The sequence below is a fragment of the Aequorivita xiaoshiensis genome, from assembly GCF_022008395.1.
In the GTDB taxonomy this organism is placed as follows: Bacteria; Bacteroidota; Bacteroidia; order Flavobacteriales; family Flavobacteriaceae; genus Aequorivita; species Aequorivita xiaoshiensis.
This window is the reverse complement of record NZ_JAIRBB010000010.1, coordinates 1-57,671: the sequence shown is the minus strand read 5'-3', so window position 1 is coordinate 57,671 and position 57,671 is coordinate 1. Positions and strand designations below refer to the sequence as shown.

General features: G+C 36.4%; 45 protein-coding genes and 2 pseudogenes (1 of these 47 running past the window's edge). 10 read left to right on the top strand and 37 right to left on the bottom strand.

Annotated elements, in window-relative coordinates:
• The 3 genes from K8344_RS11025 to nagB form a co-directional block, all read left to right on the top strand.
• Nucleotides 1-239, top strand: partial view of a DUF4494 domain-containing protein gene (locus K8344_RS11025; RefSeq protein WP_237608741.1) — the final stretch only. Its footprint begins 259 nt before the window's first position; 239 of the gene's 498 nt are visible here — the last part of the coding sequence; the start codon falls outside the window, past its left edge; the stop codon is at nt 237-239.
• 662 nt (nt 240-901) lie between these two features.
• Nucleotides 902-2,110, top strand: a complete 1,209-nt coding sequence (locus K8344_RS11020) for a M24 family metallopeptidase (RefSeq protein ID WP_237608740.1) — start codon at nt 902-904, stop codon at nt 2,108-2,110.
• Nucleotides 2,111-2,269: 159 nt separating this feature from the next.
• Entirely contained in the window at nt 2,270-3,052 is a 783-nt protein-coding gene (gene nagB, locus K8344_RS11015; RefSeq protein ID WP_237608739.1) for a glucosamine-6-phosphate deaminase, read from the top strand.
• 25 nt (nt 3,053-3,077) lie between these two features.
• Here nagB and K8344_RS11010 read toward each other — a convergent pair whose 3' ends face one another.
• The 16 genes from K8344_RS11010 to K8344_RS10935 all read right to left on the bottom strand — a co-directional run bounded on the left by K8344_RS11010 (nt 3,078) and on the right by K8344_RS10935 (nt 23,213).
• Complete coding sequence (locus K8344_RS11010; protein WP_237608738.1) at nt 3,078-4,295, bottom strand: serine hydrolase domain-containing protein; 1,218 nt, start codon at nt 4,293-4,295, stop codon at nt 3,078-3,080.
• Between the two features lie 252 nt (nt 4,296-4,547).
• A complete protein-coding gene (locus K8344_RS11005) occupies nt 4,548-5,189 on the bottom strand; it encodes a DUF6266 family protein (protein WP_237608737.1) in 642 nt (213 codons plus the stop codon).
• Between the two features lie 177 nt (nt 5,190-5,366).
• Nucleotides 5,367-5,801 carry a DUF6943 family protein gene (locus K8344_RS11000; RefSeq protein ID WP_237608736.1) on the bottom strand — a complete coding sequence of 145 codons (435 nt, stop codon included), beginning with the start codon at nt 5,799-5,801 and terminating at the stop codon, nt 5,367-5,369.
• A gap of 2,343 nt (nt 5,802-8,144) precedes the next feature.
• Nucleotides 8,145-10,049, bottom strand: a complete 1,905-nt coding sequence (locus tag K8344_RS10995) for a heavy metal translocating P-type ATPase (RefSeq protein ID WP_237608735.1) — start codon at nt 10,047-10,049, stop codon at nt 8,145-8,147.
• A gap of 59 nt (nt 10,050-10,108) precedes the next feature.
• Nucleotides 10,109-10,318 (bottom strand): GDCCVxC domain-containing (seleno)protein, encoded by a 210-nt coding sequence (locus K8344_RS10990; protein WP_073217619.1) that lies wholly within the window; start codon nt 10,316-10,318, stop codon nt 10,109-10,111.
• A gap of 202 nt (nt 10,319-10,520) precedes the next feature.
• Nucleotides 10,521-10,718: a hypothetical protein gene (locus K8344_RS10985; RefSeq protein ID WP_237608734.1), complete on the bottom strand. Its 198-nt coding sequence runs from the start codon at nt 10,716-10,718 to the stop codon at nt 10,521-10,523.
• 89 nt (nt 10,719-10,807) lie between these two features.
• Nucleotides 10,808-11,173, bottom strand: coding sequence for a SpoIIAA family protein (locus K8344_RS10980; RefSeq protein ID WP_237608733.1), 366 nt, complete (start codon nt 11,171-11,173; stop codon nt 10,808-10,810).
• 209 nt (nt 11,174-11,382) lie between these two features.
• Complete coding sequence (locus K8344_RS10975) at nt 11,383-12,699, bottom strand: APC family permease (protein ID WP_237608732.1); 1,317 nt, start codon at nt 12,697-12,699, stop codon at nt 11,383-11,385.
• An 80-nt stretch (nt 12,700-12,779) separates the two neighbouring features.
• On the bottom strand, nt 12,780-13,214 hold the full coding sequence (locus K8344_RS10970) for a Fur family transcriptional regulator (protein WP_237608731.1): 435 nt from the start codon (nt 13,212-13,214) through the stop codon (nt 12,780-12,782).
• Nucleotides 13,215-13,253: 39 nt separating this feature from the next.
• The gene (locus tag K8344_RS10965; protein ID WP_237608730.1) at nt 13,254-15,779 is read right to left on the bottom strand and encodes a heavy metal translocating P-type ATPase; all 2,526 of its coding nucleotides are present in this window, start codon (nt 15,777-15,779) and stop codon (nt 13,254-13,256) included.
• Between the two features lie 9 nt (nt 15,780-15,788).
• On the bottom strand, nt 15,789-16,136 hold the full coding sequence (locus K8344_RS10960) for a SpoIIAA family protein (RefSeq protein WP_154192127.1): 348 nt from the start codon (nt 16,134-16,136) through the stop codon (nt 15,789-15,791).
• A gap of 44 nt (nt 16,137-16,180) precedes the next feature.
• Nucleotides 16,181-16,603, bottom strand: a complete 423-nt coding sequence (locus K8344_RS10955) for a Fur family transcriptional regulator (protein WP_154192128.1) — start codon at nt 16,601-16,603, stop codon at nt 16,181-16,183.
• Between the two features lie 16 nt (nt 16,604-16,619).
• Entirely contained in the window at nt 16,620-16,958 is a 339-nt protein-coding gene (locus tag K8344_RS10950) for a P-II family nitrogen regulator (RefSeq protein WP_076547108.1), read from the bottom strand.
• A 115-nt stretch (nt 16,959-17,073) separates the two neighbouring features.
• On the bottom strand, nt 17,074-18,330 hold the full coding sequence (locus K8344_RS10945; protein WP_154192130.1) for an efflux RND transporter periplasmic adaptor subunit: 1,257 nt from the start codon (nt 18,328-18,330) through the stop codon (nt 17,074-17,076).
• Between the two features lie 16 nt (nt 18,331-18,346).
• A complete protein-coding gene (locus K8344_RS10940) occupies nt 18,347-22,762 on the bottom strand; it encodes a CusA/CzcA family heavy metal efflux RND transporter (RefSeq protein ID WP_237608729.1) in 4,416 nt (1,471 codons plus the stop codon).
• A gap of 118 nt (nt 22,763-22,880) precedes the next feature.
• Complete coding sequence (locus tag K8344_RS10935; RefSeq protein ID WP_237608728.1) at nt 22,881-23,213, bottom strand: hypothetical protein; 333 nt, start codon at nt 23,211-23,213, stop codon at nt 22,881-22,883.
• Nucleotides 23,214-24,082: 869 nt separating this feature from the next.
• Here K8344_RS10935 and K8344_RS10930 point away from each other — a divergent pair.
• From K8344_RS10930 to K8344_RS10920, 3 genes are all read left to right on the top strand, one after another.
• Nucleotides 24,083-25,762 (top strand): tetratricopeptide repeat protein, encoded by a 1,680-nt coding sequence (locus K8344_RS10930; protein ID WP_237608727.1) that lies wholly within the window; start codon nt 24,083-24,085, stop codon nt 25,760-25,762.
• Nucleotides 25,763-26,068: 306 nt separating this feature from the next.
• On the top strand, nt 26,069-28,159 hold the full coding sequence (locus K8344_RS10925; protein WP_237608726.1) for an FG-GAP-like repeat-containing protein: 2,091 nt from the start codon (nt 26,069-26,071) through the stop codon (nt 28,157-28,159).
• A gap of 35 nt (nt 28,160-28,194) precedes the next feature.
• Nucleotides 28,195-30,795 carry a T9SS type A sorting domain-containing protein gene (locus K8344_RS10920; protein WP_237608725.1) on the top strand — a complete coding sequence of 867 codons (2,601 nt, stop codon included), beginning with the start codon at nt 28,195-28,197 and terminating at the stop codon, nt 30,793-30,795.
• 80 nt (nt 30,796-30,875) lie between these two features.
• Here the strand turns inward: K8344_RS10920 and K8344_RS10915 are convergent.
• The 19 genes and pseudogenes from K8344_RS10915 to K8344_RS10825 all read right to left on the bottom strand — a co-directional run.
• A pseudogene (locus K8344_RS10915) lies at nt 30,876-31,326 on the bottom strand (transposase); the annotation flags it as partial.
• The gene (locus K8344_RS10910; RefSeq protein ID WP_237608788.1) at nt 31,248-31,502 is read right to left on the bottom strand and encodes a type II toxin-antitoxin system HigB family toxin; all 255 of its coding nucleotides are present in this window, start codon (nt 31,500-31,502) and stop codon (nt 31,248-31,250) included. The pseudogene K8344_RS10915 and the gene K8344_RS10910, both read right to left, overlap by 79 nt.
• A 260-nt stretch (nt 31,503-31,762) precedes the next feature.
• Nucleotides 31,763-32,008, bottom strand: a complete 246-nt coding sequence (locus tag K8344_RS10905; protein ID WP_237608724.1) for a hypothetical protein — start codon at nt 32,006-32,008, stop codon at nt 31,763-31,765.
• A 15-nt stretch (nt 32,009-32,023) separates the two neighbouring features.
• Nucleotides 32,024-34,984: a type I restriction endonuclease subunit R gene (locus tag K8344_RS10900; RefSeq protein ID WP_237608723.1), complete on the bottom strand. Its 2,961-nt coding sequence runs from the start codon at nt 34,982-34,984 to the stop codon at nt 32,024-32,026.
• 1 nt (nt 34,985) lies between these two features.
• Complete coding sequence (locus tag K8344_RS10895) at nt 34,986-35,855, bottom strand: type II toxin-antitoxin system YoeB family toxin (RefSeq protein ID WP_237608722.1); 870 nt, start codon at nt 35,853-35,855, stop codon at nt 34,986-34,988.
• A 2-nt stretch (nt 35,856-35,857) separates the two neighbouring features.
• Entirely contained in the window at nt 35,858-36,955 is a 1,098-nt protein-coding gene (locus K8344_RS10890) for an AAA family ATPase (RefSeq protein WP_237608721.1), read from the bottom strand.
• Nucleotides 36,956-36,958: 3 nt separating this feature from the next.
• Nucleotides 36,959-38,044 carry a DUF262 domain-containing protein gene (locus K8344_RS10885; RefSeq protein WP_237608720.1) on the bottom strand — a complete coding sequence of 362 codons (1,086 nt, stop codon included), beginning with the start codon at nt 38,042-38,044 and terminating at the stop codon, nt 36,959-36,961.
• Between the two features lie 2 nt (nt 38,045-38,046).
• A complete protein-coding gene (locus tag K8344_RS10880; RefSeq protein ID WP_237608719.1) occupies nt 38,047-39,291 on the bottom strand; it encodes a restriction endonuclease subunit S in 1,245 nt (414 codons plus the stop codon).
• Nucleotides 39,292-41,061 (bottom strand): type I restriction-modification system subunit M, encoded by a 1,770-nt coding sequence (locus K8344_RS10875; protein WP_237608718.1) that lies wholly within the window; start codon nt 41,059-41,061, stop codon nt 39,292-39,294.
• Entirely contained in the window at nt 41,058-41,363 is a 306-nt protein-coding gene (locus K8344_RS10870; protein WP_237608717.1) for a helix-turn-helix domain-containing protein, read from the bottom strand. Before K8344_RS10870 ends, K8344_RS10875 begins: the two co-directional genes overlap by 4 nt.
• Nucleotides 41,364-41,639: 276 nt before the next feature.
• The gene (locus tag K8344_RS10865) at nt 41,640-41,855 is read right to left on the bottom strand and encodes a hypothetical protein (RefSeq protein ID WP_237608716.1); all 216 of its coding nucleotides are present in this window, start codon (nt 41,853-41,855) and stop codon (nt 41,640-41,642) included.
• Nucleotides 41,856-41,940: 85 nt separating this feature from the next.
• Nucleotides 41,941-42,162, bottom strand: a pseudogene (locus K8344_RS10860) (DEAD/DEAH box helicase family protein); the annotation flags it as partial.
• 192 nt (nt 42,163-42,354) lie between these two features.
• Entirely contained in the window at nt 42,355-43,104 is a 750-nt protein-coding gene (locus K8344_RS10855; protein ID WP_237608714.1) for a hypothetical protein, read from the bottom strand.
• A gap of 483 nt (nt 43,105-43,587) precedes the next feature.
• Nucleotides 43,588-45,003: a tRNA uridine-5-carboxymethylaminomethyl(34) synthesis GTPase MnmE gene (mnmE, locus tag K8344_RS10850; RefSeq protein WP_237608713.1), complete on the bottom strand. Its 1,416-nt coding sequence runs from the start codon at nt 45,001-45,003 to the stop codon at nt 43,588-43,590.
• A gap of 195 nt (nt 45,004-45,198) precedes the next feature.
• Nucleotides 45,199-46,317: a DNA polymerase III subunit beta gene (dnaN, locus tag K8344_RS10845; protein WP_165149536.1), complete on the bottom strand. Its 1,119-nt coding sequence runs from the start codon at nt 46,315-46,317 to the stop codon at nt 45,199-45,201.
• Nucleotides 46,318-46,568: 251 nt separating this feature from the next.
• On the bottom strand, nt 46,569-48,260 hold the full coding sequence (gene gldG / locus K8344_RS10840) for a gliding motility-associated ABC transporter substrate-binding protein GldG (protein WP_237608712.1): 1,692 nt from the start codon (nt 48,258-48,260) through the stop codon (nt 46,569-46,571).
• Entirely contained in the window at nt 48,260-48,967 is a 708-nt protein-coding gene (gene gldF, locus K8344_RS10835; protein ID WP_139856731.1) for a gliding motility-associated ABC transporter permease subunit GldF, read from the bottom strand. The genes gldG and gldF overlap by 1 nt, the downstream gene beginning before the upstream one ends.
• Nucleotides 48,968-49,009: 42 nt before the next feature.
• Entirely contained in the window at nt 49,010-49,303 is a 294-nt protein-coding gene (locus K8344_RS10830; RefSeq protein ID WP_237608711.1) for a putative quinol monooxygenase, read from the bottom strand.
• Between the two features lie 82 nt (nt 49,304-49,385).
• Complete coding sequence (locus K8344_RS10825; protein WP_237608710.1) at nt 49,386-50,225, bottom strand: SAM hydrolase/SAM-dependent halogenase family protein; 840 nt, start codon at nt 50,223-50,225, stop codon at nt 49,386-49,388.
• Between the two features lie 198 nt (nt 50,226-50,423).
• Here K8344_RS10825 and K8344_RS10820 point away from each other — a divergent pair, with 198 nt between their 5' ends.
• On the top strand, nt 50,424-51,377 hold the full coding sequence (locus tag K8344_RS10820; RefSeq protein ID WP_185098028.1) for a PhoH family protein: 954 nt from the start codon (nt 50,424-50,426) through the stop codon (nt 51,375-51,377).
• Between the two features lie 60 nt (nt 51,378-51,437).
• Nucleotides 51,438-52,388 carry a phosphoribosylaminoimidazolesuccinocarboxamide synthase gene (locus K8344_RS10815; RefSeq protein ID WP_237608709.1) on the top strand — a complete coding sequence of 317 codons (951 nt, stop codon included), beginning with the start codon at nt 51,438-51,440 and terminating at the stop codon, nt 52,386-52,388.
• Between the two features lie 52 nt (nt 52,389-52,440).
• Here K8344_RS10815 and K8344_RS10810 read toward each other — a convergent pair whose 3' ends face one another.
• A complete protein-coding gene (locus K8344_RS10810) occupies nt 52,441-53,709 on the bottom strand; it encodes an acyloxyacyl hydrolase (protein ID WP_237608708.1) in 1,269 nt (422 codons plus the stop codon).
• Nucleotides 53,710-53,787: 78 nt separating this feature from the next.
• Here K8344_RS10810 and K8344_RS10805 point away from each other — a divergent pair, with 78 nt between their 5' ends.
• Nucleotides 53,788-55,170: an alanine/glycine:cation symporter family protein gene (locus K8344_RS10805; protein WP_237608707.1), complete on the top strand. Its 1,383-nt coding sequence runs from the start codon at nt 53,788-53,790 to the stop codon at nt 55,168-55,170.
• Nucleotides 55,171-55,270: 100 nt separating this feature from the next.
• On the opposite strand, the gene K8344_RS10800 is transcribed toward K8344_RS10805, so the two are convergent.
• Nucleotides 55,271-56,356 (bottom strand): M42 family metallopeptidase, encoded by a 1,086-nt coding sequence (locus K8344_RS10800; RefSeq protein WP_237608706.1) that lies wholly within the window; start codon nt 56,354-56,356, stop codon nt 55,271-55,273.
• A gap of 126 nt (nt 56,357-56,482) precedes the next feature.
• Here K8344_RS10800 and K8344_RS10795 point away from each other — a divergent pair, with 126 nt between their 5' ends.
• A complete protein-coding gene (locus tag K8344_RS10795) occupies nt 56,483-57,184 on the top strand; it encodes a DUF4294 domain-containing protein (protein WP_237608705.1) in 702 nt (233 codons plus the stop codon).
• The last annotated feature ends 487 nt before the right edge of the window (nt 57,185-57,671 follow it).

Genomic DNA, 57,671 nt, shown 5'->3' with positions numbered 1-57,671 from the left:
ACGAAGAAAGTGGGAAAGAGAAAAAGGCAAATATCTACTTGCTAGTTCAGGCAAACGATGTAAAGGAAGCTTTTGATAACACTACAAAAGCTATGGAACAAACCATGGGGGATTATAATATTCCTTCTATCACCGAATCACCAATTGTAGATGTTTTTCCTTATTTTACAGGAGAAGAAGAACAGTTAGAAAAATTTAAAGTACTTGATTCTCCAGAATTGGTTGAACAAGAAAACTAGGGTAGAAGGTTAGAAGAAAGAAAAGAGAACAAAGAACAGAGATTTTGAGTTTATAAATGATTGTATATTTAGAGTATAGTTGGTAGATGCTTTAGCAACAGGACCTAAGACGTAAGACGTAGGACCTAAGGCGTAACAGTCAAGTATAAAGAGACGGAAAATAAGCCTTTAAGTTTCGTAAATTTAAAACAGAGAAAGAGAGACTTGGATAACCATAAATGGAAATGGAGTCTAGTTTCTAGCATCTAGCATCTATCATCTAGCGTCTAGGTTCCAGCATCTAGATTCCAGTATCTGTATTCAAGAGTCAAGAATCAGTAGATTTAGGTTGAGAACAGAGAACAGAAAACAAAGAACAGAGATTTTGAGTTTATAAATGATTGTGTATTTAGAGTGTAGTTGATATATGCTTTAGCAACAGGACTTAAGACGTAAGACGTAGGACCTAAGGCGTAAAAGTCAAGTATAAAGAGACAGAAAATAAGCCTTCAAGTTTCTAAATTTAGAACAGAGAAAGAGAGACTTGGATAACGATAAATGGAAATGGAGTCTAGTTTCTAGCATCTAGCATCTAGATTCCAGCATCTAAACTCAAGAGGTCTTAGCTGTATAATAGCATATTAAAAATGTGTGTCGTATCTTTATTTTAAACTAAATGAATTATGAATAGTAATAGAAAATATGGAATTGGTGGGGGTACTGCGGAAGTGGAATTATCCAAATTAACCGAACCTACGGTAAAACCGTCTCCAATTAGTAAAGAGGAGTATCAAAATAGAATTGATAAAGCTTGTGCAGCATTAAAAAATAACGGATTAGACGCATTATATATCAATGCAGGTACTAACTTATATTACTTTACAAATACCAAATGGAATCCTTCCGAACGCTTAGTAGGGGCAGTTCTGTTTGCTGATGGGAGTTTAAAATACGTGGTTCCTGAGTTTGAGATAGGCACTTTTAACGATTACAAAGGAATCGATGGCGAAATAATTGCTTGGGCTGAACACGAGTGTCCTATACAAAAAATTGCTGATAATATTGAACAGGGGATAAGCCTTGCTTTAGACGATGTTACGCCATTTACCTTAGTTTCTCGTTTTCAAAACCACAAGGTGTTTCAAATTAGCAGCGCCGAAACCCTGATTCGGGATATTAGAATGCTTAAGAGTGATGCTGAAATTGCACAACTTCAATATGCAATGGACTTGACAATGCAAGTGCATAAGGCAACAGCCAAAATATTAAGACCTGGGATTACAACCGCTGAAGTAGAAGATTTTATAAATAAAGCACACAAAAAACTTGGGATTGCAAGTGGTTCGTACTTTTGTATTGTTCTATTTGGAAAGGATTCTAGTTTTCCTCACGGGGTGAAATCGCCAAAACCACTAGAAGAAAATGATATAGTGTTAGTAGATACTGGAGCGCGATTCAATGGATATCTTTCCGATATCACTAGAACTTATGTTTTCGGGGAAGCAACAGCAAAGCAAAAAAAAATCTGGACAAATGAAAAAGACGCACAGCTAGCTGCCTTTAGGGCGGCGGAATTAGGGAAACCTTGCGGACATATTGATGACGAAGTACGCGTACAGCTTGTAAAAGATGGTTTAGGCCCTGATTACGATCTCCCCGGTCTGCCACATAGAACAGGACACGGAATCGGATTAGATATTCACGAACATCCGTTTATTCTTAGAGGGAACGATAATGAGCTGCAAGCGGGAATGACCTTTAGTATAGAACCTATGATTGTTGTACCCAACGAATTTGGAATTCGTCTAGAAGATCATATTTATATGACCAATGCAGGGCCAAAATGGTTTACAGAGCCGGCGCATAGTATTGATAATCCTTTTGGAGTTTAGCGAAATAGCAAAGAACTTTTAAATAGTTGGTTTCAAATTATTAGTTTAGCATTCTTTTAAGTATTAAATTAGGGCCTAATCCTTTAAAGTTGTTATTTTTGCGCACTTTTTTAAATTGAACTTGAATAAATATAATCAGTTAAATCTGATTGAATTGTGATGATTAAAAGCTCTAATAAACAGCCTGATTTTGATAAGTTAACAGTCTATGATAGTGCTGTTCTTGCTTCTAAATACACTGCAAATAAAATCGCAGATCTTATTCTTCAGAAACAAAAAGAAGGTAACCGCGCAATTTTAGGTCTTGCTACGGGTAATACACCTAAAATGGTTTATCAGGAATTGATTCGTTTACATAAGTATGAAGGCTTGAGCTTTAGCAATGTTGTTAGTTTTAACCTGGACGAGTACTATCCAATAAGTGTAAATGACGAGCAGAGCTATACTTATTTTATGAATAACAACTTGTTTAATCATGTTGACATTACACAAGAAAATATTCACATTCCACATACAGACTGCTCTTCAAACCAAATAAGTGAATACTGCTTAGATTACGAAAATAAAATCAAGAGCTATGGTGGCTTAGATTTGCAGTTGTTAGGCATTGGTAGAAACGGCCATATTGGTTTTAATGAGCCAGGTTCTAAATTTGATTCCATTACGAGATTAATCGATTTACATCCGCTAACAAGGGAAGATGCTATCGAGAATTTTGGAGATTTAGATAATGTTCCTTATCAGGCTATTACGATGGGGATTAATACCATTGTTCAAGCTAAAAAAATATTATTGCTAGCATTAGGAGAAAGGAAATCTGAAATAATTAAGAAAGCACTTAACGGTACCATCGCTACTGATGTTCCGTCATCTATACTTCAATCGTTACCACAAGTGGAATACATACTCGATAGAGAAGCAGCAGCAATGATACAGAAATAGCTTGCTTTATTCTCTATTATAAGAATTATTCCAAAGCTCTTATTACTGCATTTACAAATTCTTTACGGCCTTCAACTAGTTCTTTTGAACTAGCTTTTGGCCAAGCTGCAGTTTGCGCGATTACAAGATCTTTACTGGGGTCGATATAAATCATCTGTCCGAATATACCTACAGCAGCATAGCTTCCGCTATTGGAACGCCACCACAAATATCCGTACCCGTCACCTTGCTCGTTTGTTTTATATAGAATAGAAGTGGCATCTTTTACCCATTCTTCAGCTAGAATTTTATTATCCTTTAATTTGCTTTCACTTAGCATAAGTGTTCCTAAGCGTGCAAAATCCCTAAGACTAGCTGAAAGACCGCTGCCGCCAATATTTTCATTGCTGCATTCGTCAGCAAGCCAGTACGCGCAGTGCTCCATTCCCCATGGTTTCCAGATTTTTTCAGAAAGGTATTCAGCCAAACTCTTTCCGGTAGCTTTTTGAACTAGTATCCCGACTAAATCGGTTTCACCAGTACTGTAATTCCAAGTAGTGCCAGGTTTATTTGAAAATTTTAATTGCTTCATATAAGTTAGTATATGCGACTCGGTACCTTCACAAGGCTGTAAGTACATTTGAGCCACATCCGAATTATGATCTTCATAGTCTTCATTCCAAGCAATTCCTGAAGTCATATTTAGTAATTGTCGTACACTTACTTCTCCATAATCGTATCCATCTAGTTCACTTATATATTTTTTTAAAGGATCGTCTAAACTTTCAATGTCACCTTCTTTTAGTGCAACTCCAACTAACATAGAAGAAACAGATTTGGCAACAGAAAAGGAAGTCCACAAGGTTTCTTTATCAATTCCATTTGAATACACTTCGAGTTTAATTTTATTGTTTTGAATTACAATTACTCCTTGAACGTGATTGTCGCTCATATATGAAGTTAAAGTTGTTTTATCATCCCAAATTGGTGTAATATTTTCAGTTTTTTCTAATGAAGAACTTTCACTAGCTCCTGAAACAAATATGCTAGGATAAAGTTCGTGCATTATAGGAAAGCGTCTCTCTTTTTCTTCTTGCGACCAAAAGAGCAAACTCTCAAGTTTCTGCCCCATGGTTTCTCCGGGAATGTTTGCGATTTCAGCCTTAGCTTGCTCTGTCGTTAGAGTTGTACAATCTTGAGCAGCTACTGTTAGCGAAGCCATCGCTAAACAAGTAGATAATATGAAGTTTTTGTAATGAATCATTATTAAAGTGAGTTTGTAAAGTTAACTATATGACTTTGATTAACATCTTGAGAATATGGCTGTCATTTACTTTCCGATGCAATATCTTTCTAGCCTTGTCTATAAAGGAGTTACGAGGTTTAGGCAACGTATAAGCAACAAAAACTATTTACTTTTGACTAATGAAGGAATAAAGATAGGCAAGATGAGGTGGTAAAAATAAAAAAACCGCCCTCAAATGAGAACGGTTTTCGAAGAAAACGTCAATCGCTTTTACGCAACTGTTACAGAACCTAAATGGGTACTATTGGAAACTTTTGTGCCATCTGCTGAAACAAATCCTAAATACACCTCTACAACGTCTCCGGTATATTCGGCCGGCAATGTTAGGGTTTCAGATCCGATTGGCCTTGCGGGACCACTTGTAGTGTAAATACTCTCTTTCTTGTCCGGATTCAAGATTAGGATTAGAGATTTGTCGGTCGCAAGTGCGTTTCCGCTACCAGAGTTATCATCCCAAGTAATGTCAATTTCTGCTGGAGTTGTTGAAGCCGCAGTTCCATTGGCTACACCTTTTAGATTTCCGCGGCTCACCAATGCGTTGGGATAATCTATCGTGTAGTTTGGATACGCTCCAAGTACAGCGTTAAACAGGTTGTAAGACATCGCAGCGTTGAATTCGGTCATTTTGATTGCGTATTGCTTAAAACCTACTCGTAGGAAATCTGTCATCGGCTGAAGGAAATGAAGCACTTTGGCAAACTTAGATCGCTGGTCTAATTGTCCTTCAGTTTTGGGGTTCGCTACACTGGAAGGTTTGATTCTTAGGTAATCGATGCCCTTCCAGGTCCCACCGATTACATTCCCGATTTTTCCAGATACACCACCGAGAATACCTTGATTGATAATTGCCATAATTTTTATGTATTAATGGGTTAAACAAATATTCGGACTTGGCACGGACTTTATACGGCGTCGTCCTTATACATCTAAATTACTTCAATTAATGTGCGGAGCTCTGGTAGCGGGGGGTGTTGCTTTTACTTGCTTTGTTTTGCCTTTCAGAAATGGATTTTCTTATAAATGAAGAGTTTAAAATGCATCTGATTTATACATCAGTTGTCGAAGGATGGCCTTTTTCGCGGTATCAATCAGTTTTAGAGTCAGCTTTAGTTTTTGTTCATTGAGTTCTAAAGATTTTAGGGCTTGGATGGATTGGTTGAATCTTTCAAAATTTCTGGATGCGATAGATTCACTTTTCTCAAGATGGGTTTTCACATCTCCAATGGTTATAGACGGAATCACGGATCCTTTCAAAAAGTAATGGAATGATTTTGATTTCCATAATCCGGAACATAACCAGTACATAAAATCTCTGTGGATTTCGCCGGTTGTAGTGCAGACAAAGCAATTCGGACAAGATTCCTTTAATGGTTTTCCACTGTTTAATCCTTTATTGAGTATAAAGAAATGTGGTTTGGAATAGGTGAGGGGTAGTCTGTGAGTTTTGATTCGGAACGTTTTCATATAAAAGCTTTTTAGAATTGGCTTCTTTTTGCTTCGCATTAATTTTTTTCAGAAGAGAAAATCAGAAGCGAAAAAAAAGAAAAGAGAAAGCTTTCGTTTAGGCGGGTTTGCTGGGGTTGTCAAGGTTTTTGAATGAAAATACTATCCAGCCAGAGGCGGATGGAGATTTTCATCAAAACCCGGAGGGCTTGACCTTGAAAACCCGTGGTGGCTGAAGAATGGGGCAACCCGCCTATCTTTGCTGACCTCTTTTATTAATTTTTAGGGGAACGACTAAAAAAAAGAGCCCCCTAAAAAGGGAGCTCTGTGAGGCAGCACTCTAGCCAAAGGATGCGCAACGTATACTCCTTGAAGCCTACGTAATGCACACCAATGAAGAACGGACTGCCCGAGGTGCGTATGCCCGCCAACAACCACCGGCTGCCTAAACGGACTCTAAATAAAAACTTGAACATAATGCCTTATGCCACAGGATCGGTGCGACTGATGCAAGGGCTGTTAAAAAAAATACTACCCGTGTGTTAAGAGCGTAACAATCAGGTGGAAACCATAGTATCATTAACAGTGAAAATTTGAATGCAAGCAAGAAGCGAGGGTGGAGATTTTTTTTTAAAACAGGCGAAGCGAACCCTTGCAGCTCTCGCATCCGCACGCCTGTACCTTTGCTTTATGTTGGAGTTTTTACTTCTCTATAACGAAATGTTGATTTGATTCCGAATTAAAAGTGGGGTTATTGTTTTTAAGTAAATCGGATGAATAGGGATAATGTATTTGATTGTAGAAGTCAGATAGTGGTAAGTTTCATATTCAAGTCGGAAGTTCGTTTTAAATAGAAATTAATCGGAGTCAACAATGATTATCAGATGACCATTCTTAAATGATCAAGTGGATGTTTATTCTGATTCGATTGAATTTTATTGGGCAGGTAAACCAAAGCGGAGCTATAGTGGAAGCAAGGAATGGAGAGTAACGGAATGGATTGCTGGAAGTATAATGCGAGCCGCCTGCGAGCGGAGCAAGGGTGGTGGCTGCAGAAGCCCGAGGAAGGAGGGCGGCAGACGCCTACCGTTTACGGCAGGGCTGGCGCGATTTTTTGCTTCCGGGTAGGGAAAGGCAAGGGTAGCGATTGAACGCAACGAAACGATGCCGGAGCCGGAATGGAGCAATGCCTTGACATCTATCTAATTGAAGTGTTTTTATTGAGTATAAAATCGTCAAAAAAAGATTGAAGTGAATTTAATGGCATTGCGAAATGGAGGTACGTAGGCTCGTGTAGTGGAGAGAATGAGCTACTCTTGCGCGGGTTGCTGAAAGTGGGTGATTGTAGAGAGAGAGGCACGATCGAACGAAAAGAACCTACTGAAAGCAAATGGCGGATTGCAAAAAACGTGACAGCCCGATCAGCCCGAAGCGACCCGCAGGCTCGCACAATTAACAAGTGGCGGCAGACCCCCAATTAAAAAAGTGGTGAGCGCAGCGAACACCTTATTAGGGTTTGGGGGGATGGAGTAGCCACGGGTGAGGAAGGAGAGTAGCGTGTGAAGCAAAACAAGTGAACGGCAGGTGGCGAGCACCCACTGGAGCGCAAGACACCTGGCAAGTGAACGGTATATGCAAGGGCGACCGCAGGGAGTTCATTTTACCCTTGCAGATATGTTTTTGCGGAACAAAGCGGAAGGACTGACGAACACCGCTTTACCTGCGTTTGGATGCGCGTGGGAAAAAGCAAGGGTGCGACTGATTGAGGTGGAGAGCAACGGAACCGATTGAAGGAGTACTCTTGCTGCGCGTTGCTGAAAGTGGGTGATTGTAGAGAGTGAGGCACGAACGAACGAAAAGAACCGACTGGAAGCAAATGGCTGTGCGGTGGGTTTTTTTCCTTAAATTGGAATCATCTAATTCCGCTATAGAAGGAATAAGGTTAGCTTTAGTGGTGAGGAAATTAGGGTCAGTATATTAAGCACAATAATACAATATTATTTGTGATGTCAAAACCAAACTGGAAGTTCAACCAATGGTTCAATAATTAATGATAATGCTATTAATGGTTCATAAAAAAAAGCAGAAACGGCAATGGCTAATGAAATAGGTGAATTTCTTGCCGTAGTAGTTAATGTCAGGCTTACCCTGTCTGAATAGCTAAACTTTAGGGATTTGCCTGAGGATTTGACCAATAAAAAATATCACAATAAAAATATCAGTAGAGGAATGAGCAATTTATAAATGACATCTGGGTTGTCTATTAAGTTTTTGAAGCGAACATAGCAACAACCGCCAGAGCAAGGAACATTTTTTTCGTTCGAGAAAAACAATCTTTTTGAAGCCAAGATAAGTATGCGGATGTTATAAATCCTTCCGTTGTATTCTCACAGCATTCAATATAGCCAAAAGAGCTACACCCACATCTGCGATAACGGCTTCCCATAAAGTAGCAACACCGCCTGCACCTAATGCAAGTACTATAATTTTGACTGTCATAGCGAGAATGATATTTTGCCAGACAATGTTTTTGGTGATTTTACCCGCCTTTATTGCTGCAACGATCTTTGACGGCTGGTCGTTTTGAATAACTACATCTGCTGTTTCGATGGTGGCATCACTACCGAGACCGCCCATTGCAATACCAACATCGGCGAGGGCAATAACCGGAGCATCGTTAACACCATCGCCTACAAAGGCCAATTTTACTCCTTCTTTTTTAAGAGCCTCCACTTTCTCCACTTTTTCGTCCGGAAGCAGGCCACCATAAGCTTCATCAATTCCCAAAACTTTTGCCACCTGATCTACCACTGTTTGTTTATCACCAGATAACATTACGGTTTTTATGTTTAGACGGTGCATTTCCTTGATGGCCTGATATGCATCTTCCTTTATTTCATCGGCAATAGTGATATAACCGGCGTACTTATTATCAATGGACAATACCACTATGGTATCTACAATCTGTTCGACTTCGGCAGGATAAGCTATGTCATATTTCTTTAAAAGTTTAAGGTTTCCAGCCAATACTTCCTTATTACCAACGATGCCTTTCAAGCCGTGTCCTGCTATTTCTTCAATGTTTGAAGTTTGTAGGCCTTGGTGTTTATTATCGGCATAATCCGTTACAGCTATGGCTATGGGATGGGTCGAGTTCTTTTCCAAAGCTGCTGCTACTTTGATCAGTTCTTCTTTTTCAATTCCTTGGGGTACTACTTGCTGAACTTTAAAGACCCCTTTGGTCAAGGTGCCTGTTTTGTCCATCACCACTGTTTTTACTTGGGTCATAACATCCAAATAGTTTCCGCCTTTGAACAGGATTCCATTTCGGGAAGCAAGGCCGATACCTCCAAAGTAGCCCAGAGGTATGGAAACAACCAATGCACAGGGGCAACTGATCACCAAGAATACCAAGGCACGATAAAACCATTCCCGAAACACATAATCATCCACAAAAAATATTGGGGTTACACAAAGTGCCAGTGCAAGGAAAAATACGATTGGGGTATATACTTTGGCAAAACGGGATATGAAGAGTTGGGTCTGTGATTTACGTGCGGTGGCATCCTGTACCATTTCCAAGATTTTGCTGAGTTTACTATCCCTAAACAGGGCGGTTACCTTTACTTCTGCAAGTGTGTTTTGATTGATCATCCCGGCCAGTACCTGTTCACCTTTATATTTGGTATCTGGTTTGCTCTCCCCTGTTAATGCCGCAGTGTTGAAAGAGGCTTTTTCAGAAATGAGATCACCATCCAAGGCAACCTTTTCACCAGGTTTCACTTGTATCTTTTCTCCTATTTCTACTTCTGAAGGATGTATAACCTGTGATTTTCCGTTTCTTAGAACGATAACTTCATCAGGCCTTATATCAAGCAAGGCTTTAATGCTTCTTTTGGCGCGCTTAACTGCCGAGTCCTGAAACCATTCGCCTATTTGGTAAAATACCATTACGGCAACACCTTCTTCATATTCTCCAATGATGAATGCGCCGATTGTTGCCACACTCATCAATACAAATTCATTGAAGAAATCGCCTCTTTTTGACTTTCGCCAAGCGAGATCTAAAACTTTTCTTCCGGCGAGAATATAAGCAATGAGGTTAATTGCCAATAAAGGTATAGTGGGTATGTCGAGGTTAAACCCATATTCCAATGTTAACAGTATAACCAAAATCAGCAAGGCAAGCAGAAGGTCCCAGTGGGTTTTCCAGCCTGTTTTTTCTTTATTAACTTTTGGGCTTAAGTGCCGGGATGTAGCTGCTTTCATTTTATTAAAATTTTCTTTAAAGATACTTTAAAAGGTTATGCACAGGAATTGCATTTGCATCAGCATTCATCTTTTCTTGTTAACTGGATAGGAGGACAGGGCAAAGAACCATAAGAACAGTAAACGCAACAGTCACCTTCTTTTGGTTTTAGAACAGTTTTACACTTCTCACATTCATAAAAGAATTGACAGGAATTTGTTGGCATATCTTCTACTTTTTTGTGTCCGCAGTTTGGACAGGTAATTTCTGATTTTAATATAGCTTCCATTGATTTTTATTTTTGGTGTTTACTGTCAGTACCATAATTTTAATTTTTAGTCAATGCATTGACTTTATAGGTGATAAAATCGCATTTTATAGACTATTTTCAATTCAATTTTAATAGACATTAAAAAAATTACATTGCATTTGCTAATCATTTATGGGATTTCTATTATTTATTTTTTTAAATTTCAATTCTCAATATGGTTTTACCTGCTTTTCTTTTTCATATACAGTCCGATGTAATACATTATCGTAATGCTCACTCCCATAAGTCCAAATAGAAAATTTTTCAAAATCTGTTCAGAATCTCCCATCTCAACTATTTGTTGAAAAGCTATCTTAAAGGTATTCCACCAACTTAATAAGCCTCCTGCATTATCATACATAAATATTGAAATGGCCAAGGGTTGAATTAGCACGATAGATATTATAAACCCAAAAAAAAGAGCGACCCAAAATTTAATCGTAACCAATGCTTTATATTTTTGCCGTATCATTTTGTGTTATATCCAATCCAATTTTTAGCCTCTTCCTTTTGGTCTAAATTGAAATACTTAATTTCTGCCTTGGTAAAAGGCTTCATAAATTGGGTTATCCAATTCTGCCATTTTTTATCTCCAACCATAGCAATCTTTTCATAGTCCCTGGCGTGGGCTGTGTCCATTTTAAGGTCTTCCCATAAACCAGGTAAATCCCAACCCGTGAAGTTGTCCATCTCAAAATACCAACGGACTTTCATTCCCTTGTCCAGTATGGCGTGGATAAGTGGATGGATTTTTTCTATATCTTCTTTTCTCAATTTGCCCGAAGCTTTTGTTGCAACAATATTTTTTTCTTTTAATTCGATTATCTGTAACATTTTATATAGTTTTTAATTGATAATTATCCTTCTAAATCGTAAAACCATTCTTCCGCCCTTATGATGCCTTCCGATAAAGCTTCTTTTGCTGAAATATCTTTTTTTTCAATTAGTTATTTTGCTATGGACAGGGCTTTTTTACGGACAATAGGATTTAAGGCATCTAGGTCAGTTTTAAAATCTTCGAACATCCAATCCATAGCTTCATTTTAATGGTTAAAAAGTTCCTTTTCTTTTTCAGGGTCTATTTCATCCTTTGACTTTTTGTCCAAAAAATAATCAAGCACAATACCCACGATAATAGCACCTACGAACGCTGCATAAACCTGCCAATTAAATTGGATTATCAGTGATAGACTTATAAGTATCGCCAAAATGGGTAAAATCGGCACTCGTCTTATAGCCAAAGGAACTTTAAATGGTCGTTCTTGCTCTGGTGCTTTAAACCGAAGCACGATAAGTGCGACATTTACGGCAACAAAAACAAGCAAAGCACCCAATGACGACATTCCTGCAACAATCTTAATATCGCCCAACAATAAAAATCCGGCAACTGCTGCCATAACTATAATGGTAGTGACCCACGGTACTTTCTGTGCATTGGTTTTGGTCATAAACTTTGGAAGTTCGCCCACGCTTGCCATTCCAAAAAGCAATCTACTTATGGATATGATACCACTAAAAGCAGCATTAGCCGTAGCAAAAAGTGCAGCAATAGCCAATACCACAGGCAACCAATTGTTGAGATTGGAAGCTGCAAGCGATAGTGGCGAATCCACATTTGCCAAAGCGGAAGGGTCTGCAATGTTCAAAACCGTAAAAGCAATAAATAAGTAAATTGTAGTAGTTATTACCATAGTCATTAAAAATGCGCGGGGTATTGTTTTTCCCGGGTTCTTAACTTCCGAACCCAAAGCTGCCATATGTTCAAAACCGGTATAGATAAAGAACAATGTAGCTGTGGCCGCCAAAGTTCCAGAAATCGATTCCACCTGAAAGAATTCTGCTTTGGGTGGACCAGTTTCCAAAAGCCCAAATACTATCAATAATAACAATCCCAAAAGTTGAATGCTGACCATAATAATATTTGCTGTCGACGATTTTGTGATGCCTGTAATACTAATTAATGACAACACCAATAAAATGCCATAACTTATTAGAAGAGAGGGCATATTAAAAAACGTATTGAAATATCCCGAAAAGGCAAGTAGCACCGCTGCAATTGTGGCCGAACTATGAAACGCAATCGTCCAACCTGTTAGAAACGATGGAATGTCGATTTTTGGAAACGCTTTCCGTACAAAAATGAATTCCGCACCGGCGTTGGGATAGGTAGAGGATAACTCTGCATAGGACATTGCCGAGACACTTGCTGCAATGGCAGCAAAGATAAAACTTAACCAGAGGTCTGTTCCCGCTTGTCCAGCTGCTGCGCCGATTACCGTGTAAATTCCTGCGCCCACAATGGTGCCAACGCCATAAAAAGTGAGTCGAAGTGTTCCCAATGATTTTTTTAATTCTGCCATATTTTTTAGTTAAAGAGGGTGAAAGAAACCTGAACTGGACCATTGGGCGCAAGGGTTCAAGGTTCAAGTACTCCCACCTGTTATTTTTTCCTGCATTTTTCACATATTCCTTTCAAAACCAAGTTCACATCGTTCACTTCATAATCGTCTGGCAGGCTTTCTTCCGATATTTTATTTGGTAAACAGATGGTTTTCCTACAAACGGTACAATGAAAGTGCATATGTAAATCTGTACCGTATTTACCTTTGGCATTTTCATCAGAAATCGCATATTTTGCCACTCCTACACCATCATTAATCTGATGAATCAACCCTTTATCCTCAAAAATCTTGAGATTGCGATAAAAGGTAGTTCTGTTTGCTGTTTTATTGGTTTCGCTCTTTTGAACAAACGCCTTTTTCAAATCGGAAAAGGACATGGCACTTTGTTTCCTTTTCAGGAACTTGTATATCTTCGACCTCATTTGAGTAGGTCGAATCCCTCGGTTTAAAAGTGTTTTTTCCGTCTTTGTCATTTTTAGCATTGATTCAAAAAGCAATCTTTTTTACTAAATTTATTTTTTATACGCTAAAAGCCTTAAGGCATTGAATACCACAAGTAGTGTTGAGCCTTCGTGGACTACCACCGCAATACCGATATTGGCAAGCCCAAAAATGGTTGAGGGTATAAGCAGGGCAACAATACCAAGACTGACCCAAAGGTTTTGCTTGATAATGGTCTTTGCCTTCCTGCTCAAACCTATGGCAAAGGGCAGGGTTTCCAGTTTATCGGCCATTAGGGCAATGTCAGCTGTTTCCAATGCCACATCACTGCCCGCTGCACCCATTGCGATACCTACGGTGCTGTTTGCCATTGCAGGGGCATCGTTCACACCGTCGCCTACCATTGCGACTTTGGATTCCTGTTCTTTTAATTTTTTAATGGCATCTACCTTTTCCTCTGGCAACAGGCTTCCCCAGGCATCGGTCAACCCAATTTCTTTAGCAACGGCATCGGCAACCTTTTGATTATCGCCAGTTAGCATTATCATCCGCTTAATACCGATTTCCTTTAATTTTTTAAGGGTTTCCTTGGCCGCTTCCCGTGGGGTATCCATCAGGGCGATGATACCTATATATTCTTTGTTCCTTCTTATGAGCATTGTGGTATTTCCACCACCTTCAAGTTCTTTTACTTTATTCGATATATCTTCGGATGGTTTTGCTTCATCGAGGTCTTCATACAAGTCAAGGTTTCCTATATAGATTTTATCCTTGCCCAAAGAAGCTTTGATACCTTTTCCGAGAACCGCTTCCAAATCTGACGCATCGGTAATATCAGTACCTTTCAGACGCTCTTTCCCATCCCTTACGACGGCTTTGGCCAAAGGGTGGTCGCTCAAGTTTTCAACGGCAACGGCTATCTTTAACAGTTCATTTTCTTCAATATTCCCCAGTGGTACTACTTCGGTAAGTTTGGGCTTGCCTTCGGTAAGTGTGCCCGTTTTATCAAAAGCCAAAGCGGTAATGACCCCTAAATCCTCAAGCGGTCGCCCACCTTTGATAAGTACACCGCCCCGTGCTGCCCGTGCCACACCGCTTAATACCGCACTTGGTGTTGAAATGGCGAGTGCACAAGGGCTGGCGGCTACCAATACTGCCATTGCACGGTAAAAACTGGCACTAAACGGTTCATCAATGACCAAAAAGGCAAAGAGTAGGATACCAACCAATATCAGTACGGATGGTACAAAGTATTTTTCAAACTTGTCGGTCAAAAGTTGGGTGGGGGATTTTTGGGTCTGTGCCTCGTTGACCAATTTGACCAGTCGGGACAGCGTAGAGTCTTTGGCTTCTTTGATTACCTTTATTTCCAAAGTATTATTACCGTTGATAGTTCCGGCAAAAACGCGGTTTTCGTCCTTGATATCATCGTCTGCCGAATAGTCCTTGCCCGTATCTTCCACAGGAATTTTGTCCACAGGTACACTTTCCCCTGTGATAGGTGCTTGGTTGACACTGCTTTTTCCATTGACCACAACACCATCGGCAGATATTTTACTGTTGGGTTTGACCACAATGATATCGCCTATACTTAATTTTTCAATCCCGACTTCTTCTGTCTTACCATCTTTTTTCAGCAATGCTGTTTTTGGTGCTAAATCTGCCAGTGCCGCAATGGACTTTCGGGCCTTTTCCATTGCATAATGTTCAAGGGCGTGCCCCAAACTAAACAGGAACAATAACAATGCACCTTCTGCCCATTCTCCCAGAATGGCTGCACCAATGGCGGCAACCAGCATTAAGAAGTCAATTTCAAAACCGCCTTTGGCAACCGTCTGTACTGCTTCCTTGGCCGTAAAGAAACCACCGAAAAAGTAAGCACCAATGTATAAAGTAAGACTGACCCAATCTGGGATGGATTCCACATAGGAAAGGCCGAAACCTATTCCGAGAAGTGCCCCACAGATAATGGAAAAAATAAGCTCCGTATTTTTACCGAAAATACCACCGTGGGCGTGCTCTTCTCCTTCCTCGTGGGTCTCGCCTTCTTTGTGCTCGTGTCCCTCGGTGGAAGTTTGCTCTTTAGTCTCTTCCTTCTTTGAACGCTCTTGTTTTTTGGATGCTTCGGTGTAATCATTTTCGTTTGAAGCACTGCGTTGAACCTGAAGGTCTTCCTTTTCAATTTGTTTGCTTATTTCATCAAAATTTGTTTGCTTTTTATCAAACTCAAGTCGTACCATTCCAGAGCCTGAAACGGAAGCTTCCAAAACTCCATTGATTGCCAAAAGGCTTCTCTCTATGGAACGAGCCTGTCTTGTGTGTCTGATTCCTTTAACTTCAATGAGCAAATGCCCGTATTTTTCGGTAATCTCGGCACCAGTACTTTCGGCGAGGGATTGAATGCGGTCAATGGAAATGATATCTGGGTCATAATGAAAACAGAGCTTTGGCACATCAGCTCCGTTTGCATCGGCAATGTGCACTTTTTCGATGCCCTCTTTAGCTTGTAGTTTTTGAATAAGCCTTTCAACACAAGAATCTTTTTCGTTAGGAACTTGCGGAAGGATGACCGGTATTTTTAGTTGTAGTTTTTCCATTTTTTATTTTTATTTTATCCACTCTTTGGCATCGTCTTTTTCTTCGGTCTTATAAAATTTTATATGAGCTTCTGAAAAAGGAAGCAATACCTCGGTAAATTGCTCTTGCCATTTAACGCTGCCCACCAAAGCAACTCGCTTTAAATGCTTTTCATTCGGAAGGTATAATTCAATTCCCTTCCAGTATGTCTCTGCTGCCCAACCTTCAAAATTTTGCATTTCAATGTACCAGAACACTTCCTGATATGCATTTATGTGTTCTGTTAAGACCGGTATCAAGTTTTCATAATCCTTGGCATCCAGCTTATTCTCTGCTACCATATATACAGTAGCCTCTTTTTTATAGATTGTTATCATTGCTCACTATTTATAAATGATAATTGAATTTAAAAACCAAACGTTTAATCCAAATTGCCACTGCATTTTTCGCAAATACCCTTTACCACCAAGTTAATGTCCTCCGTGATATAGCCATCAGGCAAGTTGATGTGAGGGATTTTATGCTCTGTTAAACAGACCGTTTCATTACAATTGTTGCAATGAAAGTGCAAATGAAGGTCGTTGCCGACCTCGCATTCACAATTTTCTTCGCAAAGGGCGTATTTTATAACCCCTGTCCCATCCTCGATTTGATGCACAATCCCTTTTTCTTCAAACGCTTTCATAGTCCTAAACAGGGTACTTCTTTCACTGATCTTAAAATCTTTTTCCAAATCGCCAAGGCTGATGGCAACATTCAACTCTGCCAACCGCTTATAGGTCATAAGGCGCATAGCTGTAGGTCGTATTCCTTTGCTTTCTAAAAATTGAACTATTTTTTCCATTTGTTTAGAAAGAGAATTACAGGTCGTAACGTTTTAAGGAATCTCCTGTTTTAATGTGAAACGCATCTTCTATATTAGCTATATAAATTATACCATCTCCAGGCCCGTCGGTTTTGGCGTTGGCTATAATTGTTTCAATGGCCGCTTGGGCTTCCTCATTTTGACAGACCAATTCCAATTTGACCACTGGACTATCTGTTACGTGAAAATCCAGCGACGGTCTGGCACCTTTTGCCTTGAACGCGCCCGTGCCTTCTGCTTGTGAAAGGGTCATACTTTCAAATCCATTGTCAGAAAGTGCTTCAATGACTCTTTGGATTCGGTTCGGTTTTATAAATGCTTTTATTTCTTTCATATTATTAACTTTTTAAATTTTTAATCAATTTTGAACCGAGTCTGTTTTATAATTTTTAACTAACTAATTAAGACGATAAACAAACTCGGAATCAAAACCTTTGATTATTATTGAATTAATGTCCGTGTTCCAGTTCGCCCTTTATCATTTCAGAAGACAGGTTATAAGCTCCGTTTATGACCACTTTGGCATCGGTTGAAACTTCGGCAGGCAGATTGACTTCAACAAAGCCTAAATCAGTAATACCAACCGTTACGGGTATCATTTTGAATTTCATTTTGCCTACTTCCATTTCCTCATCTTCATCCAAGATAAAAATAAAGGATTGCTCGCCTTCCTTTATAATGGCGGCTTCCGGAACGGCAAAACCCTTTTTCTCGCCCTGCACTATGCGCCCTTCTACATACATACCTGGCAAAAGATTTTTATCCTTGTTTTCTATATCAGCAAGAACTTCTATGGCTTTTGGGTCTGTCTCAAAAGTTTTACCTATAGACCGAACGGTTGCTTTAAGCAGTTCATCTGGGCGAGAGGCCGTGGAAAAATATATCTGTTGTCCTTTCTGGATTTGCTTTATGTCCTTTTCATAGACTTTGAAGTTTACATAAATTTTTGAATTATCGCTTATCGAGAACATTTTGGATTGTTGTGCCACGTAATCGCCAAGGCTAATCATTACTTCATCCACATAACCACTTATGGGTGTGGTAATGGGAACTGCGGAATATATCTGTCCTTCCGCCACTTTTTCCGGATTAATCCCCAACAACTTCAATTGGGCCCTCAAACCATTGACGCTGGATGTTGTGGAACGAAATTTTGATTGAGCCATTTGAAATTCCTTTCCCGAAGAAACGCCTTTGTCATAAAGCGTCTGCTTGCGTTCAAAATCCTGTTTCAAAAAGACCAGTTCGTCATTTTTTTCCTGATAGTCCTGTTGCATTGCAATGATATCCGGGTGTTCTATATATGCCAGCACTTGACCTTTGCTTACGTTATCTCCGGGTATTACTTTTATGGCACTCACATTTCCACCAACAAACGGGCTTATGTTCGCCTTGTCCTGTGGGAAAAGCTCCAGCGTTCCCGTTACCTTAATGTTGTTCCCTAAATTGCGTTCCTCCAAAGGTTTCATTTCCAAACCTATGGTTTCGGCCTGTTGCTTTGTAAGTTCCACAACGCCTTCTTCCTCGCTGTGACCTTCTTCTTCTCCTTCATTGTGGCCTTCATCGCCGTGTGCATCTTCCCCAGCTTCATTGGTTTTTGATACGCCTTCGGCTTCGTTATGCCCAAGTTCAGATTTTGGGGCATCATTACAACTCATAAACATAAGTGTAAATAATACGGTACTTACTAATAATATATTCTTCATTTTTCTTTTTTTAAGATTATAAATTGCCCAATTGATATTGTATCTCAATGGATTGTTGGTTAAACTGGTTTATGTATTGCAAATGGTTTTGTTTTATCCTGATGGCACTGTTGAGAATTGTGATATAATTGACATAATCTATTTCGCCTTCCTTGGATGCCAATTGCGCTGTGGTAATTTGCTGTTCTGCCAACAATAGTGCGCCTTCTTTATAATATTGCAAGGTCTTCTTAGTTTTTTCGAGGGATTTGGTCAATTGCGACACGCGACTTTCTGTAACCGCCTTTTGCTCCAAATATTGATTCTCTGCTACCATTGCGTCTGCCTTTGCTGCTTTTACCCTTGACTTCTGCGGAAAAAACCATAGCGGAATGCTAATACCCGCCTGATAGGTGTTGAAGCCTGAAACATCATCTACAACCTGCCTGCCATACGATAAGCTGAATTTCGGCAGGAATTGTGATTTCTCAACACCCACATTTGCCTTGCTTACTTCGGCATTTTGCAACGCATATTGCAACATTGGGTTATTGGCCACCGAAGTGGAATCTAACATTGCCATAAAATCCAATGTTTTGTATGGTTCACTAATCGTTTCAATGGATTCATCCGTTCCCAAATATTGTTTTAAGGCACGTTTGGCTATTTCAATATCATCAAAGGCTTGTTGCCTTAATACTTGAATCTGTTGAAATTCTGAAGAGGCTGAAATAAATTCCAACTTACCTGTTTCTCCCGTATCATACCGAAGTTGGGCAGCGGTCTTAAAATTGGTATAAATACTGTCCAATTGGTCTGCAAAACGCAATTGTGCCTTGTAATAATTAATTTGGTCATACGCCTGCATCACATTACGCACCAATTGTTGTTCACTGGCCACATAAAACTTTTCTCCCAAGGCAATACGCTCTTTGTAAAACTTCGATTTTGAAAAACCGGAAAGCAAATCAATGTTGCCCTGTTGCACACCAACGGTTGTCTGCACTCCAGGAAGATTATTTCCATATTCTTCTTTGCCCGTGAAAACTTGAGTGCTACCAAGGTCAAAACTCGTTCCCTTTAGTGCCTTTTCCCGTTCAATAAATGCTTGGCTCTCTTTAAGTGATGGATAATTCTGTTTAGCCATAGCAATAGCCTCATCAATGGTCAAGGTCTTTGGGATTGTACCATCTTGATTGGTGTCTTGGGCAAATGAAGTACCAGAAGCCATCAAACCTCCAACCATCAATAATACGGTTACAATATTGGTTGATTTTTTAATATAACTTACATCTCCACCATTGTCCTTCTTTTCTTTTCGGGATTCCAGCCAATAGTAAAGAATAGGAATAACCACCAAGGTCAAAAATGTTGCCGTAAGCATTCCTCCAATGACTACTGTTGCCAATGGTCGCTGTACTTCTGCACCACCAGAGGTGGAAACCGCCATTGGGATAAAGCCCATAATTGTGGTAATGGCAGTCAATAAAATGGGACGTAAACGTTCGTGCGTAGCTTCGTATATACGTTTTTTTAAATCTGTCATTCCACTTTCTTTTAGTTCATTGAATTTGTTTATGAGTATCAGACCGTTTAAAACCGCTACTCCAAAGAGTACGATAAACCCGACCCCTGCCGAAATACTGAAAGGCATTCCACGGATCAACAAAATGAAAACCCCGCCTATTGCCGCCAAAGGCACTGCCATATAAATCATCAAAGCCTGTGAAAATGAATTTAAAGCGAAATAAAGCAGGATAAATATTGTTAGTAGAACGATGGGCACTACTATCATCAATCGGTCTGATGCACGTTGCAGGTTTTCAAATGACCCTCCATAAGTGACGTAATAACCTGGTGGCAGTTCCACTTCCGTTTCCAGTTTTTGCTGAATTTCCTCGACCATCGATTTTACATCGCGTCCACGAACATTTACACCCACAGATATACGACGCATAGTGTTGTCTCTTGAAATTTGCATTGGCCCAGCTTTATAACTGATATCCGCAACTTCCTTTAGAGGCACTTGAGCACCGTTCGGCAGGTCTATGTAAAGGTTTTTTAAGCTATTGATGTCTTGCCTAAAGTCCTCTGCCAACCTGATAACCACATCAAAACGCTTTTCGCCTTCAAAAATCACACCTGCCTTTTCGCCTGCAAAGGCGGCACTTACATAATCATTCAATTTATCCACGGTTACACCGTATTGTGCCATTTTTGCCCGGTTATACACCACTGTCATTTGTGGCAAACCGCTTGTAGCTTCTACATTGAGGTCAGCCGCTCCGGGAACGGTTCTGATGACCGCTGCGATTTCCTGTACCTTGTCTGCCAAAACGCCTAAATCTTCTCCGTACAGTTTGATTGCCACGTCCTCACGAACCCCTGTAAGCAATTCATTAAAACGAAGTTCTACAGGTTGGGTAAACACGAAATTTACGCCGGGAACTACTGAAATTTTTTCCTGTATTTTTTCTATTAGTTCTTCTTTACTATCTGCGGAAGTCCATTTACTCTTATCTTTTTCAAGAATAATATAACTATCGGCAATATCCATAGGCATCGGGTCTGTCGGTATTTCGGCCACACCAATCCTAGAAACTACTGTTTTTACTTCCGGAAACTCATTGATTAACTTCTGAAGTTTCTCTGAAGCCTCAATAGATTCTGTAAGACTGCTCCCCGGTTTTATCAATGCTTGAAATGCAATATCGCCTTCATCAAATTTAGGGACAAATTCTGCTCCCATATTGCTGAAAATAAATCCTGAAATCAAAAGCAAGGAAACCGCGCCTATAACCACACCTGCCCGAAAGCGAAGTGCAAAATTTAATATAGGCAGATAGATACGATTCAGAACATCCATAATTTTATCACTGAACCTATCAATCTTGTTTTCAAACTTGGCGAACCAACTATTTTGATTTTTAGCAGGTTTTAAAAATAATGATGACATCATTGGCACGTAGGTAAGACAAAGGATGATAGCGCCTAAAACGGCAAAACCAAATGTAAATGCCATTGGCCGGAACATTTTCCCTTCCACACCGGTCAAAAAAAGAATCGGTGTAAAAACTATAAGAACAATTAGTTGACCGAAGAAGGCAGAATTCATCATTTTACTTGAAGAATCATAGGCGATTTCATCCATTTCAGCTTGGTTGATGGCGGTTGTGGATTTTTTCATCCGTTGATGAATGTGGAAAACCGCTCCTTCCACGATAATCACCGCTCCATCTACAATAATTCCAAAATCGATCGCACCCAAGGACATTAAATTTGCCCAAATGCCAAATTGTTTCATCAAAATAAATGCAAATAATAGACATAAAGGGATTATCGAAGCTGCTATCAAGCCACCACGGAAGCTTCCCAAAAGTAAGACCAAAACAAATATGACGATTAGGGCTCCTTCTATTAGATTGTTTTTAACGGTACTTGTGGTTGCCTCAATAAGTTCACTTCGGCTTAAAAAAGCATCAATATAAACACCTTCCGGCAGGGATTTTTGAATTTCTACAATACGCTTTTCCACATTTTCAATCACGTCGCCTGGGCTTTCGCCTTTCAGCATTAAAATTTGTCCACCTACGGATTCGTGACCGTCTTGGGTAAATGCACCATAACGCACTTGGTTTCCGTAGCCCACTTTTTCGGCAACGTCCCTTACCAAGACAGGGCTTCCATTTTGAGTGGTCACAACCGTGTTTTCCAAATCGGCGATACTTCGAGCCAGCCCTTCGCCACGGATAAAATTGGCTTGGTGGTTTTTTTCAATGTAAGCACCACCGGTATTAGCATTGTTCACTTTAAGAGCTTCAAAAACCTGATTCATTGTAATGCCAAAACTTTTTAGTTTATCAGGATTTATGGCAACTTCATATTGTTTTACATAACCTCCAAAAGCATTGACCTCGACTACGCCTGGCACTAAAGCCATTTGGCGTTTTACAATCCAATCTTGGATGGTACGAAGCTCCATTGCGTCATATTTGTCTTCATAGCCTTCTGTCACTTTTAAGGTATATTGAAAAATTTCGCCCAGACCTGTTGTTATGGGTGCCATAAAAGGTGTGCCAAAACCTTCGGGGATTTCTCCGGCAACTTCGGTTAATTTCTCCTGTACCAATTGCCGTGGCAGATAAGTGCCTGCCTCGTCCTTAAAAACAATGGTAACCACGGACAGCCCAAAACGGGATACTGAACGCAGCTCGATGACGTCAGGAAGATTGGCCATTGCCAATTCTACGGGATAGGTAACAAATTGTTCTATATCTTCTGTCCCCAAGTTTGGGGCCACGGTTATTACCTGTACTTGGTTGTTTGTTATATCGGGTACAGAACCCAAGTTTATAGTGGCCATAGACCAAATGCCCGTACCAACAAGTGCCACTATAAATAAGCCAATAATAAATTTATTATTAATGGAAAATGAAATGATTTTGTTAATCATAGAAAATGTATTAATTCAGTTTAAAACTTACGATGCGAATAGATGCAACGCATTTATAAAGCAATGCCTATCTTGAGAAGCATCACGTTAGGATATAGCTATCCTTAAAAAAACTGAATTATACTCGCGGGGGTTGGAAGAGAGATTCCAGATATCTGGAATATAAGTTAACTGTATATAAATTGAACGGCTCTTTATCTTCAAACTTTAGTCGATTGATTAGGGCCGAATTGTTGTTCGTAATAAATAACACTAAAGGATGACAACATTGATGATGGGAATGAACTGGTGTATTCTCCTTATCTGGGTTATTATGATGCCCTTCATTTTTTGCATCATTGTCAATGTAATCTTCAACTACATATTCAAGGAAAGAGTCGCCATACATTTTATGGTCTTGATAATGGGTAATGATGTTTGAAATTTCTTTTATTGGTCCACAAAAGTCCATATCAAGGCTAATTCCCTGAAAAAAGAATAAAATAGACATTGATATGGAAAAGAATAGTTTCATAATTTCTACAAATGTACAAATAATTACGTGCAAAGGTTGTGCAATTATAATGATACTCAGGAGTTGAAATAGCAAGTGTGGCCCTGAATGAATTGTAGTGCAACGGAAATGAATGGTGGGCTACTCTTGCTGCGCGTTGCTGGAAGTGGGTGATTGTAGAGAATGAGGCACGAATGAGTAAAACAAAGCGACTGAAGGCAATTGGTGGAAATCATACAGATGCTGGTGACGACCATTATGGGTTGATCACATATAGGATGCGGAGCAAGTTATAAGTATTTAAATGTTGACAATCATTCAGCAAACAGGAGAGGATTGCCAACAGTTAAACACTCCAAAATAATCATTATGAGATAATTGAAATAAAAATATTACTTTTGAAGATCGGGATTAGTGCTTTTCATAGGATACATTGTTATGAACCCGTTGGGTGAAACTATTTAGTTGAATAAAACAAAAAAAAGATATTGGTTAATATACTGAAATTCAGTATATTAAAGTCGCTAAACAAACCCAATATCCATGTCAAATATAGCTGGCGCTAGTTTGCTTAACCCTCCACTCACATTATTTTTTAACGCAAACTTCGCTTAGGCCATTAAAAAATAAAAAACCTTAACGCAAGGTGCCATATTATAAAATCTCTTAAACCCTTTGCTATTATTGGCGTGTCATTCGTTTTAATTAATTTAATCGGACACTAGTAAAAAAAATTATAAAAAGTTAAAGTTATAATAGGAAGCTAGACATAATTGCAGTTTCTTTCTCACTAATATTTTATATCTTTTCTCGGTAAAATCCAAGTATTGATGCGTACCGTTTTCCTTACCCTTCTCCTTATTTTAGTTGACCATTCTGTATGGGGAATACAAAATTTCGATTTAAAACCTTTGGAAGGCACCAAAAAAGTGTGCCAACAATTAATTGATGAGGCTGTAGAAGATACCAATCGACATAATGATGTAATTGCATTCGAAAAACTATTAAAGGCGCAACTCATTGCAGAAGAAAATCAATGGGATGATAAACTTTGGCAAATAAAAAATCAGATTGGGCTATTATATCGCTATAATTCACATTATGGTGAAGCGATAGCATATTTTCATGAAGCTTATAACATTACACAACAACAACAAAATCTATCAGTTAAAGGAATTCATCCATTGATAAATATAGGAGAATTATATTTTAAAGAAAACAAAACCACTGATGCTTTAAAATATCATCTTAAAGCTGAAAACCTTGCAAATTTTCATAAGATTGAAGATGAAGATACAAGGAATGTTATTATTAATAATATTGCTGTAGCGTATTCTAGACTTGGAAACCCTAATAAAAGTTTGAATAAATTACTGGAAGTAAAAAAATATGGGATTAACCACCAAACCAACTTCTTTGGAAGAGCGACCTATATAAGTGTTTTAATGAAGACCAAACAGACAAAACTTGCCAATACTCTGGCAGAAAAATTATATATTGATTTTAAGGCTGGAATATTTAAGGAGTATCGAAACGAATGTGTTACTTGTATGTACAAACTTTTAACAGCTATTCATGAGCAAAATGGAGAAATAGATCTTGCTATCTTATATGCAAATAAGTCCGTAAGAGCAGCTGATGAGTTGATTGATTACATTTCTTTATATAAAAAAATAGCAGAACTTTACGCACAAAAAAATGAATTTAAAAAAGCATACCAGTATAGAGACTCTGTTATAAAAACAAAAGATTCATTTTCAGCTTCAGTAAACAGAAAGCTTTATGAGATAAGCAAAGTAAAATTTAAAGTCCAAGAATATCAAAGCGAATTGATCGCTAATAAAAAAGAGCTGAGTTTTAAAAAAGAACAACACCAAAAGGAAAGAAGCTTTTTTATTTTACTAGTATTACTTGGTATTGTGCTTCTTATTTCAATCTATAAAGGTTTTCAAAATAGGACTATAAAGCAAAAGCAACAGTCAGAGATCACTTCATTAGCTTTAAAAGAAGCAAAGCAAGAGCATGCATTGGCGGAACAGCAATTAGAGACAAATAAACTAAAACAAGAAAAACTAAAACACGAGATTGCGGAAAAAAATAGAGAACTCTCTGCAAAAGCCCTCTATCTTTCAAATAGAAATGAACTTATCCAGGAAATTATTGATTCCTTTGAATCCAATAATACAATAAAAAATAATAAAGAAGCAATCAAACATATAAAAGCCATTAAAAGCTTTTTAAAAACAGATATGCAACGGGACGATTTTATAAAACATTTTGAAAAGGTTAACCCGAACTTTATTAAACGCTTAAAAGAAAAACATCCCGAACTCACGGCAAATGATATACGTTTTATGTGCTATATTTATATGAATTTAAGTATAAAAGAAATTAGCATTATTTTAAACATTACTTATGAGGCGAGTAAAAAAAGAAGGCAGCGTATTGTTGAGAAAATGAATTTGAACAAAAGCATTTCCTTATTTAATTACTTACTTAAAGTATAGCCTGCATAAATACTTACCTTTTATTCTTCCAGTCCCTTTTTTTCAAGCTTATGTCCCCTTTTTTCCGTCTATTCTTAGGACTGAAAAGGTTCTTTATTTGGAAATTGCCATTCATGTTAAACAAATTATTACTAAAACTGATTTTTCTATTTTCTCTGTTTTTTGTTCACTCACGTGTCAGAAATTGAATGGACAAATACCGCTGGCGAAAGTTTAGAATGTATTATTTGTAATACTGGTTTTTTTAATTTTTTTGTGATAAAAATTTATTTTTAACCTTTAATGTTAATTAAAAACAATTTTAAAATGCAATTACACTTATTTAGTTTTCAATCATCTCTTAATTACTTTAAAAATTTTGTAATATTATTAGGTATATTTCTCATATCACCAATTATTGTTAATGCACAATCAATAGATTTTGAAGAAGTCATAGGAACGTCTTTTGTTGGAGTAAGTGTCGGCGATATATCTTTTGCAGATATTGATAATGATGGTGATCAAGATTTCCTCCTCACTGGTGAAGATAATAATGAAGAAACAGTGACTAAGCTATATGCTAATGATGGCACAGGTAGTTTTACTGAAATAGCTAATATTCCTTTCGACCCAGTTAAATTTAGTAGAACAGAGTTTATGGATATAGATAATGATGGAGATCAGGATTTATTGCTTACAGGTGAAAACAGTGCTTTCGAAGCTATTACTAAGCTCTATATTAACGATGGTACTGGAAATTTTACTGAAGTAATAGACACACCCTTTGTCGGAGTTTCTAGAGCAACTATCAATTTTGCTGATGTTGATGGAGATGGCGATCCAGACGTACTGATTACGGGACAGATTGCGCCGCTTCAAGGAGTTACAAAATTATACATCAATGATGGAACAGGAGCTTACTCTTTAGATTCGGGAACATCATTTGAAGATGTTGCTTTAAGTTCGGTTGCTTTTGCCGATGTGGATGGAGATGGTGATCAAGACTTTGTTTTAACTGGGCTTAATAGCACCTTTACAGGAACTACAAATTTATATGTTAATGATGGATCAGGTAATTTTAGTTTAAGTACAGAGAGCCCTTTTATACCTATATATTTAGGTTCTATTGCTTTTGCAGATATTGATGGAGATAATGATCCAGATTTGCTCATAACTGGACAGGATCCTGATACGCAACGTATTTCAGTATTATATTCTAATGATGGTGCCGGCAATTTTAGTGAGGTGACAGGGACAAATTTCGAAGGAGCTCAATTTAGTACTACTACTTTTGTAGATGCAGATGAGGACGGAGATCAAGATGTTATCATTACCGGTCAAAATAATGCTGGCCCAGTATTTACAAGCTTTTATGCCAATGACGGAACAGGAACTTTTAGCGAGATTAATAATTTACCCTTTGAAAATTTAGGATTTGCTGCAGTACAATTTTCAGATTTGGATGGAGATGGAGATCAAGACGTGATTTTAGCAGGACAAAGGGATGGGGTTAAGACTACGAAATTGTACAAGAACAATTTAATAACATGCCCAGCTCCAGAAAACTTTACGATTCTTAACATTACAGATACAACAGCAGAGTTTAGCTGGGATGCCATTGGTAACACAGTAATTGGCTATATACTTTCTGTATTTAATGAAGGCGATGACCCTGATGTTGACACCCCTATTTATACGGAGTATCTTCCGGCAGGAATTACAACGGGAACCGCTACTAATCTTATCGGATCTTCCAACTATGATGCCTATATTTCAGCAGATTGTGATGCCGACGGTTTTTCCTCTAGGCTTAAAATCACCTTTGAAACAGAAATGACGACACCGATTTGTGGCGATACTTTTTTTGATACAGGAGGTTCTAACGGATCTTATCAAAATAATGAAGACTATTCATTCTTGATCTCACCCGAGACATCAGAGAATATCGTTAGCCTTGATTTCACTTTCGTCGATATAGAATCAAACGACTTCTTACGGATCTATAACGGTATCGATACTATGGCTCCAGAGTTAACGGGTGCTGATGGTGTACGAAGTCCAGGGATTTTTACAGCAGATAATCCAGATGGGAGTCTGTTCGTAACCTTTGTTTCCAATGCGACCCTTACGGGAGAGGGTTGGGAGGCTAATGTGGTGTGTACAACTCTTGGTGTTGATGAATTTAGTAATGCTGGTTTAGTTCTCTATCCTAACCCTTCAGGCACTAATGTATTTTTAAACTCACAAGAAGTTATAGATAATATAGAACTTTATAACTCTTTGGGTCAAAGGGTATTTATGCAAAAACCAAAAAGCCAATATGTGACGTTAAATGTTTCTGACCTTAGTCAAGGTCTATATTTCATTCAAATTACAATTGACGGAAAGACCTTTTCAGAAAAGTTAATTAAAGAATAAAAAAACAGTTAAATTATTAATTTTAATTCAAATTTATGAGATCTTTTTATACAATAATTACGTTATTCTTATTTACTCCCTTTTTCTCATTACTTGCTCAAGGCTCTCAAGATGGAAGTCAAGTTGTTCATATATATGAAGAAACCGCTATTTCTATACCGCCGATGCCGGAATTCTCTCCAAGTATATCCCACTTAAATTCTGGTGATTTAGTTGAGGGCGATACATTTGGTCAATTTAAATTTTCTCCGGATGGCACTCAAATTTGGACAGTAAATAGATCTACTAATAATGTTACTGTTATAGATGTTGACAGTCGTGATATAATTCAAAATATCGAAGTTGGTGAATTTCCCTTCGGAATAGATTTTTCAGATGAATATGCCTTGGTAACTTGTAGTTTGAGTAATGAGGTATATGTTATAAATATTTCAGATTTTTCAGTGCAAACCATTATTCCAGTTTCTTCCTATCCGGCCCCAGTTGAAATTAGCAGAGTAGGAAATATTGCAATTGTTGGTTGTGATACAGATGATGTTGCAGAAGTAATAAATTTGAATACCCTCACCGTAATAAATACCATTTCTAATTTTCCTGTTGCTATTCATTTAAATTCAACTGCTTCAGGCCATAACCGTAAGGTAAACTCTTATAGAAATTTCAAGATTACAGATGACGAGGAGTTTGTGGTTAATGGAGCTTCTTCAGATGGTTTAAAGTTTTTTGATATTGACACCGGAGCTGTTACTGCAACTATTGTAGAGGCAAAAGATACAAGGCAACTTGCCCTAAGTGGAGACGGGACTAAAATTGTGGGTTATGAGACAATGGATGATGTGGTTACACAAGTAGATGTAGCTACTCAATCCTTTACAAAACAAGTTTCTATACCACAAGGTGTTTCGTTTACATTTGGTCCAGCCGCAATTAATATGGATGGAAGCAAAGCATTGGTTGCAACATCACAAAATAGTTCGGCACTGATAGATTTTGAAACAGAAACTTTTGACTTTATAAATTTAAACAATAGACCAAACTGGCTGGCAAGTACGAATAATGGGGAAACATTTGTTGCAGGAGGTTCGATTTTAAGTACTATTGATTCAAATACAGGAACTATTTTAGGAACTCTCTCAAATGAACAAATACAGCTTGGGGCTATAAGCGCCAATGGCACAGTTGCTGCCTCTACACCTTTATTTTTTGAGTGGATTAATTTTTATGACCTTTCTACACCTTCCCAAATAACAAAAGAAGGTAAACAATTTACTGGGTCTGAGCTTGAAGCAGATGTACCTTCCCTTGTTAAGTTCACCCCAGATGGGTCGAAAATAATTACAGCAAATTCTCTTTCTGGTAGCGTGTCAATTATAGATGTTGAAACTGAAACACTTGAAAGTATTATTGATTTAAATACGTATAGTGTAGCTAGTCTCGATATTACCTCAGATGGCAATTATGCCGTAGTACCGGACAGGATTAATGACGAGGTAGTTATCATTGATCTTCAAACTGCTGAAATAGTAGCTACTGTTAGTAGTGGCGGGAGTGGACCAAACCAAGTTTTTATCCTTCCAGGTGATGATATTGCTTACGTAAGCAATGTAGCAGGTGTAGGAGGTGTTGATAATATTGGAGTAATCTCTTTAGATGGAACGAATAGCTCTTTGATTTCTACTTTTAGTACTGGAAAAGCAAGTTTATATTTTTATAATTATTACGTTTTACATGGTTCATTTGAAATCACACAAGATGGCCAGTATGGTTTACTTGCAGCAGGTTCTTCTAATGAAATTAATATTATTGATCTTAATTCTCACACTATCGTAAATACAATATCAGTCGCAGAGTACCCGTTACACATTTCTATTACCAAAAACTCTTCCTTAGGTGAATTTGCAGCTGTTACCTTAAAGTACAGTGATGAAATTGCAATTTTAGAAAAAAGTGATGGTATTTGGAGTTTGTTAAATAAATATTCTTCAGCAGCTGGTCCAACGCGTATTGAATATGACCCTCACAGTGAGTCATTTTGGGTAACTTCTAGAGAAGATCAAGTTATACAGAGATTTTCAATTAGTGATCTTGAGTTTGTAGAGGATATCAATTATGCACCTTCAGACCCTATTGCAGTTCGGGTTGCAAAAGATTTTAACAGGAAATTTACTATTACAAACCAAAGGTTTAGTAATGGAGAAAATATGCTAGAAGTTAACACAAGTGGATCTTTAGAAGAATATTCGCTACCAACATTAGCGTCCCATTATTTCGACATTTCTTCAGATGGAAAAATGGCAGCAATAGGTCAGTTTAATATAGACCAAGTAAGTCTTTTTAAAGATACTGAATTAGGAGTCCAGCAGATAACGATTAATAATACATTAAACCCCTATACTGTTTATCCAAATCCAGTAGATGATCATATTAATTTTAAAAACACCTATGGAAAGTTACCAAATGGTAATATTGAGTTTTTTCTATATGATAGTTTAGGAAAACTGGTGAGTAAGTCCCAGGTGGAGGGAAAGTCCTTGTTTTCGATCCCGAGAAGTCAAACACTTAAGGGTGGATTATATACATATAAACTAAAAAATTCTTCTCAAATTATCCAAAACGGAAAATTAATTTTAAAGTAAAAAATAAATATTAATTAATAGTAACTTAAGACACTATCCCGCTAAGTGTGTAAGTTTAAAATAACAGGGGTTGGACTTTTTTAAAGTCTGACCCTTTTTTCATAGATCGTTAGGAACTGATTTAAAATAATACCCCAATTCCTGATAGGCATAGTCCATTTTTTGGTTGCTTCACGCACTGCCAAATATACGGATTTCATCACGGCGTCGTCCGTTGGGAAGGAAAGTTTGTTCTTAGTGTACTTTCTTATTTTCCCGTTCAGGTTCTCTATCAGGTTTGTGGTGTATATGATCTTCCGGATCTCCAAGGGGGAACTCATAGAACACCATGAGCTCTTCCCAGTTGTCCCGCCAGCTCTTTATGGCATAGGAATATTTTCCGTCCCATTTTTGGGCAAAATCCGCTAAGGCCATTTTGGCGGCATCTTGGTTGGGCGCATTATATATATGCTTCATGTCAGCGGTAAAGGCTTTTTTATCCTTCCATACAACGTACCTGCAAGCATTCCTGATCTGGTGGACCACGCATATTCCTTATGTGTACCAATGAACCGAATGTAAAGCTTCTGTTCATTAAACGAAACTATAGCAACAAGCCTATAATCATTTCCTTTAATGTTGAATACATATCTATGGTTACCTACATAATCAACACTATTAAAAGTTCTTTTTAACTCATTTAGGTTCTTCCATTCATTTGCTGTAATTGTGTGATACCAGAAATTTAAAGGTGTTTCAGAATCAGCGTGTTTTTCTGAAAATACTTTAATTCTCTTATAAGTAACAATTCGCTTGAAAATTAATTTAATACAAAAATACTATTTAGTTTTGTATTTTGTAATTTTATTTTGTTTAAAGTAAAATGGATTACTCCATTACTTTTCGTTTAATCTGATTTTACTTGACTTTTTAGGGATTTCTCATTTTTTAAAATTTAATTTTATTTACCAATCCCTCTCTGCTTGGTTTAAGCTATCATAAATAGCATTTGGGTAACTGAAATAAAACCGTCTACTTCTTTTGTGAATGATGTATAATAATGTTCCTGTTCCCCAAACTCCTCAATAACCTCATCAGGTACTAATCTGTGATTTATCCTTGATAGGGTTTCATCTTCTACGCCTGCCTGTTCGGCAGACAGGTTGGTAAAGTAGAGTGTTAGTTCTTCCTGTGGATGATTAAAGGTTAGGATGTTGAAACAGTGATTTTGCATAATGGTATAAGGCTTTTATTTATTCACATTCGAGCTATTTTGATTGTTTTGTTGATTCCATATTTTATCAAATACGAAGTCTAAATATTGACGTTTAAAGTCAGGGTCGTCAGTAAATTTCTTGTACAAGTCTGTATACTGAAATATCACATCTTGCATTAAGTCTTCTACCTTTTTATCAGAAGTGATTTTGGCGTTTTGTTTGTCGCTATTCTTTACTGCATTAACTGTATCTTCATCACGAGCAAAGTCTGCTGGTAATTGCTCAAACAAAAAGTTTTTCACCTTATCATCATCTGTCCAATTATCAATACCAAACTTTGTATTAAAGTCGTTTATAATAGCATCTAATTCATTAAATCCAAGTTCACCCTTTTTACCTTTCATTACAGGCGGTGTAGGGTCTAATTCCTCTTCTCCCTTTAATTTAATATCTTCTTGTGTAGTACGAGTAAGTCTATAGCTATCTAAATCTATAGCTTCTAAAATTCCCTTAGCTAAATCTTCAATTTCTTCAGGTTTTATTTTTGGTATGAGAAATTTTAAAAACCAATATAATCGTTCCCAATAAGCATTATTAAATGATAACAACTTTGAGAGAAAAGCATAGGTTCTAAAAAATGATTTTGCTTTTACATAAAAATCAATTTGAGCATCTTCTCCCAATTCATTTTTAAACTCTGCTACGCACTTATCAATAATAGGGTCTAATTCTTGTCTGCCGGCTTCTTTAAAGTATAAATCTGTAAAATTTACAACATCATCTTGAGAGTACACTTGTGCATTGTCTAAAGCATCTTGTAAGTCGTTTAGCTTATTAGCATCTGTTTCTTCACTTAAAATAGTTGTGGTATAGAATGGTTCAAATGCTTTTTTAATATCTTCTGTTGAGTTGAAAAAATCCATTACAAACGTATCTTCTTTATACGGTTTGTAAGCTCTGTTTAATCTTGATAAAGTTTGTACCGCTTGAACATCTGCCAATTTTTTATCTACATACATTGTATGTAAAAGAGGTTGGTCAAAACCAGTTTGAAATTTATTAGCTACAATTAAGAAACGGTACTCTTTTTTCTTAAACTCATTAGGAATATCATTACTTGGGAAACCGTTTAATTTAGCTTCATCTACATCTTCACCATCTAATTCTTTTGTGCCTGAGAATGCAACAATAGCTTTGTAAGGCGAATTGATTTCTTTTAAATATTCTTTAAATGCGAGGAAATATTTGATAGCGTTATTGATGCTTTTACAAACTACCATTGCTTTGGCTTGTCCGTTAATCTGTTTTCTAATATCCGTATGAAAATGGTCTAACATTACTTTGGACTTTTCCATAATAGAAAACGGATGACTTTCTACATACGCCCTTAATTTCTTATTTGCTTGACGTGTTTCAAATTCTGGATTATCTTCTACTGCTTTATCTAATTTGTAGTAAGATTGGTAAGTCGTATAATTTTTAAGGACATCAAGGATAAATTCTTCCTCAATTGCCTGTTTCATTGTATACGTATCAAAAGCCTTAAATTTTCCTTCTGCTGTTTGCGTACCAAAAGTTTCTAAGGTTTTGTTTTTAGGGGTTGCTGTAAAGGCAAAGTAACTCCCATTTTTAAGCATCTTGCGACTTTCAATCAATTCATTGATAACGTCTTCAGATGTTGGTGGCTCTTGTTCTTCTCCGTAAGGCGTTTCTTTTTCAGACAATACCCAGTTCATTTTACTGGCTGTTTCTCCACTTTGACTACTATGAGCTTCATCAATAAGTATAGCAAATTTTTTAGCTTGTAGAGTTCCTATTTCATCTATGATGAAAGGGAACTTTTGAACGGTGGTAACAATAATCTTCTTACCATCTTCTAAGGCTTGTTTGAGTTGCCGACTTCCTTTGTCTATCGCTTCTACAACACTATTTACTTGAGCAAATTGCTTGATGTTATCTCTAATTTGTTTGTCTAAAACTCGTCTATCGGTTACTACAATAACACTATCAAAGACAGCTTCTGTATATTCTGTATTATGAAGACTGACTAATTGATGAGCTAACCAAGTAATAGAATTTGATTTACCTGAACCTGCTGAATGTTGTATCAAGTATTTTTGACCTACTCCGTTTTCTTTAGCGTGGTCTAATATGGTTTTAACCGCTCTTAATTGGTGGTATCTCGGAAATATCAATTTCCGTTTTATTTTGCCTGTATCTTCATCTTTTTCCTCAACTATTTGAGCATAGTTTTCAATGATATTACTAAAACTTTCTTTAGTTAATATGTCTTTCCAGAGGTAATCTGTTTTTAGACCATTTGGATTTAATGGATTTCCAGCACCATCATCATTTCCTTTATTGAATGGTAAAAAGAATGTTTTAGTGCCACTCAAATGGGTTGTCATATACACTAAGTCTGCATCTACAGCAAAGTGTACCATACATCTGCCAAATGTAAATAAGGCTTCTTTTGGGTCTCTATCGTTTTGATATTGACGAATGGCATTTTTTACATTTTGTCCTGTCCATTGATTCTTTAATTCTAAAGTACTTACTGGTAATCCGTTTATAGAAATTACCATATCTAATGAATTGCTATTGGCTAAACTGTAATATAACTGACGAGTAACTGAAAAGATATTTGCTTTATATTGTTTTTGGGCTGTTTGGTTTAAATGTGATGTTGGCTTTTTGTAGTAGAGTTGTACTCTAAGGTCTAAATCTTTAATACCGTTACGTAAAATTTCAATTATTCCTTTTTGTCTTATTTGGTCTGTTAACCTCTTAACAAACTTTTCTTCACCTCTTTTTAGAATGGTATCGTAAGCAAGTGGCTGTGTTTCTTTAATGAACTCAAAGAGCAATTTTTTATTAATGCAAAGGTCTCTGTCGTAATCTGCACTATAACTTTGGCGGTAGCCATTATTTTCTATCAAGTGTTTTTCTATGACAGTTTCTAAGCCTTTTTCTGATGTATCGGATGTTTGCATATTAATGAAATTTATAATGGCCTTTACAAGCAACAAAAATTACCGTGTCATTTTCTAAAAAATAACTTAGCCTATCGCCATCAGGATAAGTATTGGTAATGCGTTTTGATGCTTCTTTTCCGTTGTATTTTAAATTTTCTGTTTGCCCCATACCTCCTGTAAAAGGATGAACCTCTACATCTTTCATTAATAAAAGAGTATATCTAAACAGCTCTATATTATTTTCTCTCCAATACAACAATTCAGCTAAAAAAGCATCTGTAAGTTCTACTCTGTATTTTGAATATGACAAATACTTAATTACCATCTCTTTAGAATTTATAGAATTAGACATTACGTTATCTGTCCATTCTACTATTTCATCTTCTTTTAAGTCGGTTTCTAAACAAATATTGTAAGCTGCAAATTCTAAGTTTTCGGGTTCTGAAGTGTTCGTTTTGATAATATTAATTTTTCTTTTTTGCCAAAAAATATCAGAATTAAAACTTAATGTTATTGTTGATTTTATATGAGCAATAGGAAGCCCCAATGGACTTTCTTTTGTGGGAACATTATCGTGTGCAATTGTATAATCACTTTCTAAAAATGTTTCTAATTCTTTATCATTTAAATCATCTGCAAAAGGTTTGCGAAAAAAAGAAAGAATGGTATTTTTTAATGTTGAATTACTAACAGTCGAGACCCATTCAAAAAACTTTTTATCCGCAGTAATATCCTGTTCTGCAAAGTTTGAATGAAAACGTATGGTTTTAAAACCAAAGGTTTTATTAGCCTCTTTAAAACACTTCAATAATTGATTAAACCTTGTTTCTGCTTCATTATTACTACTCGCTATTGGATAATATGAAAGCTCATTGCATATTAATTCCATAGTTACAAGAGTTTTAGTAATTGCGTTCCCCATTCATCTAAAAGTCCTTCAGGTTCATCACTCAAAGTACCATTTATATCCAATTTTAATTTATGAATATTTGTATAAGATTCTTTCTCGTTTGTAGTTTTATCGAAATATAAAATATTGACATTTTCTTTGTCTATATTTTCTTCTTTAACTGCAACTCTAATTCCGTTAAGGATATGGTCACTGTGTGTTTCAACAAAAATTTGAGCACCTGTTTGGGCTGCTAAAGCTATAAGTTTACCTAATTCTGCTTGACCTCTTGGGTGTATATGGCTTTCAGGATTTTCAATTACTATAATTTTACCTTCTTCTACTGTTAGTAAAGCTAAAACAATAGGAAGCACATAAGAAATTCCAAACCCAACATTTTTTGGTCTAAATGAATTAGTCTTATTGCCAATTATATCAAATTGATAATCTAAGATTACCTTGTTTGCCTCTGGAACATATTTTGTATTTAATGACACTCCTGGAGAAATCTCTTTTAACCAAGCATTAATTTGAGCATTTAGACTTTCGGATTTTGCTTTTGGATGCTGTAATAACTCTTTTACTTCATAACTTGCTCCAAAAACATTAATAAAATAAGCTGCATACTCACCTAAAAGTCCTAACTGTTTTTTGTCTGATACAACAACACTTGATGCATCATATAAATCTTTTGGTCCTATGCGGTCTGCACTTATATATTGAAAGACTTTAGTTTCATTTCTAAAGAATTGCATCTCGTCTTTTGTAAAGCCATTTTCTGCTGTTAATTTATCTCTATCTGTGTGATAATTAAATTTCCAACTAAATTTATTATCGTTTTGAAATTGAATACCAAATTCTATATGGTCTTCTGTAGCATATTGATAAAGAGCATCTCTACCTTGACCAATTTGGGCCAATATACCATTAAGGTCTATAATCCTGTTTTCTAATTTATCACTCTGCATTAGTAAAAGAATCATTTGTAGAAATGAACTTTTACCCATACCATTTAAACCCATTAAAAGATTTAGGTTTTTAGTATCGGTAGAAACATTCTTTAATGATTTAAAATTTTTTATATCTATATGTGTTATCATAATCTAACTATTTAGTGTGCTATTTACCAGATTATTAAATTCTCTATGTCTTAATGCTATGTTTGATTTACCACCAGTATTACTGGTTAAAGAATCAGCAAACCTCACATTGACAGAATTGAAAAATAATGTTCTAAAAGCTGTCTTTTTTCTTACTAATTCATCTCTTTGATTATCGGACAATTTAGCAAACGACACAGCTATTACTTCAAAAAGGGCTTTGTTAATTCTTTTGTAATCTTTCTTTTTACAAAATGCAGAATCGCCAAAAATACTACGTGCTGTATCCATAGCTGCCTTAAATCTCAACTCCAAATCTTGCCGTTCTGACTGTGATAAAGTTGCGACCTTATCCAAAGTTCTGTTCATAAATGAATCTAAGTCGTCATCATAGGTATAGTCTGTTTCTTGATTGAACAAATAGAAAGCTAAAAATCTATTTACAAAATCTCTATCCAGCATTCTTTCTGGACTCACTTTTCCTCTTGTTGCTTTTATAAACTCTTGTGATTCTGCAAGATTTTTTAAATAATCTGCTACATCTTGGTGCATAGCGTGCCTTATCTCTTGGTCTGAAAGGCTTAAACCTCCTGTATTAATTCGCTTAAAAATATTAAATATTGCATCATCATCTCCTTCTTCTATAATGTGGCACTGTAATATGGTTTCATTTATTTGACGTTGTTGCGGTCTATCTAAATCATCCCATCCCTTGCCTTCTAATTGTTTAAGAAATTCTAAATCGGTTAGTTTTAGTTCTTTTGTAACCATAAACCTTTTTAAACTTGTTAACCTTTGTAATCCATCTATAACCAGCCATTTATCAGGGTCACTTCCTTCAAAATAAAATACTGGTAATGGAAACCTAATAAGTATCGATTCTATTAGTCTACTCTGTTGTTTGTCTTTCCACAAACCCTCTTTCCGCTGAAACGCAGTTTGTAAGTTTATTTCATTATGATGTATTCTTTCAGCCATAGCATAGATTGGTATAGCCTGCAACCTTACTTTGATATTGTTTGGGTTGAAAGGTTTTTTCATTGCCATTCCAACATCTTCTTGTTCTATGTTTTCGTTATGATCTGACATATCTATGACTTTACAATTTTATGATTAAACTTTCCCAATACGGCTTCTGCTATCATAGCTTCTTTGTACTCTTTTATAAGCTCTATTTCTTTTTGGGCTTTGGTAATGGCTTGGTCTATTTTGGCAGTTTCAGTTTTGATGTGCGAAACGATTTGGGCTTGTTCTTCTTTTGGTGGTAAATAAAGGTAGTAGTTTGAAATATCACCTTTAGTCAAACCTTCTCTTGATGCTCCTTCTATCATATCAATTTGATGTTGAATCCTATCAGATTGTAGTTGTAACATCAAAAACTCTGGAGTTAGAATGTCTAAAATTGGTCTAATTATAGTAACGTGTTGATTAACATTTGCTTCTTCATCAAGAAAATATGTGTAACATCTACCAATTGAACCACCTGTAACATTGATTAATACATCATTCTTTTTCACTTGTGAACCCTTCATTGAAGAATGAATTTCTTCGGTTATATATGCAACATTATCTAAGTACAAACCATCATTGTAAATATTTTGGCTGCGTAAAAACAGTATTCCACTTTTCTTATAAACAGTAGCTCCTCCTTTTGGTGTAACACCACCACCTATTTTAGAAACACAATATTTTATCTTTACCTTTTTACCTTTATTAATTAATAACTTATCAATAACGCTTTGTTTTTGCTCTTTTAGTAAGCCAATAAAGGTTTGCTTCTTTTTAATGAAGTGTTTTATTTTTTTGGATTGTTCTTTTATGTAGGCTACAATTTGGTCTTGCTCTGCTTTGGGTGGTACAGGAGCAGGAATACTAAAAAACTTATCGGAATATAAACGTAATCTACTATCAATAATGCCAAAAGACTTTTTTCTAAACTCCGCTTTCATAAATGCAGTAGAAAACAAATAGCCAAAATAATTAGGGTTGTTGTCTCCTTTAATGCGATACACACAATAGGCAGGACTTGTAATACCATTGTATTTAGAAATACCTAAACTACCATTCCAAGCCAACATAATGTTACTTACCAAATCGTTTTCAGCTACTTTTTTATAGCCTACTAAGGTTTTGGCATTGCTTATAAAATCGGTTTCATTTTCAAGGCTATCTCTTTTTTTGGTAACTCCAGTATAGTGAGAAACAGATAATAATTCTTCTTGTCCTGTTTCGCTTCTTTCATCAATTTCAGCAAAAATATTTTTGATACGCAACCTATTCCAATGCTCTGGAGCTTTAGCTAACCAAGTGGTTTTATATGTTTCTTGTACCATCATTTATGCTTCTACAATTTCTTTTAATAGATGCTCTGTTTCTTCTTCAATCTTAAAAATATCGGCAGATATTTGTTCTAATGCTCTTGGGGCTTTGTGTTTGTAGAAGTATTTGGCAAAGTTTATTTCGTAGCCTATTTTGGTTTCTTTTGGGTTGTACCAAGCATCTTCTGCAAAGGGCAATACCTCTTTTTCAAAAAAGGCATCTATATCTTCTTTTAAAGGGATGTTTTCTTTGTCTTTTAGTGCGGTATCGCTTTTAGGCTTTTTCTTGCTATCTCTTATAATGTTGCCATTTTCATCACGTTGTGGGCGGTGTACGGTTATTTGGCTGTAACCAAAGTCTTCATTATCGAGAATAATGCTGTTTTCGTTGTTTTCAAAGTTTAAAAACAAGTCTGTAATAGTTCTAATATGGGCTGCCGTAAATTCTACACGCTTTTTACCTAAAGGCTTTCGCATTTTACTGTAAAACTGCTCGGTAGTAACGCTTATTAGTTGCAGTTTGCCTTTGCGGTTTTCATCCTTTTTATTGTTCAGAATAAAAATATAAGTAGGAATCCCTGTATTGTAAAATAAGTCGTTAGGCAAAGCAATAATGGCTTCTAATAAGTCATTTTCTAAAAGATACTTGCGTATTTCGGTTTCTCCTTGTCCTGCATCACCAGTAAATAAAGCTGAACCGTTATGTATCGTTGCTGCTCTACTACCTAATGGACTATTCTTTTTTAGTTTAGAAACAATGTTCATTACAAAGAGTAATTGCCCATCATTTATTCTTGGAACACCTACTGTAAAACGTGGGTCTATGATTTCTTTTTTATCGAGAATGGCATCTTTATCTACTTTCCAAGTTTTTCCATACGGTGGATTACTTATCATAAAATCAAACTGTAAGTTTGGAAAACCGTCTTTACTTAATGTAGAGCCAAAAGCAATTTTCTCTGGGTCTTCATCTTTAATCAACATATCTGCTTTACAAATGGCATAGGTTTCAGGGTTTACTTCTTGACCGTATAAATGAAAGGTTGCCTTTGGATTCAAATTTTTAGCAAAATGTTCTGCTTCTGTAAGCATACCACCACTACCGCAAGCTGGGTCGTATATTAAATAGGTTCCGTCTTTAATTTTACCTTTTAAGGGTTCAAAAATTAAATGGGTCATTAACTTAATAATCTCTCTTGGGGTAAAGTGTTCTCCTGCTTCTTCATTGTTTTCTTCATTGAACTTTCGTATCAATTCTTCAAAAACATAGCCCATTCCTAAATTGGTTAAGCCTTCCATAACTACAATACCATCTTTATCAGTAACAGGGTTTGGACTTACATTTATGGTACTGGAACAAAACTTTTCTATTAATGGAAATGTAATGTTTCCTTCTTCTAAAGTTTCTAACTGGTTGCGTAGTTTAAACTTACTAATGATGTCTTGTACATTACTGCTAAACCCATCTAAATAAGTTTCTAAATTCTGGCGGATATTACCCGGTTCGTTTAATAGCCTTTTAAACGTATAGTTAGAGGTATTGTAAAACACATAACCGCTTGTTTTACGAAGTTGAGGCGATTGGTTGTCAATCTTCATTTCGTTTAACTTTTGGTGCATTTCTAATACCTTATCTTTAGTCGGTTCAAGAATGGCATCCAATCTTCTTAATACTGTAAATGGCAAAATAATATCTCTGTATTTACCTCTTGTATATACATCACGTAATACATCATCTGCAATGCTCCAGATAAAATTTACAATAGCGTTATGTTGTGTTTGGTTCATTCTGAATCTTTATTTTTATTGTTTTCTTTAATATCGTTTGTTGCCATTTTTAAAGCTTGCAAAGCTTGTTCTTCATCTGTAACTATCTCCATAATTTGGTCACCCAACCACAAAGCCAATAGTTCCTTTTCATCGGCCTTTAATAGCTCCGCTATTTTTAGCACCTGTTCCCGTTTGGCTCTACGCTCTCCACGTTCAATCTTGCTAAACATAGGGGTGTCAATTTCTAACTGTGCCGAGAGTTGCCGTTGTAATAAACCTTGGCTTTCTCTCAGCTCTTTAATGCGATTGCCTAATTTCATCTGATGATGTCTATTAATTTTTCAATGGTCAGACCTGCCTTTGCCGGCAGGCAGGTGTAATGTCCTTTTGTTTTAAACTATTGATTTTACTACAACAGTTGGACATTTCACGCCTTTTATATTTTGACTTGTCAAATTTTGTCCAATGTAAGAATAATTTGTGAAAAAAGGATAAGGAAAACCGTAAAAAAGGAAAATAAAACAAACAATCTTAACTTACTTATAATCTGTTCATTGAATTAAGGACTTTAAGGAAACCGAGGAAACTAAGGATATTTAATCCTTGATTTCCTCAACATCCTCATTTTCCTCATTAAGGAGATTTAAATAGTTGTCCTGCTGTTCGCGATGAATGAGATTTGCTTTTATAAAGCTTGTAATATAACCTTCAGCTGTTTTTGCTGGAATTTTCAATGCTTTGGCAACTTCTAAATATTTCTGCCGGTTGAAGTGTTTTGGGAGCCTTATACTCCCTCGAAACTGTATAACCATTTACCCTTTGTCTGTCATAAAACAAAGGTAGGTATTTTTAGAAGCTAAAGCGAGATGCACTAAAGTGCATAGTTTTAACTATTTTTGAGACCAATAAAATACGTAGTCTTCTGGCATTACCTTCTAAGTTCCACTTTGCCTGTAATAGCTTATGTACAATCTGGAAGGAAATAAATGTTTTTCCTGTTCCTGTAGCAAGAGTTAATAATATACGCTTATCGCCATCAGCAACATGTTCCATTACTTTATTTACTGCAATCTCTTGATAATAGCGTGGCGCAAAATTTCCTGTAAGTAAAAAAGGAATATCTTTCTAAAAGAAGCAGTTTCTATGAGTTTTTTAGGATCTCATTTTCATTAACTTCCACAAAAAATGAATTATTACTGTAGAGTTCAGAAAACTAGGTCCCTTAAATCAAAACCCTTAAAACACGCTTCTCACATCCAACCCCAAACAATCAATCTACCCTCTACCTTTCTTAATACTTAATCCTACCTACTAAACAACAGACACCACCGCAATCCCCACCCCATTCTGCGCATGCAACAAGTACATCGCCCCATCAACCTCCTGGTAATACCGAATCCCCAATACCGCCAATGGCGTCCCCAATCCCGCAGGGAAACTTGTTGGCGTCATACTCAAACACGTACCCGCAAAGTCTCTGGGCAGCATTTGTGGCTCAGCCATGTGCAGCTGGTACGCCAGAGTCTCAAAATTAAAGTCCAAAACTCCAAAGTGTAGGGCCACATGCGTCGCCCCTGCAATAAAAGAAACCCGATCCATAGAAAACTTCAAAAATTGAAACGTATAAGTGGCCCAATCCATAATAGATTCAAAAGGCAGCACCTGACTTAACACGCAATCTGGCGTATATGTGAAATCTCGAAGCAGGGCTTTTCCGGCATCATGCTCCAATCCCCTAAAAACCTGACGTTTGCCACGAACGTTCACCACATCCAGCGCTTTTATGGCCGTAAACAAAGTCATCAACCGACTATGAAAAAAGGTAAACCTATGGTTGCTATAAAACGGCCGCAAGGCCTCCCTAAATTTCTTATTCACCCGAGAACAATCCCCAAATTCACTCCCATTTTCCCGCACCCTTTGCATGCTCTTTTTAGTTCTAACATCCTTCGAATTAAAACCACCCCCAGCAATACGCGCCACAGGCTTCCCATTCAAAAAATAAAAATTAATCCCGCCAATCGTCCCAACCATCGGAATAATACTCTTTTGCTTTGCCATAACTTCAACGATTTTAAATTAAATTAACCAATCCCAGTATTCAGCATTCAGTCTCCTGTCCTCAGTCCACAGTCCTAAGTCCTCAGTCTCCCATCTCCCGTCTTCCGTCTCCCACACTCCTAACTCATAACCCACACAACTCATAACCCATAACTCATAACCCATAACTCCCATAATTTCAACCACTTACTCCTCCAAATATACACTATATTTCAATACCGCGTATAGCATGGTTATAGCATAGCTATAGTATGGTTATAGCGTGCTTATAACGACCCACATTAAAGTAATACAGCAGGTATATCCATCTAAGACGAATAGTAAATTAAGGATGCATCCAACAAGACAGGGACTAAACCCCGTTAGAACGGCATCAGAAAATAATCGGATAAGGAATGGATACATTCATGGCAACACGTTCCGCAGACCGGAGCATGAGCCGAAATTCGTAGAAATAATGTAATGGGGTACCAATAAAAGCAACTACTTTCCAATACAAAAATTAGCAAAAATATTACCTAGGAGCTCGTCGTTGGAAATTTCCCCGGTGATTTCACCAAAGTAATACAAGGCCTGACGTATATCAATAGCTAATAAATCTCCACTCAGGTTGTTGTCGATACCTTGTTGTACTTTAATTATTTCCTCTAAAGCTTTTAGCATCGAATCGTAATGACGGCTGTTTGTTACAATTGTTTCGTTATTTCGTAGGGCGCCAGTGTTTACAAAATCTAATAGTTTGTTTTGAAGTTCTTCAACCCCAAGATTTGATTTTGCTGAAAGTAATAAAGCGGAAGAGTTGTCAATTTCGCTCAGTGTAACCTTTAGTTTTTGTCTTTCCTCTTCAGAAAGTTTATCGACCTTATTAGCTACAATTATTAAGTTTTTCTGAGGGTATTTGTTTTTGATGGTTTCTATTTCAACTTTGAATTTTGATTTTTGTCCCGAAACCTCAGAATTAAACTTTTCCGAATCGAATAAATAGATAACTACCTGCGCTTGTTCAATTTTCTGAAAGGTTTTTTGAATTCCTAAGCCTTCAATTGTATCAGTTGTTTCGCGTATTCCTGCCGTGTCTATAAATCTAAAACCAATTCCGCCAATGGTAATTTCATCTTCAATAGTATCGCGGGTGGTACCTGCAATGTCGCTAACGATGGCTCTTTCTTCGTTTAGTAATGCATTCAATAAAGTTGATTTCCCAACATTAGGCTCCCCAACAATCGCAACAGGAATACCATTTTTAAGTACATTTCCTGTGGCAAACGAATCTATAAGTCGTTTAAGAACGTGAGTAATTTTAGAAATTAGCTTTTGGAAGTCCTCACGATTTGCGAACTCTACATCTTCTTCAGCAAAATCTAATTCTAATTCAATTAAGGACGCAAAATTTAGAAGCTCTTCTCGAAGTCGTTTAATTTCAGAAGAGAAACCGCCACGCATTTGCTGTATTGCTAGTTGATGACTAGCAGCACTATCACTCGCAATAAGGTCGGCAACGGCTTCGGCTTGACTTAAATCCATTTTTCCGTGGAGAAATGCTCTTAAGGTAAATTCCCCAGCCTGAGCCATTCGACATCCTTTACGAAGACATAGTTGAATAATTTCCTGCTGGATGTAATTACTACCGTGACAAGAAATTTCAATCACATCTTCTCCTGTATAACTATTTGGGTTTTTAAAAATTGAAACTAGAACTTCGTCTATTATTTTTTCACCATCCTTAATATGCCCTAAGTGTACAGTATGCGTTTTCTGTTCTGCTAGGGACTTACCCGAAACTGATGTAAAAATAGATGAAGCTATAGGAATAGCCTCAGGTCCTGAAAGCCTTAAAACAGCAATTGCTCCCGCACCAGCCGGAGTTGCCATTGCAACAATAGTATCTGTGTGTGTCATTGAGGCAAAGGTAAGATATAGTTTGATAAAACTTCAATCTTAAGTGGTGTTGAATTAAGCTTATAAATTATCCGAATTCAATTTTCCGTATGCTTATAAAATGATAGTAAGTAAGTAAGAAAGTAAATAAACAAAAAACGCCTACCAAACCGGTAGACATTCTTTAATTTTCTTCTAGCCTCTAGCCTCTAGCCTCTAGTTATTCAACATAACCGGCATTACAAGCATAGTAACTGTTTCACCTTCGTCCAATCCATCAACAGGAGTAAGAATTCCTGCGCGGTTAGGAAGGCTCATTGCCAAAGAAACTTCGTCACTAGTTAGGTTGTTTAGCATTTCTGTTAAGAAACGACTGTTAAACCCAATTTGCATATCGTCTCCTTGGTAATCACAAGTTAAGCGCTCTTCTGCTTTATTGCTGTAATCGATATCTTCAGCTGAAATATTCAACTCTGCACCTGCAATTTTTAAACGAATCTGGTGGGTTGTTTTACTTGAGAAAATAGAAACTCTTCGAACTGAATTCAGAAATTGATTTCTATCAATTACCAGTTTGTTTGGATTCTCTTTTGGAATTACCGCTTCGTAATTTGGATATTTCCCGTCGATTAAACGACATACCATTTCGATGTTTTCGAATATAAACTTAGCGTTGCTTTCGTTGTATTCAATAATAACATCTTCCTCACTACCTGCAAGTATGCTTTTAAGAAGGTTTAGAGGTTTCTTAGGCATAATGAACTCGGCAGTTTGCGAAGCGCTTAAATCGTCGCGAGTGTATTTTACTAGTTTGTGAGCATCTGTTGCTACAAAAACTAAATTCTCTGTTGAAAACTGAAAGAAAACACCGCTCATTACTGGACGAAGATCATCATTTCCTGAAGCAAAAATAGTTTTGCTAATTGCAGTAGCTAATACATCTCCTTGTACTACTGTAGATGAAGGATCTTTTAACTCTACTGCATTTGGAAATTCCTCACCACTTACGTAAGCCACAGCATATTTACCGTGATTTGAGCTGATTTCGATAGTGTTGTTGTCTTCAACAGTAAACGTTAACGGCTGCTCTGGAAATGTTTTTAAAGTATCTAATAACAGTCTTGCAGGAATACAAACCATTCCTTTTTCTGTGCTTTCAACTTCTAGTTTTGAAGATACTGTAGTTTCTAAATCTGATGCAGAAACGGTAAGGCTCTTGTTGTCTAGATCGAAAAGGAAATTATCTAAAATAGGCAAAGTGTTATTGCTATTGATAATTCCGCCTAAAACTTGCAGTTGTTTTAATAAATACGAACTCGATACGATGAATTTCATTATATGTGTTTTTTATGAAATAATTTTTAATAATACTCTTCAGTAAAATAACAAACAACAAAAATGAAGGGGTGTTGAGCTAGTAAAGCTCATTATTGTTACAACCTATTCATTCTAGTTAAAGAGCATTTCTACAGAGCTCGACTTAAATCTCTTAAATTTTTTTATTCCAAAACAATTAAGGTTGCTGAGCCTGTCGAACCACAAATATATTTCAATTGAAGTGTTTGTTAAAACAAACTTATCAACATTTAGCGAGTGTAATGACGTTTGCGGAAGTAGTGGAATGCAATTCCAAAAAGAGCGAGTAAGGCCAACGGTAACAATAAGTTAAGGGTTTGCCACTTCCCACGCTGTTCACTAACTTTTTGAGGGTCTAGAAAAGGAACCGCAATTTGCCTTGTTCGAATGTTTATAAGTCCGTTGTCGTCAAGAAGGTAATTGACGGTATTCAGCAAAAATTCCTTATTTCCGTAGAAAGAACTCGTCATTTTATCAAAGCCTAATTCCAAAGGACGATTGCCTTGCATTTGGTTTTTAATGATATCGCCATCGCTAATTACCACCATTTTTGATGGCTTGCCGTCGTCTATATTTTTAATGCCGGAAAGTTTTATTGGTTTCACTCGGTTTTTATATACCGAATTGAAATTTCCTTCCAACAAGACAGCCAAAGGAATTTCTCCGCCATTGTATTCTTGCATATTTGGTCCCTCATTAATTATTTGAAGGTTCTTAGGTATTTCAACGTCAAAATCAATAGGGAAGGGGAGTCCTACAGTTTTTGATATAGGTGAAGTAGAAAGTAAAACGGTTTTTTTAATTGAGTTTGGAAGCGTGTCTATAGCACTCGCAAAATCAAATTTTACAGCTTCAATATTGGTCACAATAGGGTGATTGTTTGCACTGCTTGTCAACGGACTAAAAAACCAAGGATACCTGTTAAATTGCGATTCGCGTTCTTCACCACTAGCCAAAACAATAGGAGCCGAATAAACATCTTTTACAAGGTTTGGATTTACACGAATCCCGTAACTAAAAAAGAAATCGTTTAGGTTTAAATCCCTTCCAAAAGCGAAGTTATTTCCCGAAATCGTATCTCTGTGCATTTGAGTGGCATCCATTAACCAAATAGATTTCCCGCCATTCATTGTGTATTGGTCCAAAATGTATTTTTCAGCATCGGTAAATGGCTCTGTAGGTTGTGCTGAAATAACCAAATCGAAGTTGTTTAATGCTTTTAGTGTCTTCTCCGGATTGGTAGCAACAGAATCTAATGTGAAAGGAGCTATAAAGTAATAATCTCTTAAAGTTGAAAAGAAGTCTGCAATGTAGCGGTCGTCATATTGTCCGTTACCCTTAAGTACGGCTACTTTTTTAGACTTATCTTGAGCTAACTTTTTAAAACCGTCTACAAAAGCATATTGAAGGTTTTGTAAGGAACTATTTACTCTTTCTTCTGAAGTAGCTCCTAGTTGATTTTTTAACAAACCAATTTTAACCGATTTCCCGTTGTGATGCGCTAATGCCCACGGATAAACAAGTTCTGTGCTTTGTTTACCGCTTTCTGTTACAGAAACTTGAGCAGCGGTAAGTCCAAATTTTTCAAATTGAAGTTGAAACTCTTCATTTCCTTCTTCATTTGGGTTTACAAATTCAAACTTAATATTGGGATTATAGGCTTTAAATTCGTCTAAAAGTTGCTCGGTTTCTAACTGTAAACGTCTAAATTCTGGAGGAAAATTTCCTTTTAGAAAAACATCGATTATTAATGGAGATTCTACTTGGTCGATGATTTCTTTAGTTTCTTCAGCTAAAGTAAAACGCTTGTCTTGAGTAAGATCAAAACGTTTGTAAACATAACCTCCTAGAATATTTACAAGTACAACTCCTGCAATTAAAAGCGCTAAGGAAACGATAGTATTTTTTGTAGATGTTTTCATTATTGTTTCTTCAATTTTAAAACTGTTAAAGCAATAAAAAACACGGTAACACTCAAGAAATATATTAAATCTCGTGTGTCTAAGACGCCTCGTGCTACGCTGTCAAAATGTGCTTTCATTCCTAATTGAGAAATATTAAAAGTTGTGGTAGAGAAACCTTCAAACCCATAATAAAGTGTGAAACATAAAAAAACAGCAATTATAAAAGCGACAATTTGATTTTGTGAAAGCGTTGATGAAAATACACCTATAGCAGTATAAGCGAACACTAAAAATAATAGTCCAAGATAAGACCCCAGGGTGCTACCCACATCCCAATTTCCAGGAGGATTCCCTAGTTCGGAAATTGCAAATACGTATAATATTGTTGGAATTAGTGCGATAAAAATAAGTATAACGGCTCCAAAATACTTCCCTAATACTATTTGTAAAAGTGAAATTGGTTTGGTAAGTAAAAGTTCGAGTGTCCCCATTTTCATTTCATCGCTAAAAGCACGCATACACACTGCGGGAATTAAGAAAAGTAACACCCAAGGTGCAAGCTCGAAAAACGGAGAAAGATCTGCAAAGCCTGAATCTGGAATATTAAAATTCCCGCTAAAAACCCATAAAAATAAGCCGTTAATCACCAAGAAAATGGCAATCACCAAATACCCAATGGTACTAGAAAAGAATGAATTTATTTCGCGTTTTATGATTGGTATCATTATCTAAAGACGAATTCTCGCCAAGGTTTTTAATTTTTCAAACTACAAACTTACAACAGTATCTACACTCCAAGCTTCAGCTCGTTTTCTAAACATAGGTTTTGTTACACTCCAAACCCCTTTAAAAAGTTCACTTTTGCGGTAGTTTTCTAAATCTGATTCATCTTTCCAACGGCTGTAAGTAAAAAAGATTGTTTCATCGTTCTTATCGTTGTAAAGTTCAAGAAAAGTACATCCAGGAAAATTCCTGATTTTTTCCTTTACTTCTTCAAAATTTGAAAGGAATGGGGCTACGTTTTCTTTTTCTAACTCTAATTTTACGATTCTTGTAAACATATTCTTTAATTATAGTATGAGCAGACTTGGCTCAAAAGCAATTTTAATATTTATATAGCAACCACTATACTATTTTATAATATCATAGTTTTGGCGTGAAAATCACAGTGATTGTATCTCTAAAATCAAGTCCGAATAAACTTGAAGCACCGCCAACTGTTGTTAGATTACTCTTATAAATAGCCAACTCCAAACAGTTAGATGAATTCCAAAGCGCTATTCTTTTTCCATCTTCTTCTCGTTTTTCAGGTGGGGCATCAAAATTTATAGCATCGCTATAATTTCTATGAATTTTATCGAATTTTACTGTACGGGCTTGAATTATAAAATCTCTTCCTCTTCCTACTTCTTCAAAAAGCTTTCTGTCTATATTTGTAATTACATTGCCATAATTGTCGATATAAATTACATTTCCAATTATCTGACTGCTTTGGTTGCTTGTAACTGGGCGAATGCCTGTTAACTCTTTAGTTTCAGTAATAGGTTTGCCAATTACTTCTAGAGTTCCACCACGCGCAATATGTCCAGCAACCTTAACGAAAACATCTAAAACAGGAAAATTACTAGTAAATCTATCGTGTATGTTTATTTCAACAATTTTTTCTGGTCGCACTTCGGAAGTTAGCATCGATATAATGCCATTGTCTGCACAAATAAAATAATGTCCATCCAAATAAACCGCTATATGTTTATTTTCAGGATTTAATTCTGAATCAACACCAATTACGTGAATACTCCCTTTTGGGAAACTTTTGTAAGCGTTTTTAATGATGTATGCAGCTTCGTGTAGGTGGAACGGTGAAATGTAATGGGAGATATCAACAATATTTACATTTTCAATTTCTGAAAAAATAGCTCCCTTTACCGCACCAACAAAGTGATCCTTCTGTCCAAAGTCTGTTGTTAGTGTAATTATAGCCATAAATGAATTGTTGATATTTTCTTAAAAGAATAACCACAAAAATAAGTTACTTTTGTTAGTACCAAAACTATTTTTGATTAATAAAAATATATTGCGCCATAACAATTTTAATGGCTTTAATTTTAATGATTTATTACAGTTTGATGTAAAATAGAATAACTTCTAACATAATAAATCTAACGACTAAAAAAATGCCTTTTGAACGAACTCATTATAGAACTTACAGAAATTAGCCCAAAGGATTTCTTCGGCCAGGAAGATGTTAATATTGGTCTATTAAAAAAATACTTTCCAAAACTTAAAATTGTAGCACGTGGCAATAAGATAAAAGCTTACGGTGATGAAGAGGTGCTCGAAGAGTTTGATCGCCGCATTGCAATGCTATTAGAACAATACGTCAAGTATAATAAAATTGACGAAAACGTAATTGAGCGTGTTCTTTTAAGTAAGAATAAACAAGAATATGAAGCACCCCAGGGTAGTGGCGGCACTATTGTTCACGGTGTTAATGGAAAACCTATTAAAGCGCAAACTGCAAATCAACGTAAATTGGTTTCTTTAATGAGTAAAAACGATATGGTTTTTGCTGTTGGTCCTGCGGGAACGGGGAAAACCTATACAGGTGTGGCACTAGCTGTAAAAGCTCTTAAGGAGAAAGAAGTAAAGCGTATTATCTTAACAAGACCAGCCGTTGAAGCAGGGGAGAACCTAGGTTTTTTACCAGGGGACTTAAAAGAAAAGTTAGATCCATATATGCAACCGTTATACGATGCTCTTCGCGATATGATTCCTATGGAAAAGCTTACGGCACATATTGAAAACGGAATTATACAAATAGCACCATTGGCCTTTATGCGTGGTAGAACTTTAGACAATGCTTTTGTAATTCTCGATGAAGCACAAAACTCTACGCATGCCCAAATGAAAATGTTCTTAACGCGTATGGGTAAAAATGCCAAGTTTATGATTACTGGCGACCCTGGACAAATTGATCTTCCACGACGTATAACTTCCGGTTTAAAAGAGGCATTACTTGTATTGAAAGATGTTGAAGGCGTTGGAATGATCTATTTGGATGATAAAGATGTGATTAGACACCGTCTAGTAAAAGAAGTAATTGCTGCGTACAAAAAAATTGAAAACGTAGATTAATAAAAAAAACACATTAACTCTCGAATTAACGAAATAACAAATCCCGAATTCTTACTAACAATGAGTAATACAATAACTTCAACAAACTTCAATTTTCCAAATCAGAAAAGTGTTTACCACGGAAAAGTACGAGAGGTTTATACTTTAGAGAACAACTTATTATTAATGGTCGCAACAGACAGACTTAGTGCTTTTGATGTGGTTATGCCAAAAGGAATTCCTTACAAAGGTCAAATTTTAAATCAGATAGCTACTAAGATGATGCGCGATACTGAAGACCTTGTTCCTAATTGGTTAATAGCAACTCCAGATCCTAATGTTGCTATTGGGGAAGCTTGCGAACCTTTTAAGGTTGAAATGGTTATTAGAGGTTATATGAGTGGCCACGCTGCTCGCGAGTATAAAGCAGGAAAAAGATTACTTTGCGGAGTTGAGATGCCTGAAGGGATGAAGGAAAACGATAAGTTTCCAGAACCAATAATTACTCCTGCTACTAAAGCTGAAATGGGAGACCACGATGAAGATATTTCAAGAGAAGATATCATTAAAAAGGGAATTGTTTCAGAAGAAGATTACATCCAATTAGAAGATTATACACGTAAACTTTTTAAACGTGGTAGCGAAATTGCATCTAAAAGAGGATTGATATTAGTAGATACTAAATATGAATTCGGAAAAACTAAAGATGGAAAAATCGTTTTGATAGACGAAATCCATACTCCAGATTCTTCTCGTTATTTTTATGCTGAAGGGTATGAAGAACGTCAAAAAAATGAAGAGCCACAAAAACAACTTTCAAAAGAATTTGTGCGTCAATGGCTAATTCAGAATGGATTTCAGGGGCTTGAAGGTCAAAAATTACCTGAGATGAGTGATGAGTATATCGAGTCTGTTTCTGAAAGATATATTGAGCTTTACGAAAATATTACTGGTGAAAAGTTTGTAAAAGCAGATGTGTCGAACATCCAAGAACGTATAGAAAAAAATGTATTGGATTATTTAAAGAAATAAATCACAACTACTATAAATGTTTCGAAAGCAACCATTCTTTATGGTTGCTTTTTTATTTGGAAGTAGTTTGTGAGTTAAACCTGTGAATATAACCTAAGCTCATTTCGGTAAAATCGGCTTGCCCAAGATTAGAGTTGAGATGTGCGCCAATAAAGAAGTTATTTTTTGGAGATTTTTCCATTCCTAAAAAATAATATTTTAAACCCAATCTAGAAGAAACGCGGTATTTATTCTTGAATTTACTGTTTAACTCACCCAAAACCCATGATTTAGGTATTTCACGAGGGGTTTTATCCCAGCCTTCATTAATCCGCCATTCGGCTTTATATGCTGGTTTGTGTAGATTGTAACCTAGCTGTAAATCGATTCCAAAATGATTTAATAATACTTCACCGTGTAATACTACTCCGAAGTTACTGGCGTAATACACAGGGTTACTTCTAAAATAATCAAATTCTCTTCCTGGCTGTACTAAGGATTCTTCTCCTTTTATATAGTCGTAATAATGTTGGTAAAAACGATAGTAAAACCCAATTCCCACCTTAAATGTATTGTTATACACTTTTCCATACTCACCTGCTATGGTGTAAACATTTTTTTTGTCGTTAAAGGCTAAGGCAAAAACGTTCTGACCAATTCCACTACGTATAGAAATGTACTCATAAACCGAATTTTTATACTCAGGAATATTTTCAACCTTATTTTCTTCCGATTTATTTAATGGATTTTTAATGTCTGCAGAAAGACTTAATAAGAATGAATTAAATCCGTTATTCATCAATCGAGTATGCCCATTGGAGTGATGTGAATATCCTAATCCTGCGCGCCAATCTACTTTTTTAGTAGAAAGAAAATGATAATTTAGATATAGTCGAAACGCCCACGTAATATTTGTACTAACCGCACGATTATTAGGACTAGTAACTTCATTAAATTTTTCAGTGAAATAAGAAACTCCTAATCCAGTTAATACCTTAAAACGATTACTTCCAAAAGCATTAAACTCAATAAAAGGCATGCCAATGATGGCTATCCCTAAGCTGTCAACATTTCCAAAGTCGGTAATACCAACCGACAACCCAGTTTTTGGTCTTTTTAACCTTTGTGCCCATTGCTGTGGATTGTTACCGTGATCTCGACCAAAACTTAAAATAAGTTGCTTCTGAAGATTTATTTCAGGGAAACCATCGTAAGCTTCCATTGTTTTTCCGAAAAGCATTTCAGGAGTAAATATGAACGCATTTTTTTTCCAATCACCTTTAGTTTGCGCAAAGCTTAAAGAAGATATTATTAGCAATAAAAAGGTTAGTTGTCTGCTCATTTGCAATTGCAAGTAACAATTTCCGAATTAATTATAAAAATATTAATCATAAATTAGCTGAAATTATAATTATACAATTTGGAAAAGTTAGATAGTTTTATTGCAGACATGTCTTCTATAGCCTGGGGTTTACCACTTTTAATCATTTTAATAGGAGGTGGAATATATCTTTTAATTCGAATTCGATTTTTACCATTTCGATACCTAGGACATGCAATTTCAGTGCTTCGTGGAAAATATGATGATGAAAATGACGAGGGAGAAATCACACATTTCCAAGCTTTAATGACGGCTTTATCTTCAACAGTAGGAATGGGGAATATTGCAGGTGTTGCAGTTGCAATTGCAATTGGTGGACCTGGAGCTGTATTTTGGATGTGGGTAAGTGCTGTAATTGGGATGTCGACTAAATTTTTCACAGCAACATTAGCAATTCTCTACCGCGGAAAAGATTCAGAAGGAAAGGTTCAAGGTGGGCCAATGTATTTTATAATCGAAGGATTAGGAAAAAAATGGATGCCAATGGCAATGTTATTTAGTATAGCGGGATTAGTTGGGGCATTACCAGTTTTTAATGTAAACCAATTAACACAAGCTATAAACGATATCCTATTAAAACCGGCCGGTCTTTATAGCGGTTTTAAAACCGATTTACTTATAGGTTTAGTGTTGGCTGCAATAACAGCTGTGGTTATTCTAGGCGGACTTTCACGTATTAGCAAAACTGCTTCAAAAATGGTGCCTGCTATGGTTTTGCTTTACTTTATATTAGTGCTGATAATATTAGGGGTTAATATTGATGTAGTTCCAAAATATTTAAGTCTAATTTTTACTGATGCTTTTTCCGCAAATTTCTATAAAGGCGATACATTTTTAGGTGGTTTAGTAGGTGGAATAATTCTGTTAGGAATTCGTCGTGGTGCATTTTCAAATGAAGCGGGTATTGGTACGGCTCCGATGGCTCACGGAGCAGCTAAAACAAATGAGCCTATTCGTGAGGGGTTAGTAGCTATGCTTGGCCCAGCTATAGACACTTTAGTAATCTGTACGTTAACTGCACTAGCAATTTTAGTAACCGGGGTGTGGCAGAGTAGCGATGCTAATGGAGTAAGTTTGACAGCTTCCGCTTTTGGAGAAAGTATTCCTTACGTCGGTAAATACGCACTCTTAGCATGTATTGCAGTGTTTAGTATTTCTTCTTTGTTTTCATACTCATACTATGGAAGCAAGTGTATGAGTTTTATATTCGGCGCTAAAAACAAAGGGATTTACAACTATTTTTATATAATCAGTATTCTATTAGGGGCAACGACTTCTTTAAGTATGATGATTAATTTAATCGATACTTTTTTTGCACTTATGGCTATCCCTACAATGACGGCTACTATTATACTAGCTCCAAAAGTAATAAAGCAAGCTAAAATTTACTTTTCGAAATTGAAAGATGCTAAAAACAAATAAGAACGAATAAAACGACCTTCAATTGATAATGTTATTGAAGGTCGTTTTTTTATGTATCAACAAATAAACTTCTTGTTGGAAATTAAGAGGATGTAATTACCTAGTCAAAATAGCTAAACGTTTCTCCGTCTTTAATTTTTAAAAGTGATTCGTAAATAAGCTTAATTACATTCTCTACATCATCTTTATGAACCATTTCCACAGTGGTATGCATATATCGAAGCGGAAGAGATATTAATGCACTTGCAACTCCTTCGTTACTGTAAGCAAACGCATCAGTGTCAGTTCCTGTTGCTCTAGAAAGTGCAGCTCGTTGGAATGGAATTTTGTTTTCTTCTGCTGTTTCAACAATTAAGTCACGTAGTTTTTGCTGAACTGCTGGAGCATAAGCGATAACAGGACCAGATCCAATTTCGGCAAAACCTTGTTTCTTTTTGTCAATCATTGGAGTAGTGGTGTCGTGAGTAACGTCTGTAACAATCGCAACATTTGGTTTAATGCGTTCAGCAATCATTTGTGCCCCGCGTAAACCTATTTCTTCTTGTACAGAGTTTGTAATATAAAGTCCGAATGGCAATTCTTTTTTGTTTTCGTGTATTAATCTTGCAACTTCTGCAATCATAAAACCACCCATTCTATTGTCTAATGCGCGACAAACAAATTTGTTATTGTTTAAAATGTGAAATTCATCTGGGTAGGTAATTACACAACCAACGTGAATTCCCATTTTTTCAACTTCATCTTTGTCTTTAGCTCCTACATCAATGAATATATTATCTGGTTTTGGAGCTTCTTCCTTGCTTTTATTTCGCGTGTGAATAGCAGGCCAACCAAATACTCCTTTTACAATTCCATTTTTAGTGTGAATATTCACCATTTTAGAAGGTGCAATTTGGTGATCACTACCACCATTTCTAATCACATAAAGTAATCCGTTATCGTCAATGAAGTTTACATACCAAGAAATCTCATCGGCATGTCCTTCAATAACCACCTTAAACTTTGCTTTTGGATTAATTACAGCCACTGCTGAACCGTAGGTATCAGTAAAAAACTCATCTACATAAGGTTTTAGATAATTCATCCATAACTTTTGACCGTCCCATTCATAACCAGTAGGCGCGGCATTGTTTAAGTATTCTTTTAAAAATTTTAATGAATTGTCGTTCAATATTGATTTCTTCATAGTTTTCGTCTTATATATAGGTCTTCGGTAAAATTAGCAATTTCTTATTAAGCTTGACCAAGCAATTTGCTTAATTTTGGAACGTTTTTGGATAATAGTAGCTTACTATATTAATACCTAATTTGAATGAAGTTTAGAATACCTATATATATATGTATACTCCTTTTTGGATTCACATCTACTTTTGCCCAAGTTGATACTCTTAAGCTCGAAAAAGAAAAAGATACCGTACAGGTTATGTACTATATCATAGAAGGAGATACAATTGCGCGTGAAATGATTAACCTCGATGAGGTGTATTTGCTGAAGAAAATGCAATTTACTTCTAAAGAAGATAGAATGCGTTATTTGATATTACGACGAAAAACACGTAAAGTGTACCCTTATGCTAAACTAGCTGCTGAGCGATTAACAACAATGAAAGAAAGATTAAAGACAATCGAAAAGAATAGAGACAAGAAACGATATACTAAAAGAATTCAAAAATATATAGAAGGAGAGTTTTCTGATAGGTTGAAAAAACTTACTCATTCAGAGGGGCAAATACTAGTTAAGCTTATCCATAGACAAACGGGAACTACTGCTTTTGATCTTGTAAAAGAATTACGAACTGGATGGCGAGCCTTTTGGTATAATACCACCGCTAGTTTTTTTGAAATATCCTTAAAAGAGGAATACAACCCATTTGAAGTAGAGGAGGACTACCTAATTGAAGATATATTAGAGCGCTCTTTCCGAGACTATATCCTGGAAAGACAGGAGCCAGCTTTCCCAATTGATTTCTCTGAATTAAGCACGCACTGGAGTAAAGGTGCTGTTAATAAATAAGTTAGGTTTTTATTGCATAGAAGTTACAATGATAGTAAGTTTGTAATTCGCTCTTTTTTTCTAAGCTAGTTAATGTGCTTTTAGAGATAATTTATAGTTGTTTTAAGCAATAGTAATTATTTAATTGGTGGTAGGTTTTGCATTACAAAGCAACTGGAATATACATCAAGGTAAAATACTGATAATTTATTTTTAATCTAAGTGTTGCTTTTTCAAATACTTAGATATTATTATTAAGTAGGCATTAAAAAAAGTTTAAATTAATGTTGTGGGGTTAAAAAACGGGGTTATATTTGCACCCGCTTAACGAAACAGAATTGCTTGTTTCAGGGGTTAAAAACTCGCTCTTTAAAATTTTATAAAAATACTTTTTCAAAAGTGTTGCGGGTATGAAAAATGGTTTTATATTTGCACCCCGCTTTGGAAAACGTTTTTTTTAGTTTTAGGGTGAAGCGTAAAAGTTCTTTCAAATCTTTTTTAATTTATT

Coding starts and splice junctions, on each gene's coding strand:
- K8344_RS10975 (WP_237608732.1), bottom strand. CDS start 12,699: ATGGCAGAATTAAAAAAATCATTGGGAACACTTCGACTCACTTTTTAT.
- K8344_RS10950 (WP_076547108.1), bottom strand. CDS start 16,958: ATGAAAGAAATAAAAGCATTTATAAAACCGAACCGAATCCAAAGAGTC.
- K8344_RS10940 (WP_237608729.1), bottom strand. CDS start 22,762: ATGATTAACAAAATCATTTCATTTTCCATTAATAATAAATTTATTATT.
- K8344_RS10995 (WP_237608735.1), bottom strand. CDS start 10,049: ATGAAAGCAGCTACATCCCGGCACTTAAGCCCAAAAGTTAATAAAGAA.
- K8344_RS10830 (WP_237608711.1), bottom strand. CDS start 49,303: ATGTTTACAAGAATCGTAAAATTAGAGTTAGAAAAAGAAAACGTAGCC.
- K8344_RS10815 (WP_237608709.1), top strand. CDS start 51,438: ATGAGTAATACAATAACTTCAACAAACTTCAATTTTCCAAATCAGAAA.
- K8344_RS10920 (WP_237608725.1), top strand. CDS start 28,195: ATGAGATCTTTTTATACAATAATTACGTTATTCTTATTTACTCCCTTT.
- K8344_RS10955 (WP_154192128.1), bottom strand. CDS start 16,603: ATGGAAAAAATAGTTCAATTTTTAGAAAGCAAAGGAATACGACCTACA.
- K8344_RS10980 (WP_237608733.1), bottom strand. CDS start 11,173: ATGTTACAGATAATCGAATTAAAAGAAAAAAATATTGTTGCAACAAAA.
- K8344_RS10890 (WP_237608721.1), bottom strand. CDS start 36,955: ATGATAACACATATAGATATAAAAAATTTTAAATCATTAAAGAATGTT.
- dnaN (WP_165149536.1), bottom strand. CDS start 46,317: ATGAAATTCATCGTATCGAGTTCGTATTTATTAAAACAACTGCAAGTT.
- gldF (WP_139856731.1), bottom strand. CDS start 48,967: ATGATACCAATCATAAAACGCGAAATAAATTCATTCTTTTCTAGTACC.
- K8344_RS11000 (WP_237608736.1), bottom strand. CDS start 5,801: ATGAAAACGTTCCGAATCAAAACTCACAGACTACCCCTCACCTATTCC.
- K8344_RS10865 (WP_237608716.1), bottom strand. CDS start 41,855: ATGGTTATACAGTTTCGAGGGAGTATAAGGCTCCCAAAACACTTCAAC.
- K8344_RS11005 (WP_237608737.1), bottom strand. CDS start 5,189: ATGGCAATTATCAATCAAGGTATTCTCGGTGGTGTATCTGGAAAAATC.
- K8344_RS10925 (WP_237608726.1), top strand. CDS start 26,069: ATGCAATTACACTTATTTAGTTTTCAATCATCTCTTAATTACTTTAAA.
- K8344_RS10875 (WP_237608718.1), bottom strand. CDS start 41,061: ATGAACCAAACACAACATAACGCTATTGTAAATTTTATCTGGAGCATT.
- nagB (WP_237608739.1), top strand. CDS start 2,270: ATGATTAAAAGCTCTAATAAACAGCCTGATTTTGATAAGTTAACAGTC.
- K8344_RS11010 (WP_237608738.1), bottom strand. CDS start 4,295: ATGATTCATTACAAAAACTTCATATTATCTACTTGTTTAGCGATGGCT.
- K8344_RS10795 (WP_237608705.1), top strand. CDS start 56,483: ATGAAGTTTAGAATACCTATATATATATGTATACTCCTTTTTGGATTC.
- K8344_RS10895 (WP_237608722.1), bottom strand. CDS start 35,855: ATGGAATTAATATGCAATGAGCTTTCATATTATCCAATAGCGAGTAGT.
- K8344_RS10935 (WP_237608728.1), bottom strand. CDS start 23,213: ATGGACTTTTGTGGACCAATAAAAGAAATTTCAAACATCATTACCCAT.
- mnmE (WP_237608713.1), bottom strand. CDS start 45,003: ATGACACACACAGATACTATTGTTGCAATGGCAACTCCGGCTGGTGCG.
- K8344_RS10945 (WP_154192130.1), bottom strand. CDS start 18,330: ATGAAGAATATATTATTAGTAAGTACCGTATTATTTACACTTATGTTT.
- K8344_RS10800 (WP_237608706.1), bottom strand. CDS start 56,356: ATGAAGAAATCAATATTGAACGACAATTCATTAAAATTTTTAAAAGAA.
- K8344_RS10825 (WP_237608710.1), bottom strand. CDS start 50,225: ATGGCTATAATTACACTAACAACAGACTTTGGACAGAAGGATCACTTT.
- K8344_RS10855 (WP_237608714.1), bottom strand. CDS start 43,104: ATGGCAAAGCAAAAGAGTATTATTCCGATGGTTGGGACGATTGGCGGG.
- gldG (WP_237608712.1), bottom strand. CDS start 48,260: ATGAAAACATCTACAAAAAATACTATCGTTTCCTTAGCGCTTTTAATT.
- K8344_RS10870 (WP_237608717.1), bottom strand. CDS start 41,363: ATGAAATTAGGCAATCGCATTAAAGAGCTGAGAGAAAGCCAAGGTTTA.
- K8344_RS11020 (WP_237608740.1), top strand. CDS start 902: ATGAATAGTAATAGAAAATATGGAATTGGTGGGGGTACTGCGGAAGTG.
- K8344_RS10880 (WP_237608719.1), bottom strand. CDS start 39,291: ATGATGGTACAAGAAACATATAAAACCACTTGGTTAGCTAAAGCTCCA.
- K8344_RS10960 (WP_154192127.1), bottom strand. CDS start 16,136: ATGATAACAATCTATAAAAAAGAGGCTACTGTATATATGGTAGCAGAG.
- K8344_RS10900 (WP_237608723.1), bottom strand. CDS start 34,984: ATGCAAACATCCGATACATCAGAAAAAGGCTTAGAAACTGTCATAGAA.
- K8344_RS10905 (WP_237608724.1), bottom strand. CDS start 32,008: ATGCAAAATCACTGTTTCAACATCCTAACCTTTAATCATCCACAGGAA.
- K8344_RS10990 (WP_073217619.1), bottom strand. CDS start 10,318: ATGGAAGCTATATTAAAATCAGAAATTACCTGTCCAAACTGCGGACAC.
- K8344_RS10885 (WP_237608720.1), bottom strand. CDS start 38,044: ATGTCAGATCATAACGAAAACATAGAACAAGAAGATGTTGGAATGGCA.
- K8344_RS10810 (WP_237608708.1), bottom strand. CDS start 53,709: ATGAGCAGACAACTAACCTTTTTATTGCTAATAATATCTTCTTTAAGC.
- K8344_RS10965 (WP_237608730.1), bottom strand. CDS start 15,779: ATGGAAAAACTACAACTAAAAATACCGGTCATCCTTCCGCAAGTTCCT.
- K8344_RS10970 (WP_237608731.1), bottom strand. CDS start 13,214: ATGACAAAGACGGAAAAAACACTTTTAAACCGAGGGATTCGACCTACT.